Raw genomic sequence first — 47,772 nt, 5'->3', positions numbered from 1 at the left:
ATCTACGATCGCAACTGTTGGGTGGGCATCTCTTGCCAAATGTTTCAGAATTTGTAGTTCTACATCCATTGCCCTGCTTAGTTTCCAGAGTTTTTTCTTTGAATCCTTTTATTCAGAATACCCGGAACGTGACAGAAGAGGGATAGCATATTCTCACAAACTAGCTCAACAAGTTTATGAAAATCAGAGCAATCATTCATCCAGCAGAAGAAGGCGGTTATTGGGCTGAAGTTCCCGCGCTTTCCGGTTGTATTACCGAAGGAGACACCATAAAAGAGGTGATGGCTAATTTAAAGGATGCTATTGAAGGTTGGCTTAAAGTCGCTAACAGTCGTAATGCAATTGAGTCAACAGATCAAGTTGTCGAAATTGCTGTATGAAATCGATTTTCGGCAAGCAACTTTGTAAGATTGGGGAGCAAAAAGGTTAGGTTTTGCAAAGTATTACTGGCAGTCATCATATTTATGAAAATCCAAAATTAGAAAAAATCCTGTCAATTCCTGTTCACCGCAATCAAGATTTGAAAGTTGGAACCTTGAAAGCTTTGATGAAAATAGCCCAGCTATCTGAAGAAGATTTACTTTAATTTCAAATTACTACTCTGATTCATCTACCAACTTGCTTGGTTCACCAGGGTAGAAATCATAGTCCATAATCTCTACCAAACTGTAAGGACACTCTACTGGAAAAGTCCGCTTGGGCAAATCTGTTTCTCCAACAGCTAATTCGACACCTTTAAGGTAGGCTTTGCGAAGTGCTTCTTCAAGGTAGGGTTTGAGGCTAGGATTGTCTTCGAGCAGTTCAGCAATATCTAAGCGTTGAATCCGAAGTGTTGCTAACCAGCCACGGCTACGGCGTTGAGACTGGTACTGCCATTTTAGTAAATGTCCAATCAACACACTCAGACGGTTTCGTAGTTCTTGACGTTGCTGTTTACCCAAAGATTGAATCTCCTCAATCAGATTTTGCAGATCAATCTGACTCCACTGCTCATTACGAAGTAAAGTTACTTGTTCTTGTGTCCAAGCGTAAAAATCAGTTTCGTAGAGGCTTGGTGAAAGCATTGGTATCTTTGGGTTTGTTTCAGGTACACCCATTAGGTTAGTTCAACCTCAACGTCTTTGCTTTTATTGTAGAACTGTCTCAAATACTAGTTCTGCTATTGAGAGCGATCGCACCCTAAAAACCCCAATAGACTACAAGCAGAGATAATTTATAGTATGACTTTCGTAATAATTAACAGCTATGACAGAGCTACTTGAACAAGCGATCGCCAAACTAAAAAACTTGCCTGCCAATGAACAAGATGCGTAGGCGTAGCCCGCCGCAGGCATCGCGGCGATGATTTTGGCAGAACTAGAAGATGAACGCCGTTGGGATGAAGCTTTTGCTTGCTCTCTAGATATGCTTGCCAAACTTGCAACCAAAGCAATGGCTGAATACCGTGCAGGTAAAACCCAAGAGTTAGATCCAGATAAATTGTGAAGTCACGTATAACCGCTCAGTTTCGTCAAGGGTTTGCTGATCTACCTAAGCAAGTTCAAGTATTGTTATTTGGTTTTGGCTCGGTTCACATACAGAGTATAACAAGTTGCTCTCTCATCTGTAGTGACACAGTGCGATCGCATACTCCATTTGGATCAAAAGATGAGCGCTTACCATGAAGTTAAAATTTACAAATGATTTATAAATATTCAAAAAATACTTCAGGTACTAATCGTAATTCACCAGATTCAAAGCGAGAGATATCTATCCATAACGCTCTATGTTTATGATGTTGTGATTCTGAAAAAACTAAACTTTCCAGTTGATAAAATTTTGAATCAGCAAAGTCACATTGATAAAGCTGAATGATTTCATGACCTTGCCTACCATTAAATGTAAACAGGTTCTCTATACAACCTAGATATTTAATATTTCTTAAGTCTGCCTGAATTTCCTCTTGAAACTCTCGTTCTAAGGCGGCATAGCTGGTTTCGCCAAAATCAACACCACCGCCTAAAGCCCGATAAAATGTTTCTTGCTTTACGGGATCATAGCCTTCAGAAACAAATATGCGATCGCCATCCCGAATTAGCCCCAAGGCTATTACCCGAATTTCGCCTGCTTTATTCATTTTTATAACTAATTATCATAAATAGATTGAGGACGACTTTCGCTATCCTCAATAGGCCAATCTGGATTTTCGCCACCGATGTACAATTCTTCAATGGTGACGTATTCCTGACTTAGTTGTGTGAGCGCGTTGATTAGAATATCCAGAGCGATCGCATCACTGGTTCCTAAGTCAAACCAACAACGCCCCCACTGTCCCTCATATTCAAACTCACCAATGTTGTGCATCAGTGCTAGCAAGCTTTTGTCATATCCTTGCTCATCATAATTCATGTAGCTGATATCGAGTCCAGTGTCCTGCACCTGAAGATTCTCTGCATTAAATGCGCCCAATTTACCCAGATAAAACCAGGAATTGAAAACTTCTTCTACATACTGTTTTTCACGCGCAGAAGGATTTGTACTGAATTTCAGCCAAATCCACATATCAAAAGGATTAATCTCGCGGAACTGAATCTCCATTTTGGTCTAATATCTCAATTACTGTTCTGCAAATAAGCATATCAAAGTAGGGCATGGGGAATGGGGAATTGGGAATTGGGGCTAAAGATTGTTAAGGCTAGCAGCATTTTTGCGTTCGCTCTCAATTTGTTTGACTAAATCGCTTGGGAGTTGGGATTTTTTAGTTAATGCTTTGTCAAAATTAGCGATCGCTTCCTGAATCATCTGCTGGCTTTTTTCTTTTTGCCCCAGTTCTTTCAGGATTTGGGCTTTGAGATAATAAATTTCTGGATTATCGGATGTGGTTTTGATAGCTCGATTGACATACTCTAGTGCTTGTGGATACCTTTTTAAATCCCGGTAAGCAAGAGCAATACCCCGATCAACGAGATACCCAGGAGCAGCATTTTTTTCTAAGCGTCCAATTGATTGATCGGGACTAGCAAAAGGCAAATTAACCGCCAACAATAAATCCATATAACCCTTGATTAAATTCAGTTCTGGATCGTTGGCAGAAATTGCTTCGGCTTTATCTAAATATTCATAAACTTGCCGCAGCCGACTAAAAGCCTGTGGTACACCGTTGACTGTACCCTCACGGGTAAGAATTACTGCACCTTCTAAAAAATGACCAACAGCAGTGTATAAATTACCACGTAATGGATCGTTGGGAATCAGTTTTTGTCCGGTTTCTAGAGTTTTTTTACTGTATCTGTCTAGTTTAGCCCAATCCTTATTTCCGTATGCCAAAGATGCCTTCATCGCATAAGCTAGAGGTTCATTTGGCTCTTTGGATATTGCTTGTTCCAGATAACGCTCTGCTGCTGGATAGTTACCCTGTTGGAACATCGCTTTAAAAGCTGCTTCTGTTTGGTCGCCAATTTGATGAGGTTCGCTATTGCGAAACGGATCGCCAGCCAGGGAGGGATTTACCCACAGATTAAGTGCGATTGCCGAAGGGGCAACGCCAAAGGCGAACGCAGCAGCAAAAGCAGTCTGAGCAAGGGTAGTGAGTCTGATAGGCACTACTAATCGAGGCGAAGAAAACCTTTTAGTCATTTTAACCCTCAGAATAATTGCGGTTGAAATAGTTGTATGTGTTACTTAGAATGCAAAAAATGATTAATTTTAACTTGCCTCTGCCTCAACCAAAATTTTCTTGTATAAAGATTGACTTTGGTAATTTTTTCATGTTTCCAGGCTCGTCATAGCCATTGTTCCAGGGTGAGTCTGCCACAATGGAGAAAAATTGGATGATTCTTGCTGCTAGATTAAGCTGTTAATCCAGGTAATGCATTATAAATTTTTCCAGAATTTTCCAGGTACTCTCAGTGTAGCTAATCAGTAATTTGCTGACTTTTTGGTAATCTTAACAAATGCTCTATCTCCGAAATGTAAATTATCACCCCACAGCGTGTCCAACAGCGATTCTTAAATCGATCAACTTGGAATTAGCACCCCAGCAGCTAGGTCTGATTATCGGCCCCAGTGGTTCGGGAAAAAGTACTTTACTAGAAATTTTGTCAGGACTAGCCGAACCCACAACTGGCGCACTCTTTTGGCGGGAACAAGAACTTATGGCCGAACAGCTACAACAATTAGCTGGGTTGGTATTTCAGTTTCCAGAACGGCACTTTTGTGGTGGTTCGATTTTAGAAGAATTGCGTTTAGGACATCCTGAGTTAGGGTCAGAACGAGTTAGACAGGCCCTAACTGAGGTGGGATTAGAACATTTATCGCTTTCTGCTGCTCCCCATGCTTTGAGTGGTGGTCAACAGAGGCGTTTAGCTTTAGCAGTGCAATTGATTCGCCAGCCAAATTTACTGTTATTGGATGAACCCACTGCTGGGTTAGATTGGTCAATGCGTCGACAACTGGTAAATTTATTAGCAAAGCTGAAACAAGATTGGACGCTATTGGTAGTAACACACGATGCAGGTGATATGTTAGCGATCGCAGATCGTTGCTGGACACTCAACCACGGCGAACTACAATCAGTAGACCCAAAGACACTAGAATCCAAAGTCAAAGAACCTCTACCATCGGTATGAAAGGGGATTGGGGATTGGGGACTGGGGACTGGAGAAAAAAGAATACCCAATGCCCTATCCCAAATGACAAATGACAAATGACAAATGACAAATGACTAACTTATTGCCTGAGATGGCAGAAATCTGGCAGCAAACTCTGAATTGGCAACCAACTGTCCAACAGCAAGGGCAATTCCAAAGGCTTTATGAGTTAATCCTAGAAGGTAATCGTCAACTAAATTTAACTCGCATTACTGACCCCCAAGAGTTTTGGGAAAAACATCTCTGGGATTCTCTACGAGGAATTCTACCCGTATTATCAGGAAATTTACCCCTGGCTTCTCCCACTATCATCGATATTGGTACAGGTGCAGGTTTTCCGGGTGTTCCAGTGGCAATTACAGTACCTAATTGCACAATGACTCTTCTTGATTCAACTCAGAAAAAAATTACTTTTCTCGACAATCTATTATCTGAACTTGCCCTTACTAATGCTAAAACTCTTGTTGGTAGGGCTGAGGAAATCGGTCAGCATTCTCAGCATCGAAAGGCTTATGATATTGCACTGATCCGTGCTGTAGGGGCAGTTTCTGTTTGTGCAGAATATACCCTACCACTGCTCAAACAGGGAGGTTTAGCCATAATTTATCGCGGTAATTGGACAAAGGATGAAACAACAGCTTTGCAGAATGCTGTGAAGCTGTTGGGTGGCGTTATTGAATCAATCGAACAATTTACAACACCCTTGAGTCACAGCATCCGGCACTGTGTGTATTTGCGTAAGGTAGCCACCACACCAGTTCAGTTTCCCCGTTCTATTGGTGTACCTACTCAAAAGCCTCTTTGACTAATTCGTAATTCGTAATTCGTAATTAGAAAGAGTGCAAGTTTCCACTGGTTGTAATTATGAATTACTTTGACAGGAGTGGAATATCAATATCCCAATGTTTATGCAAGTTTACTGGCTGCTGCAAAACGCTTGTTAATCTCATCCCAATTAACCACATTCCACCAAGCATCTAAATAATCGGCGCGGCGATTCTGATAATTGAGATAATATGCGTGTTCCCATACGTCATTACCTAAAATGGGATATTTACCTGCACTTAAGGGACTATCTTGGTTAGCTGTAGTTGTCACTTCTAACTTGCCACCTTTATTACGCACTAGCCAAACCCAACCACTACCAAAACGACTAGCACCAGCTTCGTTAAACTGTTTTTTGAAAGCTGCAAAAGAGCCAAAACTTTGATTAATTGCGGAGGCTATATTTCCTGTTGGCTCTCCCCCACCTTTTGGCTTCATAATTTCCCAGAACATTGAGTGGTTCACATGACCACCGCCATTATTGCGTACTGTTCTGCGAATATCCTGTGGTACACTGTCAAGTTTTTGCAACAGTTCTTCAACAGTTTTGCCTTTGAGTTCTGGGTGTTTAGCTAATGCTGCATTCAAGTTTTTTACATAAGTTGCGTGGTGTTTATCATGGTGAAACTGCATCGTTTTAGCATCAATGTGTGGTTCAAGTGCTTCGTAGGCGTAAGCTAAAGGCGGTAGTTGGATAGCACCTGTTTTATCTGATGTTTTATTTAGTGTTGTATTTGGTGTTGTTTCAGGAGTTGCAGTATTTCCATTTGGAGATTTCTCTGCCGATGCACAAGCATCTAATGTAAAAGCACCCGCGCCTGCTGTAAGTAAAAACAAGAAATTGCGTCGATTAATAGCCATATAACTTTTTGCAGCTAATCAATTAAGTCTCTATTGCAGTTTTTATTTTCTTAGATTTTGGCTACAAAAAATTGGGAATTGTGAGTATTTCTGGCAGTTTAAGAAACTATTTATAAAATTCTGTCACCAGTTTTGGGATCAAATACAAACAAGTGATTTAAATCAAGTTGTAGAGAAAGGCGATCGCCTGGACGCGGACGCACATCCGCGCCTACCTGAATATTCAACACCACCGCCGAACCAGGTAAACCAGCACGAATCAAAGTTTCCCTTCCCAAAGGTTCCACCACCTTAACTTCCACAATCAGCTGACCCTCATTTCCTTCTTCGCGCTCTTGGCGACTTGGTGAATCAGCGCTGTAGGCGGGTTTCCCGCCGTAGGCGACTGTGAACCCGGAGGGCGGTTCGTTAATAAAAATATGCTCTGGACGAATCCCCAAATCATAACTGTGTCCTTGACGCAACTGTAATTTTTCTTTTACAACTGCTGGAATCGTTAATAACTGCCCACTCACATCAAAACCGTTATTGTGATAGATTGCAGGCAAAATATTCATTGGCGGACTGCCTAAAAAACTTGCCACCATTTGATTAGCAGGACTTGCATAAATAGTTTGGGGATCACCGATTTGTTGAATTCGCCCACGATTTAGCACGACTATTTTATCAGCCAAAGTCATTGCTTCAACTTGATCGTGGGTGACGTAAATTGTGGTAATTCCTAATTCTTGATGTAACTGTTTTAATTCTGCCCTTGTATCGTCGCGTAATTGGGCATCTAAATTAGATAAAGGTTCATCAAGTAAAAAAACTTGGGGTTCACGAGCGATCGCTCTCCCTAATGCTACCCGTTGTTGCTGTCCCCCAGAAAGTTGTTTGGGCTTACGATCCAGCAAATGATCCAGAGAAAGCGATCGCGCCACATTCATCACCCTTTCTTGAATGATTTTCCGGTCAACCTTCCGCATTTGCAAGCCAAAGCCGATGTTTTCTGCCACACTCATGTGAGGATAGAGAGCATAGTTTTGGAACACCATCGCTACATCTCTTTGTCTGGCTGGGATATTATTCACCAAGCGATCGCCAATAAAGAGTTTGCCTGATGTAGCGGTTTCTAAACCTGCGATCGTTCGCAAAATTGTAGATTTACCACAACCCGATGGCCCAACTAAAACCCAAAACTCGCCATCAGGAATTTCAAAGGTAATATCCTCGATCGCGGTGACATTATTAAATCTACGTTTAATATCTTCTAGACGAACATTTGCCATTATCTGATTTGATATTTTCTGTTTGGGATTGGTAGAAAACTCCCAACTCTATTATTCCAGCAAACCTATAAATTCCCTTGTAAGTTCAATATCGCGTAGTAATCCTTTGCCTATTGTTTTACCAGCATGAACAGGAATAGTTACTAACCGCCCATCTTCATGTTGCATTTGTACATGAGAGCCTTTTTGACGCACCGCCTGAAATCCTATTTTCTCAAGGGCGTTAATAACTGTTTTACCTGTTAAAACTGGTAGTTTTGGCATTAAATTACTACCTTCTGAATACCTATAAATTCTGGTATTTTTTCATCACTTGTTGTTTCTAAACAAAGGTCAATTACTTCTTTCATGTTAGCCATCAACTCATCAATTGTTTCTCCTTGACTGTAACAGGCTTGTAGCTGAGGTACTTCTCCGACATAGTAGCCATCTTCATCCCGTTCAATGGTGACGTAGAATTCTCGGTTGGTGCGATTGATCATAATCTATTTGTCCGTAGACTCAAAATCATTTTTCTGGATTCTTCGACCAAGCAGGGTGAGAGAGTAAAGAAGCAAAGACTCTTACCCCCCGCAGCTGATTAGAGAGGGGTAAGTGACCTCTAGGCGCACTCAAATCCCAGGTAAAGCTGTTAGGGTATCGCGTCCAATTATTACCTTCTTTCCAGCCAATTTTCGGCCAGAAATTCTCCCAATTTTTACCTAAACTCAACCAGATTTCTCGCTGCACTGAAAAACCAAATTTACCCTCAGAGTGGACTAACCAGAGGTTGTTAATGGTTTGTAAGTCAACAGCCGAGGTATTTTCTACCTCAGTAAAGTACAACCATTTTCGTTGTACAGCCGTTGGCCCTGATAGTTCACACATTTTTTCGATGGTGACGCGATCGGCTGCTTGAAAGTCTTGAGCAGCAAGTAGCTGTTGCAAAGAATTGTAGTTAATCCCGCACTCTGATTTTAGAGGTACAATTCCTTCAGGAAAACAGGAGCGCAAAAATTCTTTGGCTTGAGGTGTATCAGAGCTATAGAGGACTTGGTAAGCTTTGCCATCAATCCAAGTCGCTGGGTTCTCACGTCGTTTCAGTAAAAATTCCATCAACACGTCTAATCCCTCATTACCCAACTCAGCTAACTGTGGGATTATCTGTTGTTGGACTTTTTCAGACCCGGCGATTAATGGTTGTCGGAGAGAGTCGATGTCATTTGCAGGGCCTGATAAAATCATTGGGTCTGTCATGCCATTCTCGTTTTAACGGTCAGTGAAAGAGCGGTAAGCTATCGGGCTTCACCTTGGAAAAGTATTGATAGCGAAAAGTAGTTTACTATTTTTAATCGTACAAAATTGCGATCGCTTCACTGAATCCCACACTTAATCCCCAAATAATGTACAAGGGGAATAGGGGGAAAATCTTTGCCTTATGGCTTGGTAAACAAAAGACATAGCAAAATATACAAGCCTGCCACATAAGGATTTTTTGACTAGCAGCGTATCAATTAGGAGTGTGTGAACGATGTACGAAAAGATTACCCCCCCCGCAGCCGGAGCAAAGATCACCTTCAAAAATGGTGAACCAATCGTACCGGACAATCCAATTATCCCCTTTATTCGTGGCGATGGTACAGGTATCGACATCTGGCCTGCTACCCAGAAAGTTCTTGATGCTGCGGTAGCCAAAGCATATAAGGGTCAGCGTCAAATTAGCTGGTTCAAGGTTTACGCTGGTGACGAAGCTTGCGATTTATACGGTACTTACCAGTATTTACCTCAAGACACTCTCACAGCAATTGAAGAGTATGGTGTAGCTATTAAAGGGCCTTTGACTACTCCCATTGGGGGAGGAATTCGTTCTTTAAATGTGGCACTAAGGCAAATTTTTGACTTGTATGCCTGTGTGCGTCCTTGCCGTTACTATGCAGGTACGCCCTCTCCCCACAAAAATCCCGAAAAGCTGGATGTAATTGTTTATCGGGAAAATACAGAAGATATTTATTTAGGCATTGAGTGGCGACAAGGTAGCGAAATCGGCGATCGCTTAATTAAGATTCTTAACGAAGAACTAATCCCCGCCACACCAGAACACGGGAAAAAACGCATTCCTCTTGATTCTGGTATTGGCATCAAACCCATCAGCAAAACTGGTTCCCAGCGCCTAGTCAGACGTGCCATCAAACACGCTTTGCTATTGCCCAAAAACAAGCAACAGGTGACTTTGGTGCATAAGGGCAACATCATGAAGTACACCGAAGGCGCTTTCCGCGATTGGGGTTATGAACTAGCAACTAGTGAATTCCGTCAAGAAACTGTCACTGAACAAGAATCTTGGATTTTGAGTAACAAGGAAAAAAATCCGAATATTTCCTTGGAAGAAAACGCCCGCCAGATTGAGCCTGGGTTTGATAATCTTACCCCAGACAAGAAAGCGCAAGTTGTCAAGGAAGTTGAAACTGTTCTTAACACCATTTGGGCAACCCACGGCGATGGCAAATGGAAAGAGAAAGTTTTGGTGAATGACCGGATTGCTGACAGTATTTTTCAACAAATCCAAACCAGACCGGATGAGTATTCGATTTTGGCAACGATGAACTTGAACGGCGATTACTTGTCTGATGCCGCCGCAGCCATTGTTGGGGGATTGGGAATGGGACCAGGGGCAAATATTGGTGATTCTAGTGCGATATTTGAAGCTACCCACGGCACTGCACCCAAACACGCCGGCTTAGATCGGATTAATCCGGGTTCAGTGATTTTGTCTGGTGTGATGATGCTGGAATTTATGGGTTGGCAAGAAGCCGCAGACCTAATTAAGAAAGGTTTAAGCGATGCAATCGCAAATAGTCAAGTGACTTACGATTTAGCCCGGTTGCTAGAACCACCAGTTGAACCCTTAAAATGTTCTGAATTTGCCGACGCAATTATTCAGCATTTTGGTTAATTCTATTAGGGTTAATTAGTCACAAGTCGAATTACCCCACCCTAACTCTCCCCTTTACAAGGGGAGGGAACTGGATTTTTTGTTTCCCCCCTTTACAAGCTACGGTGTACACACAAGTCTTATAAAGTTGTCTAACAGTGTTTCGATCTCCCCTAACCCCCCTTAAAAAGGGGGGAAATTTCTTCAAGTCCCCTTTTTAAGGGGGATTTAGGGGGATCAGATGATTTGTGTGTACACCGTAGCCTTTACAAGGGGAGATTAAGGGGGGTGATTTGACTTAACACCGAAATCAGAAAGCGAACTGGGGTTTGAGTAAGTCAAATGGCATTTTGAGAAAGCAAAAGCTGATTTTACTTGCGGAAAACACCAAAATGAGAAAGCAAACTGGGGTTTGAGAAAGCAAAAGCTGATTTTACTTGCGGAAAACACCAAAATGAGAAAGTAAACTGGGGTTTGAGAAAGTCAAAGCTGATTTTACTTGCGGAAAATACCAAAATGAGAAAGCAAACTGGGGTTTGAGAAAGTCAAAGCTGATTTTGAGAAAGTAATTGCGGATTTTGCTGACTGAATTTAGTCCAAATATGAAGTTTAGATAAAATTATTGAAAAAATTGCTGATAAATTTTGATCCGTCAGATTTAAAACTAGTCAAAAAACAAAGTCCCCGGCTTTTCTAAAAAGTCGGAGATTTTTTTGGGGCAATCCCCTATAAAGTTTCCGTTATTCGGATTTAGAGTTATCGAGAACTCGGCGCAAGTTCTCCATTAATTCGGATTTAAGCCAATCGGTAATTGCTTTAGCTGTAATTTCACCAATTCCCCAGGTGCGATCGCTCCATTCTCTGTAATGATGGCTGTAATCAACTCAGCCGGAGTCACATCAAAAGCTGGGTTGTAAAAATCGACACCTTCAGGTGTGAGAATAGTATCCCCGACTTGATATATTTCTGTTGGATCGCGTTCTTCAATGGGAATTTTGCTGCCATCGGCCAATTCAAAATCAACGGTGGAAAGGGGTGCAGCCACAAAGAAGGGGATATTATGTGCCTTAGCTGCGATCGCAACACTATATGTACCAATTTTATTAGCAGTGTCGCCATTAGCAGCAATGCGATCGGCACCCACAACTACAGCATGAATCAAACCCTGTTTCATACAATGGGCTGCCATATTATCAGTAATTAATGTCACTGGAATACCTTCTTGCACACATTCCCAAGTGGTGAGTTTTGCGCCTTGTAAGCGAGGACGGGTTTCGTCGGCAAATAAACGCTCTAAACGTCCTTCCCTCCAAGCGGAACGCACGACACCTAAAGCTGTACCATAACCAGCCGTAGCTAGCGCCCCAGCGTTGCAGTGAGTAAGTAACGTCAGCCTTTCGGGGCTAGCGGGCAAAACTGCCAAACCATTGTCGCCGATCGCTTGGCAGGTTTGCAAATCTTCAACGTTGATTGCTTGGGCTGTTTGGAAAAGGGTTTGCTTAATGTCTTCAACAGTTCCCAAGGTTTCCTTGGCAACTTTCATCATCCGGCTGATTGCCCAAAATAAATTTACCGCCGTCGGACGAGTAGAACGCAACAACTGAGCAACTTTATCTAAGTTTTGCAAAAATTCGGTGCGATCGCTAGTTTCAATTTCCCTTGCGCCAAGATACATTCCATAAGCCGCAGCCACACCAATTGCAGGCGCACCCCGGACAATCATAGTCTTAATCGCCCGCGCCATATCTTCACTACGGTGGATTTCCACAAATGTATATTCGTTGGGTAAGCGCGTTTGGTCAATTAGTGACACCGATTCATTGTGCCAAATAACGGGATAAACGTGGTTTGTAGAAAGTGTCATAGAAAAACGTAGTTAGTGGATAAGTAAGTCGGCGCTAATATTTCAAGCTATGTTAAGAAATTTAACTGTAGGGTGTGTTGTCGCGCAGCGCAACGCATCGTCAAGAATTTAAGATGGCATAACACGACGCTAGTTTGCTCAAGTCGGGAGACCCGCAATACGGTTCGGTTAAAGGGTAAAGGGGAAAGGGACTCATGTTTTGAATACATCCTTTCCCCTTTACCCAGACCACAAGGAAAGTGAAAAATGCTTATCCGAACCGTATTGGAGAGACCCGCCCACGCAACTGTCTCCCCTACAGACAATTTATATTTATTCATATACATTGAATTTTCTCGCCGAATTACTTAAGCAATATTTTTTACTTTAATGCACCTTGATGATTTCATTTTAAAAACTAAAATTCAATTATTAAATATTTTTAGTTTTTTGATGATTTTGCTGCATAGATAATTACTTAATATTTATTTAATTAATTTCTTCCTTAACTGTCTTAACTGTCCTTGCATTCTCATTATAAAAGTGAGAGTATATTTCGCTAAAGCATTTAAAAAACTAAATATATAGTTAATATCAAAAATGCTTTTGCCCTAACTTTATGCAAAAGTCACATTTTAATAAAAAGTTGATCTAATTCCTCAAAGGATTTGAAATAAAACTATGAAACGTCTTGTTATTTGCTGTGATGGAACCTGGCAACAATTAACAAGTGCTTACCCTAGCAATGTGGTTAAGTTAGCTCAATCGGTAAAACCGATGGCTAGTGACGGGGTTGCACAAATCGTATTTTATGACGAGGGGGTTGGAGCCGAGGGTCAAAAGGTTTTAGGGGGAGCTACCGGACTAGGAATCGATAGAAATATAGAAGATGGCTACCGATTTCTGAGCCTCAACTATGTTCCTGGTGACGAAATCTATCTGTTCGGTTTCAGTCGTGGTGCTTACACAGTTAGAAGTCTAGCGGGGATGATCTATTGCTCCGGTCTTCTAGACCGTCCCCATGTCACCAAAGCCCATGAAGCTTATGAGCTTTACCGTAAACGAGGTGTTAAACCAAAAGATCAGGAAGCTGTGGAATACCGTCAAGCTTACGGCGATCGCGTTCCTATCTCCTTGCTAGGTTGTTTTGACACCGTTGGGGCCCTTGGTATTCCTGGGATACCCGCTTTCAGCAAGTTGAACGAGCAACTGAATAAGCGTTACAGATTCCATGACACTACTTTAAACAAATGTGTTCAGAATGCCTTGCACGCGGTGGCGATAGACGAAATTCGTGAAGTCTTTGATGTCACGCCCATGAAAAAGCATCCTGATGCTGAAAATCAAAGAGTGATTCAAAAGTGGTTCCCTGGTGGACACGGCTGCGTTGGTGGTGGAACTGAAGAACATAGTGGGTTATCAGATGCTGCCTTACAGTGGATGATTGATTCCATTGGTGAGATGCAATTGGGGCTTGACTTCGATACAAGTGTGATTCCTACAGGTATTAACCCCAATTATGAATGTAACTTTAAAAACGACGCTGGATTCTTTAAATTAGCAGGAATCAAGTTTCGTGAGGTCAGCGATGTCATTGAAGACCTTCATGAAAGCACAATTAACCGTTTGAAAAATCGCAAAGACTATCGACCTAAAAATCTACAAAAGATTATTTCCAAGCTGAAATAAGTCGAATTAATTTGAGTAATCAAAGTAGATAAATTTAGACTGCATCGAATACAGAATTGGAAAACAGAAGGAAGAAATAATTATGGCTGGAAAAAGAGATACATCCAAAGACGGGTTAGGTAACAAACTTCAAACATTAGTTTTAACAAACTTTAAGCCGATTTGGAAACTTCTCCAAAGTAACAAATCTATTGCACGTAAAGTTAATAAAACTCTGCTTAACAGTCTCATCTATAAAATTCCAACTCGTCCTAATCCCTACAGCATGATGACTCTGGATGAGCATATTCCTGATACTAATATTCCTAAGAAAACTGATACTTATACTTCCTGGGAATCTCTCAACGATCGCACTTATACAGGAAGGCATCTACCACCCGATCCCAAGTTAAACGCTGAGGGTAATCTACCCAAAGTTGAAGACTTAGCTATTTTATTCCGTAAAAGAGACGGTAAAACTATTTATTCTGGCAAATCAACTATGCTGTTTCCCTATTGGGTGCAGTGGTTTACAGATAGCTTTCTTCGCCTTAATCACTACAATAAACTAAAAAATACTTCCAACCATGAAATTGATTTGTGTAATGTTTATGGTTTAACCAGAAAACAAACACATCTTTTAAGAAGTTTTCAAGGAGGTAAATTAAAGACTCAGAAACTCAAACGCCAAGATGGTGTAGAAGAAGAATATCCTTTATTCTATTATGCCGATCCAGCACAGGATAAGGTTAAACCTGAATTTGAGGGACTTTATGAACCCATTAATGATGAAAAAAGACAGCACGTAGACAAAAAACAATATATGTTTGCGATGGGAGTAGAACGAGCAAACGTACAAATTGGCTATGTAATGCTCAACACTCTATGTCTCCGCGAACATAATCGTCTTTGTGATGAATTAGCACGCAATTATCCAGATTGGGATGATGAACGCCTCTTCCAAACATCGAGAAATATTCTCATGGCGATGATTCTAAAAATCATTATGGAAGAGTACATTAACCATATAACTCCTTATCACTTTAAGTTGTTTGCCGATCCAGAAGCTTTTACAAAGGAAAGTTGGCATCGTCCCAACTATATGGCAATTGAGTTTGACTTTGTTTATCGCTGGCATAGTGCGATTCCAGAAACATTTAACTATAACGGTAAACCAACTCATATTGCTGCATCTCTTTGGAACAATAAGATGTTTATTGACCAAGGTTTAGGGGCATTGATGGAAGAAACTTGCTCTCAACCAGGTACAAAAATTGGTTTATTTAATACCCCTGATATATTGGTGGAATTAACCGAGTTACCCTCAATCAGACTGGGACGACAACTGCAATTGGCAAGCTACAACGATTATCGGGAATTGTGTGGTTTCCCCAGAGTGACCAGATTTGAGCAAGTTACTGGCAATGAATTTGCTCAACAAAAACTCAAAGAATTATATGGTCATGTTGATAAGATTGAGTTCTTTGTGGGGCTTTATGCCGAAGATGGGCGCGAGAATTCAACTATCCCTGCTTTAGTAGCACGCTTAATTGGGATTGATGCCTTCTCTCAGGCGCTAACCAATCCTTTACTATCACCCAATATCTTCAACAAAGAAACTTTTTCTCCTGTAGGTTGGGAAATTCTTCAAAATACCAAGACTGTATCAGATTTAGTGAATCGCAACGTTCCTCCATCAGGTAAGAAGTACAAAGTTACTTTTGACCTTTAAAGAGATTGTAAGATTCTACATCAGCTTTGAGTGCGATCGCTTTCGCAAATTAGCGATCGCAAAATTATCAAATCTACCTGTAAAAAAAATGAAGCTTTTTACTGAATATCCCGAAAAAGACGAACTCAAATATTGCGATCTCATGAGTGAGTTAGTCAAAAAGAACATGGAAAACCTTTACGGAGGTAAGAAGAAAAAAACTGCAAAGAGAGATACACATTCTAAAACCCACGCCGCTGTTCAAGGAACTCTAGAAATCTTTGACTTTGATGAAGCAGCAATTAAGCAGGAATTGAGCAAACGCACCTCATTATCTGAAGCGGAACTTTCTGCCATTTCCCTCAAACAAGGTTTATTTGCCACACCAAAACAATATCCAGTTTGGTTACGATTTGCCAATGGTGCGTTTTCAGTCAAGAATGACTATGAAGGAGATACGCGCTCCATGGCCGTAAAAGTGATCGGCGTAGAAGGAGAACGACTATCGCAAAGTCACGAGTTAAAAACTCAAGATATTATTACCCACAATACCGAATTCTTCTTTGTTAGAACCATCAAAGACTTCCACAGCTTTTTTTTGACGGTTTATCGAGCAGGTCTGTTTCCGCTTTTTAAGCTGTTGGTGCTTTTTTGGCTAAAGTTGCATCCCTACGAATCCACTCTTTTACAAACTAGTTTCAAACGTTTTCCCAAGAGTTTACTTAAAGAACGCTATTGGAGTGCTTCAGCGTTTTCTGTAGGACTCAAATCTGGTTTTGACCCATCCCAACCAGGTCGAGTTCCTGTGGAATATCCAGCTGTAATTAAATATGGATTTACTCCGGTTTCCAGTCAAATACCTCATCAACAACTTCCTGTTGAGTCGAGATCAGAAAGTGAGCTAAGAAAAGCCAAAGCATCAGGTTCAGAGGACAACTACTACCGAGAGGATATCATTCAAGCTTTAGCAAAGCCTGATGCTGAGTACTATTGGGACTTTCAAATCCAATTTCAAACCAGCCCAGAGATGTCTATTGATGATACAACCATTGTTTGGAATGAAGAAGAATCACCCTTCTTTACAGTTGGCCGCCTAACAATTAAGCATCAAAAGGTTAATTCTCCCCAAGAAAATGATTTTGGAGAAAATCTCAGTTTTTCTCCTGGGAATGGTCTAGCAGTGCATCGTCCTGTCGGTGCGATTAATCGGTTACGTAGCATTGTTTATCCTATTGTTGCTAATGACCGTCATCAAAAACGAGGGGTTAAATACCAGGAACCAACTGTCTGAGCTACATACTTTATGTTTTGTCATTTCCTAAATTTTATCTAGCGATCGCCCACACTTGTGACTCAGGTGTGGGCGATTTATTTTACAAAGAATTAACTAAACAACAGCAGATACTTGCTGCTTAAAGAAAGCTTGCAAAACTCTTTCTGCTATTTGATGACTAGTTAAACCTAGTTCTGTTTTAGATTCATTGGGTTCAGCATGATCTACTAACACATCTGGTACACCGAATCGCTTGACGGGAACTAGAATATCTGCATCCATTAAAGCTTCAGCGATCGCAGAACCAAAGCCACCCATCACACACCCTTCTTCTAAGGTGATGACGCGGCCGATTTTCTTAGCTAAAGGCAAAATCAACTCGGTATCCAAAGGCTTAACGAAACGCGCATTGATCACAGTTGCCTCAATCCCATGTTCGCTGAGAATTTCGGCAGCTTGCATCCCTGGATAAACCATTGTGCCATAAGCAACGATTAACACGTCATCGCCAGTGCGGAGAATTTCGCCTTTGCCGATTTCCAAAGGTTCCCAACCTTCCTCCATCAGGGGAACGCCGTAGCCATTGCCACGAGGGTAGCGCATAGCGATGGGGCCACTGGTATGTTCAACACCAGTTACTACCATGCGTTGCAGTTCTGCTTCATCTTTGGGTGCCATGATGACGATGTTGGGGATACAACGCAGATAAGCGATGTCATACATACCTTGGTGGGTGGGGCCATCAGATCCAACAATTCCTGCCCTATCTAAGCAGAAGAATACTGGCAGATTTTGGATGCAGACATCGTGAATTATCTGGTCATAAGCGCGTTGTAGGAAGGTAGAATAAATGGCAGCTACGGGGCGCATTCCTTGAGTTGCAAGTCCTGCTGCTAGGGTGATTGCGTGTTGTTCAGCAATGCCAACATCAACATATTGATTGGGCAGTTTGGCTTGAAGTTTATCTAAGCCTGTTCCCGTTGCCATAGCCGCAGTAATCCCAACGATTTTGGGGTTTTGTTCGGCAAGTTTTACTAGAGTGTGAGAAAAGACTTTGGCATAAGCTGGGGGTTTGGGTTTATTAGAAGGAATAGCTTTGCCAGTTGCAACGTTAAAGGGGCTTTGGGCGTGGTAGCCAACTTGATCTAGTTCAGCAATTTCATAGCCTTTGCCTTTCACTGTTGCCACATGTACTAAAACAGGGCCTTGTATCTGATGTGCCTGTTGGAAGGTGGCAATCAATTCTTCGAGATTATGCCCATCTACTGGCCCAATGTAGGTAAAGCCAAGTTCTTCAAACACTGCCCCTACCTTGGGAACAGCCAAACGTTTCATACCTTCTTTGATGCGTCCTAGTTCGGGAGACAGAGATTCACCCACGAAGGGAATTTGCTTAAATTGTTCCTCAAGATTATCTTTAATAAATTGCACCGGTTGGCTGAGGCGCATTTTGTTGAGATAGCGGGGAATCGCGCCGACGTTGCGAGATATAGACATGTCGTTGTCGTTGAGAACAACCAACAGGTTAGTTTTCGGCATGTGTCCCGCATGGTTGATAGCTTCTAATGCCATACCTCCAGTCAGTGCCCCATCCCCAATAACAGCGACGGCTTTAAATTTTTCGCCTTTCAAGTCTCGCGCTAAAGCCATGCCTAATGCTGCTGAAATACTTGTAGAAGCATGTCCAGCCCCAAAGTGATCAAATTTGTTTTCGCAGAGTTTGAGATAACCTGCAACTCCGTCCTTTTGTCTGAGGGTGTGGAAGCGATCGTAACGTCCTGTAAGCAGTTTGTGGGGATAAGCTTGGTGTCCTACATCCCAAATCACTTTATCCCGATCTAAATCCAGTGTCTGGTAAAGTCCTAGTGTTAATTCTACAACACCCAATCCTGGCCCCAAGTGTCCACCATTAACTGCTACGGTTTGGAGATGCTTATCTCGAATCTGACGGGCAATCTGTTGCAGTTGGCGAACAGATAAACCGTGCAACTGATTAGGATGGGTGATTTCGCTCAAGTGCATATTATAGTGTTTTCCTCTCTAATTTCACTTTTTCAGTATTTTGATTTTCCCACGGTAGGGTTGTCCACATAATCACACTCTTACATTGTTACTAAGTTGTAGCGGAAAGTATAACTTCGTAATTAATAATGGTGGAAAATTTGTTAACCATTAACAAATTGTCAAAATTAGGTTGCAATTACATAAAGCCGTAGCACATTTGTCAATAAGTAATGCCACTTAAATAGACTATATGGTTTGTATAGAAAGTCAAGCTTTCAAAAGTGTATTGCGGAAATTCCTTAAATCGTTCGCTTGCTTTTGCCTTTTTAAGGGATTAAAAAAGAAAGTTAAATATCTTGTTTTCCAGATATACGATCAGTCTAATTGCTAGCAAACATTTAACAATTATTTTTTTCTTGTTCAGTAATATAGGAATCTGTTGGCATAGCCATACTTACTTGCGTGGTGCGCGAAGCGCAGTGCGATAGGCAGGCAAGAGGCAATAGGTAAAAAAGGCTTTTTAAGTTATACGGACGGAGTTTTTTCAAAAATCAAATATAAGTTCTATAGCAGCTAATTTTATCTGCGATCGCTAGTTTATCTAGGTGAAATAATCTTTGTAAACAAAAAAAAAGATCCCCGACTTCTCAAAGAAGTCGGGGATCTAAGCATTTATCAAATAGGATTACTATTTGCCAAAAGCATCCTTGATATTATCAACAGTGCGCTCAACAACATTCTTTGTGTTGTCTACTGCTTCTTTAGTCCGAGATGCATCTTCGTTTGCTCTTTTCTGAATTGTAGCCGCATCTCTTTTTGCTTTGCGTTCAGCAAAACTACCACCGTCTGTTGCTTGGTCAACTTTATTGGCATTACTCTTGGCAGCATCCTTAACTTTATCTGCCGTATCGTCGATGAAATTTTTAGCTCGTCCAGCATCTTTACTGGTTTTTTCTTGAACTTTATCGCCTGCGTCTTTTGATGCGATCAAGGTTCCAGCAGGATCAGCCATTGCTGAAGTGTTTGAGAAAAATGCACCTTGCCAAACGAAAGCGATCGCTAACATACAAAACAGTGTGGTAGCCATCCAGCGTTTTACGGTGGAAAGCTGTTTTGTAAAATAATTCGATTTCATACAATACAATCTCATGTGATTTAGTATACTAAATCTACTTTATTTAGCTGATTCACCATATCGATCCCTAGATAGAAGTTCTTACATCATTAGTTATGAAAAGAATTCACTATTTTGATAGATTGAATTTTGAATAAAGATTTTTTTGCTGCTAATCAAACACAGATTTTAGATATGGGCGATCGCGCTTGGGCAAAAGTTTGCGATCGCAATTACAGTCTAAAAAGTTTTAAAAAAGCATCACGCTGACATCAATTGCTGGAGGCGCTGTGGTTCCTCTCCTAGCCAATCTGGGTTTTGGGCAGTGCTATCAAAGATTGATGAAGTTTTGAAAGGCTCAAACTCGCCACGCGCTCCTGCTTCTGCTGTTTTTGCTAAGAGCGATTGCACTTGCTCGTCGTTCATTGGCTGGAAAGTCCGCACTGCTTCAAAAGCTTGCTCTAGAATCTCCATACTGTCAATTCCGGTAATCACAACCGATGTGGGCAGATTCAAAGCATAGTGTAAACACTCAATTGGCGTTACAGTATTTGACCGTAGAAGAATACCGTTTGCCATGCTTTTCATTCCCAGAATGCCGATGTTTTGTTTTACCAGTTCAGGCACAACCAGCTTCGCAAAGCTCCGATAGTGGGCATCCATTACATTGAGCGGCATTTGCACTGTATCAAATTTAAACCCGTAAGTGGCTGCAACTTCCAATGTATGCAGATGAACGTATGGATCTTTGTGTCCAGTGAAACCAATGTATCGGAGTTTGCCAGTTGCTTTTGCCTCAATTAAGGCAGCATTTGCCCCTTCTTCGTCAAAAATTCGATTTGGGTCTTCGTACCGAAGGATTTCGTGGTGCTGCACGAGATCGATGCAATCAACTTGCAGGCGTTGGAGTGATTCGTCTAGCTGCTGTGCTGCTGCTTTTTTTGAGCGTCCATCGATTTTCGTCATCAGGAAAACTTTATCGCGGTAGCGATCGCGCAGCGCTTTTCCCATACGAATCTCGCTGATTCCACCGTTGTAATCCCAACTGTTATCCATAAAGGTGATGCCGCGATCAATCGCTGTTCTCACTATTCGGATACCCAGTTGTTCATCAACGTGTTTCAAGCCGATGTGCCAACCACCCAATCCAATCGCAGAAACTTTCTCTCCTGTACTGCCGAGAACTCGACATAACATTTCTGAATTTGGCATAGTTCCTGACATGTGTTCTCCAAGTGTTTCAGCTGTTACTTAAGTAGATATAACTGTGTGCCAATTCAAACGCAAGGGAAAATTGACAATATCTTGCTGAAGATACACTTTTTGACGAGATTAGGAAAACATTCAAGAAGCCAAAATATCGATGGCAATTTGGGAGGTGTGAGGTAAATAGATTTTAGATTTTGGATTTTGGATTGACTCTACTGATAAACTGATATTTAAAAATCGGCAATCAATTTAACGTTAAACGAGCGGTTAGAAACCTCGTCTACACAGACTAAACCCACCTCCGTGGATTAAAACAAAACCTTAATTTTCTCTTAGTTTGCGGAGGCGGAGGAGAGTTTGTGTAGACGTAAATTTTATGTGCCCTGGCTATATTTATTTACCGCTATAAAAAAAGGCAATTTCTTTTTCTTTTAGGGGTGCGAAACCAGCATCTACAAGTAATTGGTCAAGTTCTGCTTTGGGAATGTGTTTTGCACCAATTCGCACAATGCGCGATCGCATAGTATTAGATACGCCACTGCGCTGTCTATTGCCTTCTAGCGCCATGACTTTACCATAAAGTTCTAATTTGGCAGGCGGAATGGGAGAACCATCAAAATCAATTCCCTGTGCGATCGCTTCATCAATAGCATCAGCACCCGTGGTAGTTTGATTCCCTGGGTTAGTTTCGGTAGGCATAGTGATTTGATTTGCTCTTCTTTGCTATGGGTAGATTTTACCAGCCTTGCTGACACCTTTCTCCTGCTGAGGGTTAATTGCAATTGTCTGAATCAAAAAACCTCTCCCTGGTTCAATACTTTTTGGTTAAGGGGGAAAGGGGAAGGGGAAAAGGGCTTGAATTTACTTTTACCCAACCCCAGTAACCTTTCCCCATATCAAAAGAGAGATTATTGAGTTTATCCAAAAAGTATTGCTCCCTGGTTTTACTAGGCAAAACCTTCCCTCTCCGATTCGGAGAGGGAAGACTTGAACTTTAGTTCAAAGCAGGGAGAGGTTCGTCTAACTCACGTTTAATTGAGTAGTCAACAGATTAATCACGAGCTTGTCGCGTTATCAAACCCCCAACAAACGCTCCTAAAATCGTTCCTGTCCATAGTCCTGTTGTGCTACCTTGCCATATTGCTCCTGGTGTCATCCAAGCGTTGCACATCACCTGGAAACCCCAAGATTGGTTTTGACATTTTTGGCTATGCAGCATTATGGTGATTTGCCCACTAGTGTAAGCACCAAAAAAACCTGATAATAGCGCCAAAAAAGTGCAAATTAAAATCCTGTTTTTTGTCATTAGTCATTGGTCATTGGTCATTAGTTCCTTATTCCCATTCCCCATTCCCCATTTCCCATTCCCAATCAACCTGTATTTCTCATTCCGGCTGCAATTCCATTAATAGTTAACAATGCACCTCGCAGTAACTCGCCTTTGCTGTAACGAGAATGGATGACTCCAGAAGTGGCATTAGTATTCATAGACTGGCGTAGGCGCTTGAGCAGGGAAACTTGGATAAATCCCAAGGGGACAATTGTGCCATTGCGTAACTGCACAGATCGTTGCAAGACAGGATCGCCATCTAACAGTTGATTGTGATCGGTGATTTTTAACACCAAATCTCTTGTGAGATAGAACTCGCTGGCAATTTGGTCAAAAACCTTGGCAAAACGAACTTGGTCTTCTGATTGTGACAATTCTTGAACGTAGTGATGTGCCATTTGCATATCTACTTTTGCCAAAGTCATCTCGGCTTTAGAAATCACCATCTTGAAAAAGGGCCACTTAACGTAAAAGTAGCGCATTAATTTCAAGTGTTCTTCTGGTTCTGCGTTCAAAAACTCTTGTAAAGCTGTGCCAACACCGTACCAGGAAGGAAGCAAAAAGCGGGTTTGCGTCCAGCTAAATACCCAAGGAATAGCTCGCAGACTGCTTAAATCTTTCTTACCAGATGGGCGACGGGCTGGACGAGAACTAATTTGTAGCTGGCTAATTTCTTCAATGGGGGTTACTTGGTGGAAAAAGTCAACAAAATCAGGCTGTTCGTAAATTAAAGCCCGATAATGTTGCCGCGATCGCGCTGCTAATTCTTCCATAATCTCATTCCAGGGTTCAATATCATCAAACCCTGTCCGCAGTAGACTCGCTTGAATCACAGCAGTGGTGATGGTTTCCATGTGGTACAAAGCCAAGTCCAACAAGGAGTATTTAGAAGCCAAAACTTCTCCTTGTTCGGTAATCTTGATTCGCCCATTGATACTATGACCCGGTTGAGCCAAAATTGCCTCGTAAGCAGGGCCACCACCTCGCCCTACAGAACCGCCGCGTCCGTGGAAAATCCGCAAATTTAGATCGTATTCTTCTGCTATTTGTTGCAGTGATTTTTGGGCTTTATGAATCTCCCAGTTGCTGCTTAAAAAACCAGAGTCTTTATTGCTGTCAGAATACCCCAGCATCACTTCTTGCAAGTTAGGGGTGAGGGGGGAGGGGGAGGTAGGAAAGGCAGGGGGGGCAAGGGAGGATGAATTTTCATCGGTATCTTCTGCTTTTGCCTGTTCGTAGCCGCCGCCTAACAAAGCGCGATATAACGGGAGTTCAAACAGTTTCCGCATGACGCTTCTGGAGCGTTGTAAGTCTTCTACTGTCTCAAATAAGGGGACAACTTGAATGGTTCCCACGGCTAAGGCGGGGTCAAAAAGTCTGGCTTCTTTGGCTAACAGTAGTACTTCTAGCACGTCGCTCACGTCGCGGCACATGCTGATAATGTAAGTTTGGCAAATATTTAGACCAAATTCTTGTTGGAGCGATCGCACGACGCGAAAAGTTTCAATTACATCGTTGGTTTTTTCAGAAAATGGCAATTCTGCTGGAATTAACGGCCGGCGGGTTTGCAGTTCTCCTGTGAGCCAAGCTACTCTTTGCTCCTCAGATAGTTCGTTGTAAGGTTGAGGTAATATTTGCAGGTATTGTAGAATCTCATTCAGCGCATCAGCGTGGCGGGATGATTCTTGACGGATATCTAGCTGTGTCAAGTTAAAACCAAAAATTTCTACCTGACAGATAAGATTTTCTAAATCTCGACAGCTTAAACCTGTTTCTGTCAAGTTACGCTGAATCATCCGCAGTTCAGCTAAAAAATCGTCTCCCGAACGATACAGGGGACTATCTTGATTTTTTGGCGTTTCCCGATTGTACAAAGCTAGATTGCGATCGCGAGTATTTTCTAGCCGTTTTAATACATAAGCGAGTTTCAGCCGATAGGGTTCTTGCCGATAACGCAGCGCCAGTGCATCATATACCTCACTCAACTGGGACTGATCTAACTCTAGAGATTCCAGCAAATCTGGTAAGACATCACTCCAGTGCATCGACACACTCAACAATTCAATCAGATTTTTCACTGACTGAATATATCTCCCCAGTACCATTTTGCGCTGATAACAAGCTGTTTGCCAGGTGACTTCTGGTGTAACTGACGGATTCCCATCCCTGTCTGAGCCTACCCAAGAACCAAAAGAGCAAAAGTTTTTACTTGGGGGTTCTAGCCAAGGAAAGGTATTGGATAGTGTATGTTTAAAACGTTTATAAAGTTGAGGAATGCCATCAAATAAAACTTCTTGGAAGTAGTGTAGGGCATAATCTACTTCATCTAGCACAGTCGGTTTGAACTGGTGAAGTTCGTCGGTGCGCCACCAGAGGCGAATTTCTTCAAGCAATTGTTCGCGGACATCTGCTGCTTCCCAAGCATATCCGCCACCTGTACCACCAGCATGGTTTTCTAAGGTATCCAGTTTTTGCAAGAGTTGTACCACCTGTCGCTGCTTATCCCGGATGGTATGACGAACAATTTCCGTCGGGTGCGCTGTGAAAACTAAGCGCACATCCAGATGAGCAATGAGACGTTGAATCTGCTGGGGTGGTACATTCTGTTTGAATAAATAGGGAAACAAAGCAGCGAAAGTCCCTTTTGGTTTCACTTGCGCTTTTTCGAGATAATTCTTTGCCAGCAATTCTGCTGCTATTCCCTTGCTAACAGGCGCATCATCTTCTCTTTGATTGGACGAGTAATTGACATTAGATGCTCTTTCTGCATCTGTAGGCTCTGTTTCTGCCTCATAGCGACTCAGTTGCTGCCTTTGCTCGTATTCCTGCTCTATGATGTTAATCAGCTGAAAATACAGAGCGAAAGCACGAGCCGCGCGGATTGCTTCGTTGATATTTAGTTGTTCAATTAATTTGACGGCTGAGGATGCTTGGTCATTTGTTGCCTGTCCTTCTGGCGAACACAAATCGCGCAACTGCCGCAACAGGTCTACCATGTTTTGACCGCATTCTTGCCGGAGAACAGACTCCCACAATTCTTCCACTACCTGGAGACGATGACGCAAAAATAATTCCGACACCGGGTATATATCCGCAGTTTGAGACGAAGAGTATAAAAGGGAACCCATATTCTCTATCTTGTAAAGCTAATTACTGTTGACGCTTCTAGGTTTTCTACTGAATGCTCATCGGGTTATTCCTGAGCAAATAATTATTTGGTGTATATTTTCTAAGTTTGATTAGTTTCGCGCTCCTCTGGGAAGTCGAGAATGGGTAGGCGATCGCCTCGAAACAATTCTTCACTGGCTTCCCCTATGCTTTCTAGTGCCCTTACGGTGGTTTTTCCGGTAATGAGCAGCAGTAATATAGACGCTGTACCTATTTGTAGAAGGAACGATTGGGGAATGGTAAATAAATCGAGATGGGATGGTGGGTTAGTTGAGGGTTCTTGGTTGGCAGGAGGCATTGCTAATTTTTGGTTATGGGAATATGAGTAGAGACGTAGAGACGCGATTCATCACGTCTGTACAGGAGTTAAGAGTTAGGAATTAGGATAACTCCAACAATCGAGGGATGGAGTTGAAATGAGATAAGCTTGTTGGTTATTTCACCTATTAGGAGCGTTAGCGCAATGAAACGCAAGTCTAGCTTTAAAGGACAAGTCATCAGTCAGTCATATAGAATTATTCTGACTCCTGGCTCCTGTATGCGATTAATCGCGTCTCTCCTAACTCCTAACTTCTGATTTATGACTCCCTATTAGTAAAATAAACGCAAAACTCAATATTAGTCAGACTTACAACCTGTACAAGACTATCTTGGCCGATTTTGTAAGCTACGAAGGTAACAAAATTGTTAAAAAAAAACGTCAGAGTGTGATAGACCTATGGTTCTAGTTTACAAGTGCAGGCACTATCCCCCAACCATCGCTTCCTGTAAAGTTAACTTCCCATGAAAACAGTATTACCAGATCGCCAGCAATCCTTAGTGCAATGGGTAAGCCAAGCCACAGGGATTAACACTTTCGGGGTGAAAGTCCGGTTACGGGGAAATGACCTTCATATTCTTTGTGAAGGTACAGAATGTCCGCAGCGTTGGCGTACTTTGTCTGATTTGCTGCAAGCATTACAGCAAACAAACTTAGATATTCTCACAAGCAGCGAACAAACCTCAATATATCAAGTATTTGTCTATGGCCGAAGAAAAGGGGAACAGCGCCCCAAATGGTGCCATCGGGTTTACTTGAATCAAATAGATAAGCATCTGGAGCAAGTGGAGCAAGCCTTGCTCGCAGATTCGGAAAAATCAAAACAGTCGGGTGGGGCGCTAATTGTCTCTAACGAAAGTTTGGCACGCCAAGGAAACCCAGAGGCGATCGCTAGATATCTCAGCGAAACTCTGAGTACGTTAGGTGTATCGGTACAGGCAAAGATTAAGCCATATCAGCCAAAGAACTCTCAGCCGGAAGAAAACCGCCTGTGGATATTTTGCCAGTCGAGCTATAGCCCTGATGCTTCATTGCTTGCAGAACCAATAGCAGAGAAGTTGCGTTATCTCAAGCTTTCCGGCTACCAAGATGCCGTAATTGTTTCCCAGGTGAGCGGCGAAACTGCCCCTGATTGGTTACTGCGTGTCGATTTGACCCCATCAGAGGTAATGCTGAAAGAATGGGCGCGTTGGGGTGATATCCAAGCGATCGCTCGGCTATTAACTGAAGTATTGTCAGGATTAAAAGTTGCTGTCCAAGCTTCTCTGAAAGAATCAACTCTACATATCTTTTGTACGCCAGCTTTTGATCCTTTAGGAACTGCGCCAATCCCAGACAAGGCAGTGTGCTTAGAGGCAATTGTACCCCAGTTAGAAGCGATCGCACCTCAAGGCATTCTCGCCGCCACCATCTACGGACAAAAAGCAGGCGACAAGCAACCCACTTGGATTGATTGGCTAGCTTTACCCGCCACAACCTATCCCGCCTTTGCCACATCACCACTAGATTTAGCTAATACAGGCGATGAACCAGCCATCACATTTTTACTGGAGCGTTTACTCAATCCTGACCTAGATTGGCGTTTATTGACAGGTGGAATTCGCGTCCTCTTACTGAACAAAAATGATTTACTGCACATCATGTGTGATGCGCCTGTTTGTCCAGGTCGTCAACAAGTAGCAAGTAAAATTACGCAGTTTATCCGCCATTTGAAAATTCCCGGTATTATGGGAATACGTATATACGGTCGCCGGGCTGGGAATAAAGAACCTTTTTGGCACTATGGCGTTGATCTTGAACATCGCCAACGTTTAGTACCAGAAGCAACACCAGAATTCGCTGCCACTTCTAAATACGTAGATGATTTAATACCCTCTGAGACTAGTGAACCAATTTTGCGCCCAGACTTAACAACAGAAGAAGTTCAAAGTTTTGTAACAGAAGTAGCGCGAGATTGGATAGCAACGGCGAGTGCAACCGCGAAAAAGTTCCTGTTAAAAAGCCAGCTATTTACCGAAAGCCACCAGTTAGCAGAAGAAAATCCTGACGATCAAGGGCTTAAAATTGCTCTAGTTTGGGGGACATTGGGATTATTACTGACTCTCCAAACTGATTGGGTATTGGGTCGAATTACTGCACAGACTAAACCGAGTTTGCCAAAAGTCGCCAGTGTCTTACCTTCATCATCTGGACAAAAGGCATCTTTAACATCTGAAAAAACTCAGAGTGAGAAACCGGTATTTTTTAGCAGCACTTCTAAAACAAAATCTCCTGCAAATCAGAGTTCTGTATTTAATGCTTCTGAGTTTACTCAAAGTGATGATACTTCGGCAAAGAATTTGGCAGCCGCACCATTGAAACAAAAAGCAACCGCAACAGCTATTCTTTTAGCAGCGCGATCGCAGATGCCAAGTTTCAATGTCAGGCAGTTAGATGAGCAGCTAGCACTGTATAAACAGCGTTTAGCGAGAACTGGTACACCGCCCGATGTGTTAATTATTGGCTCCTCCCGCGCCCTCAGAGGAGTAGACCCAGCAGAACTTTCTAAAGCTTTAGCGACTCAGGGCTATCCCAATATTGACGTGTTTAACTTTGGAATCAACGGTGCTACTGCACAAGTTGTAGACTTTGTGCTTCGTCACGTGCTGGAACCATCAGAACTGCCTAAAATAATTCTTTGGGCGGATGGGGCCCGTGCTTTCAATGGTGGGCGTGAAGACATCACCTTTAAATCCATTGCTGCATCAGCTGGTTATAAGCAAGCATTTCAAAAAAACCCCAAAATAGCAAATAGTAGCGAATCGCCCGAAAATCAGGAAAGTTCGCCAGAAGAGAAGGTAAAAGAAGAAAAACAGGAGATTAGCACATATCAAGCTGTCAATGATTCTTTAAATCAGGGTCTAGCATCTCTTTCTGCTAGCTATCAAAACCGCGACCAAATTAAAGGCTTATTGCAAAAACAATTGCTTATATTTGGTCATAATCAGACAGTTGCATCACAAAAACAGCTAACAGACGGAACTTCAGATGAGAGTGCTTCCCAGCAAGCAGTTGATTTTGATGGCTTTCTACCTTTGTCTATTCGCTTCAATCCTGCTAGATACTATCAAAAACATTCTAGAGTTCCCGGAAATTACGACAACGACTATAAATTTTTCCAAGTAGAAGGACAGCAAGATGCTGCTCTTCAAGAAGTGCTTCAGTTTACCCAGTCTCAGAAAATTTCCTTAGTGTTTGTCAATATGCCTCTCACGGCAGATTATTTAGATCCAGTGCGTAGACAATATGAGCAACAATTTCAGCAATATATGTTGCGTCTAGCTACTAATCCCAACTTTATTTATCGGGATCTGAGCCAAAAGTGGCCCAAAGCACATGACTACTTCTCCGATCCCAGCCACCTCAACCGCTTTGGAGCATACGAAGTCTCCAAAAAGCTGGCTAATGACCCGATGATTCCTTGGCCAGTGAAGTAGGGACAAGGGGAATCGGGAATGGGGAATGGGGAGGCAGGGGGAGAATTCGTAACTCCTAACTCTTCACTTGGAACTGTTTTGCCCAATGACAAATGACAATTGACAAATAACAAATGACTAAAAAATGAACTTTATATCAATTTTCTATGGTCTTTTCTTGTTGAGTGTTTTAGGAATTTACTGGTCTTTAGCACAACAGAAATTACGATTATGGACGCTGCTAATTGCTAGTTTGGTTTTCTACGCATCTTTGCATATCCAATACATACCATTGCTATTAGCATTGACGTTTATCAATTTTCGTTTGGGGCTAGAGATTGGGAAAAATACATCACCAGGAAAACATTCTCTTGATTGGCAAATTTCTAATGAAGAGTGGCAATTTGCCCAAGGTGACTGGAATCGCCGTCGTCTAAAAGTTTTGTGGCTGGGTATAGCTCTAAATGTTTTACTATTATTAGCTTTTAAGTATCTAACCCCTCTATTTAAGTTTGTTTTCAATATCCAAGCAAACTCACCAGATAGCTCTTTTAAATTGATTGCACCTTTGGGAATTTCATTTTTCACCTTTGAGTGTATTGCCTATTTAATAGATGTCTATCGTGGTGCGCCTGCTACCGATCAGTTTCTTAAATTTGCCACTTATAAATTATTCTTCGCCAAACTGATTTCCGGCCCGATTACGCGCTACCACAACTTAGCAAATCAATTCAATACGCTAGACTTTCCCAGTGCCGATAGAGTAGCAGAAGGGCTGTGGTTAATTGCTAGAGGTGCAGTCAAAAAAGGTATTTTTGCAGACCACCTGGGAATTTTTGTCGATTTATGCTTTGGTAACTTACAACGGGCCGGTAGTACCGATCTCTGGTTAGCAACATTTGCCTACGGTTTGCAGTTATATCTAGATTTCAACGGTTACGTAGATATTGCCCGTGGGAGTGCCTTACTTTTCGGCTTGGTTCTACCTGAAAATTTTGACTTTCCCTACTTCAGCACCAGTATTGGAGAATTTTGGCGGCGCTGGCATATCACTCTCGGAGATTGGCTACGTAACTATGTCTACTTTCCTTTGGGTGGTTCGCGTCGGGGTTTAGTCCGCACCTGCTGGAATTTATTTACTGTGATGCTAATCGCTGGTATCTGGCACGGTGCTGCTTTGGGTTATGTAGTTTGGGGCATATTCCACGGGTTAGCCTTGGTGGTTCATCGACTTACAGATGCTATGAGCGATCGCTTTGAAAATCTGGAGCAATTCTGGCAAAATCCTCTAGGTATCTTCGTTGCTTGGTTTTTGACCCAACTGATGGTTTTTACCTCTTGGATTTGGTTCCGCCTACCAAATATCGCAGACTCTTCTTTAGTAATCCGACACCTTTGGCGTTATCCTGCTGATGCCCAGTTTGCTCAAAAGGTCTATGTGGATGCTTTAAATATTAGCCAATACCAACTCACTTGGGTACTGCTAACTTTAGCTGCTCTGATGGCTGTAGTCTATGCCTTTAACCGGATGCTGAAGTTAGAGTTTAACTGGCCCATTAAGCTTGTCTTTGTCCCTCTATGTTTCTACGCTGTTTGGTTATTAGCTCCTGAAGGCAGCTTGCCCTATATCTACTTTGATTTCTAAGTTTCTAGAAACAATCAACTGCAACATAAGACAATGTACAACTTATTATTTCGTTACAATTTATCCTGGCTATTTGTAACGGAATGTAAAGAGAATAAACTAGGCGATCGGTTTAATTTTGCAAGAGCTTAGAAAGCTTTAATCGCTTACTTTTATCACTATTATTCCTAGTAGAAAAACTTTACATTTCGACGTTCTTGTTAAAGAATTCTATTACAGAATATTAAGCCAAAGATCGCGTCCAAGTAATTTCATGTAGACTGTAATTCAACAGGCAAAAGAGAATCTGCTTGTTCCATTTTTAACAAAAAATAGCACTTATAAAACAATGACCACAACCTTACAACGGCGCTCTGGCGCTAACGTTTGGGATCGCTTTTGCGAGTGGATTACCAGCACTGACAACCGTATATATGTTGGTTGGTTTGGTGTACTGATGATCCCAACCCTATTAGCTGCTACTGCTTGCTTCGTAATTGCCTTCATCGCAGCACCTCCAGTAGATATTGATGGTATCCGTGAGCCAGTTGCAGGTTCTTTGATCTACGGAAACAACATCATCTCTGGTGCAGTTGTTCCTTCCTCCAACGCTATTGGCTTGCACTTCTACCCAATCTGGGAAGCTGCTTCCTTAGATGAGTGGTTGTACAACGGTGGCCCTTACCAGTTGGTAGTTTTCCACTTCTTGATCGGTTGCGCTTGCTACCTGGGTCGTCAGTGGGAACTTTCTTACCGCTTAGGTATGCGTCCTTGGATTTGCGTAGCTTACAGCGCACCTTTGGCTTCTGCTACCGCAGTATTCTTGATCTACCCAATCGGTCAAGGTTCTTTCTCCGATGGTATGCCTTTGGGTATCTCTGGAACCTTCAACTTCATGATCGTGTTCCAAGCAGAACACAACATCTTGATGCACCCCTTCCACATGTTAGGTGTGGCTGGTGTATTCGGCGGTTCCTTGTTCTCTGCAATGCACGGTTCTCTAGTAACTTCTTCCTTGGTGCGTGAAACCACCGAAACCGAATCCCTTAACTACGGTTACAAATTCGGTCAAGAAGAAGAAACCTACAACATCGTTGCAGCCCACGGTTACTTCGGTCGTTTGATCTTCCAATACGCTTCCTTCAACAACAGCCGTTCACTGCACTTCTTCTTAGCAGCTTGGCCCGTCGTCGGTATCTGGTTCACAGCTTTGGGTATCAGCACGATGGCGTTCAACCTGAACGGTTTCAACTTTAACCAATCAATTATTGACTCTCAAGGTCGCGTTATCAGCACCTGGGCAGATGTAATCAACCGCGCTAACTTGGGTATGGAAGTAATGCACGAGCGTAACGCTCACAACTTCCCCCTAGACTTAGCTGCTGGTGAAATTACTCCTGTAGCAATGACTGCTCCTGCTATCAACGGTTAATTCTGAAGATTAGCTAAATAAAAAGCGCCCTCCAGTGATGGAGGGCGCTTTTTTATTGGAGCCATATTTAATTGATTTAATCAAAACAGAATGGGTAGCAAATTTTTCAGCCAAACATCATCAGTAGCGCGATAATAGATATAGAGATCAAAATACTTTATATGTCCTTTTCCCCCTCCGCCTGTTGTGTTGTCGTCCTCAACCAACAACAGGAGCAAAATATTTCTCACCAGAACAAGTGTCAGGATTTACCAGTTAACCACAGCAAAAGTATGGTTAAAAATTGCACTGTAGTTGAAAATGGTCGAGTCGTCGTTAAAGCCTTACAATCCTCTGACAATCAGACTTCCGAGTAAGTTTCAGACATTTAAAGCATTTCATCTAAAGGTAAAACATCGTGAAAGCGGTTGTAATCAATGTAGCGATGTCCATCAGGTGCGTGGTAGAAGATATCGGCAAATTGATTATTCCACAAAATTTCATTAGCAGCATAACTATGACGGGCATGGACTACCTGTGCAACCGTTTCATCAATGCCACTCAAAGAGACAATTAAGATAGTATTTGTCTGGATTAAGGATTCTGGTGTCATCCCATATAGAGGGCTAAACTCATCAATGACATGCATCACTGACCAGCTTAAGGTGAAGCTAGGTGTTTGGTTCCTTAAGAGTTTGAGATCGTAGAACCGACGTATAAATTGCCCTTCTAGAGTTATTTCGTCGCGCATTAAGTAGACTCGCATCTGCGCCTCTAAAATCATATTGCGACGCTGATTAGCGGTGCGAAATATGAGAGTTGGCATTGCATCATGAGGTGTAATTACAGCAACACGACTAAAAAGCACCCTAGCTGTAGGTCGAGAGAATCGAGCAAAAGCTAGCCCCGTCATCACAGCAATTCCCACCAAACCGATCATTGCTTCAATGGTGACAATAATGTTGGCGTAAGTTGTTTTGGGATACATCGCCCCATAGCCGATGGATGCTAGGGTTTGCACGCTAAAGAAAAAGACATCTAGAAAAGAGCCTGGTCGGGCGTTAGCAATACAATCTCCTCCTATCAAGTAAGCTAGGGCAAATAGAGCATTGATAGTTATATAGAAAGTACAAATCAGCAGTAGAAAGCCAGCCCAGGGAATCGTTAACAGCAAATGGTAGGGATCGCGCCAGTAAGAATGCCATAGACCCATACCCATAATCTCAAATTTTCCGTCTCGAACTTGAATCTGAATAGGTGAAATCAGACGCTGTTGTCTCTTCCGTGAAAGTCTCTTCAGTCGAAATTTCATTGCAAGTAGCCAAAAGAACGGCAACTGCTTAGTATTTTGACACTCTCTGAGCTGAAGTGATTAAATCAGCAAAAAAATAGGATGAGCATTGCCCATCCTACTAATTTATCTGCTAGAAACTTATTTTTACGGCTTGAGTGATTGATCTTTCGAACAGCGATCAAACCACTCCTGGTATTTATTCTTATGTGACTCATCTTCAACAGCAATGGTAACACGCACTCGATTGCAGCCGTGATTTTGCTCTAGTGCGATCGCATTCAACAATAAACTAGCAGTTTTCGGCGAGTTAAATTCGCCGCTTATTGTTAAACCGCTTTCAAAATATGTACCTTCAAGTCTTTCTACGTGGGTCAAGTCAACATTAGCAATTTCCTCTTGACCTAAATCAATTTCTGCGAGTTGTTTGTGTTCTGGGCTAATTTGTTCCACAATCAGCTTTTCACGCCGGACAGGAACTTGGATCATTTGGGTTTCGATGACTTTGCGAACAATAACCTCACCAACTTTTCGCTTACTGCTTTCGACAACTAGCCGTTCTTCTAGTAGACGAATAATCTGTTCTTCGCTGACCTCTTCTAAATTTGCTGGTTCAACTGCGTTACTTCTAGTTTGATTATTAACCAATTGCTCCGTTGAGTTGCCTAGGCTTAGGCCCTCGTAGACATCGCCGGTTTTTTCTGCTTCTGAATATTCAGGCATATATTCGATTTCTGATTTGTTGAAGTCTATGAAAACAGATTTAGTCGGCTTGTCGATTTTTTTGATTCTCTGGCTCTGCAATCGAAATAAAGAAGGATGTTTATCAGCTAACTGCTCGCCATATTCTAGAGTTTGTTGATTGACCTGGTTTGATATAACTAGGTTTAACCGCCTATTAGCATCCACAATTAAATCATGAACGACTCCTACTAGCTGACCTTGGTTATCGAACACAGCAAAATTCTTCACCTTCTTTTTCAAATCTGCTATTGAGGTGATTGAGGTGTTAGTGCCAGAATTACCGTTTGCCTGTCCAATGTTTTTTGTCATCGGTTGGCTATTCATAATATGCAAAGTTTATGAACTGCTTTTTACTTAGCTAAATTAAATGTATTACTCATCCAAAGCTATTGGAAGCACAGGTAAAGCCAATTCAACAGCTTTACCTGTACTTTGTCGAATTAATTATTAGTCATTAGCTATTAACTAATGACTATATTTGGTTAGCGTTCTTCGATGGGAAAATTACCAGAATTCACATCAAGCTCTTCACGACGCACAGTTTCTTGCGTTTCAACTGTGTCTTGATCTACCACTTTTCTAACTCTGACTTCTTCACGCAAAAATGCTTCTTTACGAACATCAGGAGTTTCTTCGTGGATTTCTAGACGAGCAACTTCGCCTTCACGGAAATCTGCTTCGCGTCCAGAAACGGCAGTACCTGCATCTGCTGGAGTTACACGTTCAATCACAACTCGCTCTCTTTCTATTGGCACTGCAACCCGTGCAGTCTCAGTTTCAACACGCTTGCCAATGGATACTTCTCCAGTTTTTTGGCGATGTTTGCTGGCAATCAGCCGTTCTTCATACAATCTCAGAGTTTGATGATCTTGCTCATTTAACCCAAATAAAGAAGGCTCACGTTCGTAACTATAGTCATCACGGGCGTAAGTGGGTGTTGTACCCAATGGAGCTACAGAATCTAATGGTGCGGAAGCATCTACAGGAGCAGCATAATCAGTGGGTTGGCGATATACACCACGCACCCGTTCCTCATAGTCGTAATCAAGGGTTTGACGCTCATTAAACTCAGGTAAATCTTCTGCTTGCTCTCTAGTCAAGCCAATTGTGTAGACGCGATCAACGCTATAGTCGATACGGGCACGACCAATTGGTAGTAATACTTTTTTACCAAAAATCCAGAAGCCTAAGTCAACAACTAGATAGCGAAAATGACCTTCTTCGTCAACTAAAACATCGCTAACAGTGCCAATTTTTTCATCAGTTCCTTGTGTATAAACCCCAAGTCCGCTAATATCATGGCCTTCAAATGCATCACGATAGTTAGGCTCAAAATCTTCTAATTTGTAGAGTACCATTATTATTTAACCTCAATATTTTTCTTTTCAATTCATAGTAATTATGATAAGTATTTCTTTACTTGCTTACATCCTTCTGTCGAATGAAATATTTCAATAGTTAAATAACCAAAAGTTATAGTTATTTTTCTTGATGGCAGATAAAAGCAGCCCTAATTGAATAATACTTTAAAAGTTATATCCCCAACTTTTAAAAAAGTTGGGGATATAAACACCACAAATTTTCACCAGACAGATATTAAGGAGTGAGGAATTTTTCTTGTAATTAAATACTGTAGAGAATACAAATTGATCTGGCCTTCTCTACGAGACGCTAGCACAAATATTCCGTTACGCTAACATCCGGCATCTCTACAACTTTTAAAAAATCCAATCCCCTTAAATAGTTTCATGTGTGGTACTGCCATGTTCATTCACATGTAAATTACCCGCAGTATCAACATCTAACTCTTCTCGACGAATGGTGTCTTGTGCTTCGACTGTATCTCTTTCTACGACTTTCTTGACTCGTACTTCTTCTCGCACAAAGGCTTCTTTGCGTATATCAGGCGTTTCTTCATAAACTTCTATGCGTGCAACTTCACCTTCTTGAAACCTAAGTTCATTGGTATCTACAACTTTTCCTGCTTCTGTTGGCAGAACTCGCTCAATTACAACTCGTTCTTTTTGAATAGGTACTGTAACACTTGCAGTATCTGTTTCAATGTGTTTACCAACCGTTACTTCACCGGTTTTGATGCGCTGTTTATTTGCAATCAACCGTTCTTCATAGAGTTTGAAAGTTTGATGAGATTGCTCATTCAGTCCGTATAAAGCTGGTTCTGTCTGGTAATCGTATGAATTGCGATCATAAGTTAAACCGCTAGTTGGAGAACGAAATCCACTACGTACCTTTTCTTCGTAATCATGATCAAAAATTGTGTCTTCTTTGTACTCAACTAAACCTTCTACTTGGTGTTTGCTTAACCCATCAACATAGACACGTTTTGCAGGATAATCAATCCGGGAAAGACCAATTGGTAGTAAGATTTTTTTCCCAGAAAAATCTTCGCTTGTGTCAATAACTAAATATCGGAAATGACCATCATCATCAACTAAAACATCAGTGACTGAGCCAACTTTGTCTCCTCCCTCAGTATAAAGAATCAGTGATTTAACGTCGTCTCCACCAAAAGTTTCTCGATAGTTTGGATCAAAATGTTCAAGTTTATGAAGAGGCATACTATGTTGTTTCCAGGTTGTTTATAACCTTTAGTGTAAAAAATATTGTGCTGAGTCTCATCCTGCTGGCGACTGAATTCAGTTGAGATATTTTATAGTTTATAATTCATCCTTTATGAGCAAAATACTCAATTTGAACACTTAGGTCAATCAATAGGAGTACAACTAAAGTCATAAAAAGCTCTAATTTGTACTGGTATCAAAAATTGCTTGGATGTTTTATCTCGAACGCTAGCCAGTACAGAGACACTTATGTAGTATCCAAAGATTAGAACGGTAAAAAACAAAGAGATGGGAGGCGCAAAATCTAACCTGCAAGTATTTTCTTAAACCGTTCATCTGCTCGAATTAAATCAAAGTCAGAATTATTTTTTGCTAAATCTCGATGTTGATCGCCTCTTAATTTAATTGCCTGTATCAAACTTTCAATAGCTAAATCACGATCGTTTTTTAATGCATGACAACGGGCTTTATGGCACCAAGCCCAATGAAATTCAGGCTGAAGTTCTAAGGCTCTCTCATAAGAAGCGATCGCTTCATCATGTCGTTGTAGTTTTCTAAGTGAATTACCGCACCCAAACCAAGCTATATAGTTATCTGATTGGATAGCAATTGCTTTTTGATAAGATAATAATGCTTTTTGATAGCGCCCTAATCTTCTCAGTGCCCAGCCGTGATTGATCCAAGCAAGAAAAGAATTAGGTTCTCTCTGAATAACTTGTTCATAGCAGGCTAATGAATCTTCATATCGACCTTCAAAAAATAAAGCATCTCCTTGTTTAAGATAATCATTAGCAGTAAAAAATAAATGAGTATTTCCAGCCTTGAGTATTTCTAGCTGTGTTGTTAATTCTTGGATTTTTTGTTGAATTTCTGGGTGAACATAATCTTGTGTTAATGATGGGGAAGGTGTTAATCCAGAAAGTTGCTGAAGAATTAGCTCTTTTTGATTTTGAGCATCTAAAAATAGATTATTTAATTGGGATAATTGCCCTAAAAAGTCGGACTTTAATATTTCTAGCTCTTGCTTAAAATCTTCTGTTTGTTTTTTTACCTCTGCTGCGACTTCTTTTTCTAGTTGTGTTTTGACTTCTGTCTCTAATTGTTGCTTTGTTTCAGTTACTAATTCACTAACTACACTACGACGTAGCAACCAAACACCAGCCGCCGCCAAGATTGGCAAAAAAGTTAATACGATTAGCAAAATGTTGAGTAGGGTTGTGCTATGACCAAAAGCCCGATCTACTTCCGATTGAACGCGATCGCGTATTTCTTTCTCTTGTTGTAGTTTTTCTAGTTGGTCTTGCTGCTGAGTTGAAATTGTCGGATTGGGTAAGTCAGTTGGCTTTGCTTGGGCGGTAGCAATACTGGCAGATAGTAAGACGAGTGAGAACGCTAACCCTACCCGATTCTTGATTTTCATGAAACTCTATTAAGTGTTAATACAGGAACCATAGTTATATACACAACTAAATTCCTGAATTCCATGTTTACACTACTTGAAAACTAAAGCTAAGACTTGCCCAATTATTCACATCTAAAATATATGAGTCGGCTGTGCCGTTCATCTCAGCCTTGAGGGGGCTGGCGTTATGCAAGTCTTGTAACAAGGCTTGTGCAACGTCTAAAGGATTTAACAATGGGCCAATCGGCCCTTCTTCGGCTGTGGGATATTGAGCAGTATTCAAGGCGGAAAGAGTTCCGCTAAAGGGTGTAGTACTAAAAATCAGTTGTTGTTCGCACTCAGAAGCTGGCCCTGAAATCACCCATTGCGAAGCAGTATTTTGGGGTAGTGTGAGGCTTTCACCTGGGGCGATGACGACTTCTTGGAGAATGGGCTTGATATCGGCAATATTGGGTTCTTGGGGTGTTTCCCAAGAGTAGAAGGCAACTGCCGTATGATTATTGTTTAATCCCAGCAAGATTAAATATACTGGGCGATCGCTCTGGTTTTCCACTCGATATTGCATTCGACTACCGATAGGCACAATTGGAGTGGGGAGAGACGCGATCAATCGCGTCTGTACTGATTTTTTAATCGAAGTTTCACTTTTGAAAGTTCTTACTGTTTCGCGCTGCATAATGACGCGAGGCGATATATTATTAATTATTTCTAAGGTTGCCTTGAGAGCCAAGCGAGAAGAACCTCCATTTTCTGTAAGCCGCCATAACTTGGCTGCTAGCAAGGTTGATAATTTTGGCGCTAACCTTTGCACTGTTAATTTTATTGCTTCTCCTACTTCCCCCGTGGTATTGGGAATTGGCTCGCCCCCAAGAGAAAATAGACCATAACGACTAGGAGTTTGCTGTAGCTTGGCAAATACATAATCAGCTGGTTTTTCTCCTAGGGCTACGGTAGATACATGGGAAAATCCCGCAAAGGCACTTGTAGCGTCTACCCGCTCAATTCTTTCTAATCCAGTATCGAAAGCTATTGTTAAATTAATATTTCGGGGTAAAACTCGGACTGCTTCTTGGACGAGTTGCCCGATTTGTAGGGGATTTGAACCTTCAATTTTGGAAATTTGCGCTTTTGCTGTTAACCCAGTGCGCGATCGCAATACTAATTGCTCTTTTGTCTGTAGTGTAAACCTAGAATTAACTCCGTAGTATAGCAGCACTTGTGGGGGTAATCCTGCTAACCACAGATGTACGGTTTTACCATCTCCTTCAATATCACTCACCGCGCCTTCTGCACCAATGATACCGTCTGGCAGTAGAGACGTTATATCTGGATTTTTCTGACTACTCAATAACGCTGGTTGCTGTTTACTACCTGATTTATATAGAGAATTTTCCACGTGGGAAAGGGCAACTTGAACTTTGGTGGCTGGCGTGAATTCCCACAAATACTGCGTCAAGGCGTAGGTGAATAACCCAGCACTAAAACCAGAAAAAAGACCTTCCCTTGCTGGCTGCTTTGGTTCTGAGGTAGCTGCTAAAACAATTGGAGTATTGGATAAATTCTGAGTTTTAAGTTGTTTGAGAAAGTCGAGTTCTTCTGTTGCTAGCTTTGCTCCCGACTCCTGAAGGGCACGAGTTTTTAATCCTATTACTGTGTTAGGAGCATCATAGCTAGTATCCAATACTGCTGTTACTTTGTCTGTGGAGAGCGATCGCAGTAATAGCAGTAGAGTTTCTTCTAATATATGATTGACTATTTTGTCATCTTGTAAGTCAAGAGCTGCATTAGCTGTCACCAGAGCATTTTGCATTGTATCTGGCGATGTTTCCAATTTGACACGAGTGCCATAACCGCTAAAGTGGAAAAAAGTTATATCACCAGGTTTAGCTTGTTTGCCCAGATGATCCGCAAAAGCCGCTTCAATGAATTCCCGGCTGGCTTGTTCCTCAGTTAAGGTTAGAATATCTGACCCTTGAAAACCAAAGCGGTTAATCAAAAGTTCTCTTTGTAGTTCTACATCTGTCAGACAACCACTGAGGTTTGGGGTTTTGGAGTATTGGTTAATACCTATTAACAATGCCAACTTGCGCGAGTTCGGTTGTGCCAAAGCCTGATAGTAGCGATTTCCTAAAGTCAACCACTCAGCTTCCGTTACTCCCAATACCGCGAGTATTGAGCCAATTTTATGTAAAAACGTGCGGCGTTTCATAATTAGCTATCAGCCCTAAGCCCATTAGCTAGCAGCTTACAGGGCTGAACTCTGTATTGTAAAGTTACAAAAGTGTGGGGAATGGGGAATGGGGAATGGGGAATGGGGAAGAATAAGTCCAAACTCCAAACTCCAAACTCCTAATTTTTAACTCCTAACTCCTAACTCTGCACTGTTTTGCCCACTTCCCTAAACAGGCACTTCTATTCGCATTGCCCGCGCTAACTCTGCTGCTACTTCTGGACGAGAAAATTCTGGTGGAGGTAATTCACCACGCCGCAGCATTTCCCTAACTTTTGTCCCTGATAGGTGAATACGTTCTTCTGGCCTGCTGGGACTAGTTTTAGATGTTGCCATCTGCTTAGTGCGCGTGCAGTAAAAAGCGTGTTCAAATTTCATCGGCACAATGCCCAATTCGCCTGGCGCAAACTCTTCAAAGATATACTGTGCATCGTAAGTACCGTAATAGTCACCAACGCCAGCATGATCCCGTCCGACTATAAAGTGAGTACAGCCGTAGTTTTTGCGGACTAAAGCATGGAATATTGCTTCACGAGGCCCAGCATAGCGCATTGCGGCTGGATTAATTGCCAAAGTTACCCGGTCTAAGGGGTAGTAATGTTCCAGCAAAATTTCATAGCAGCGCATCCGCACATCAGCGGCAATATCATCTTCTTTTGTTGCTCCAACTAATGGGTGCAAAAATAGACCATCAACAGTTTCTAAAGCGCACTTTTGAATATATTCGTGGGCGCGGTGGATAGGGTTGCGAGTTTGGAAACCAACGATTGTTTTCCAACCGTTATCTTTAAATAGTTGCCGTGAGGCAGCTGGATCTATTTGGTAAGTGGGAAACTGGGGATGAGGTTCGCGCTGCAACAGCCAAATATCACCCGCCAGATGTACAGTACCTTGGTTATAGAGTACCTGCACGCCTGGATGTTTGACATCATCAGTGCGGTAGACATTAATGGCTTCGCGGGTTTTGTCGTAGTTATATTTTTGCGTGAGTTGCAAAACTGCAATAAATTCACCTCTGGAGTTATCCAGACGAATTAAGCCACCTTCTTGCAATGGGGAAGCTACTTCTTCGCTGACCGATAGTGTAATCGGGATTGACCACACAAGACCATTAGCTAGTCGCATTTCTGTAACAGTGTGATCGTAGTCTTCTTGGTTCATAAAACCCGTGAGTGGACTAAAAGCACCGATCGCAATCATTTCTACATCCGAAACGGCGCGATCGTCAAGTTGCACTCGCGGCAAAAAGTCAGCTTTTGAGAGAAACTCTGCTCTTTGTTCTGGTGTGGCGATACGGTTAACCAACTGTCCACCGTGGGGGGCTATGGCATCTGGATTGTGACTCAACGTAATCCCCTCTTTGTTTTTACTGTTATTGTTTCAGATTATGTACTAACTTATCAAATGCTGGTACGTAGAGAAAAAGAGTTTAGGAAATGAAGGAAAATTTTGCAACTAGCCTCTAGGCGATCTGATTAGGTTACGCTAAAGCTAATCCAGCCTCAAGTTTCAGAATAGTTCCTTCATAAGGAAAATGCTTATGAATGCTGTATCTCCCGTTGTTAAACCTGTTAGCCAAATGCGGCTAGCACCTGGTAGTACAGTGTCTATTCAAGATGTAAGCTGGAAGGAATTTGAGTCTATCTTGCAAGAACTGGGGGAAAAGCGATCGCTACAAGTTGCTTACAGCAAGTCTACGTTAGAAATTATGGTTCCTCTACCCGAACACGAAAAATCAAAGGACTTAATTTCGGATATTGTCAAAATCTGTTGAAGCTCGCCGGGAAAAGTTATGAACCCTTCGGTTCAACCACCTTCAAGCGGGAAAATATAGCGGGGGTAGAACCAGATGCTTGTTTCTACATCCAGAATTACCAAAGAATGATCGGTCGTCGCAAGCTGGAACCAAACGATCCGCCTCCTGATTTGGCAATTGAAACAGATGTAACATTAAAAATAACACTTGATGCTTACGAAGCGATCGCAGTTCCAGAACTATGGATTTACGATAACTTTTCAAAGTATTAGAGAACGTTAAACATTTATCAGAATTTCGCTCTTTTAAAAATAATTTGCTGATAGCTCTAGATGGGACATAATATTTTTGATTTATAAATAACCCCCGCCTTCATATTTAAGGCGGGGGTAAAGAATAGTTGTTTAGTTATCTCGAAAAATGTAAATTCATACTCCGATTTAGGAACGCCGAAAATCGATGGTTTTGAAGATTTTGAGCTTCTGGCTAAAATCGTTTGCTAAAACGCAGTCGCAGCATCGATTCCATCGGCAAAGGCATCTAGTCCAGTCCAATTGCCTTTAATCGGTTTTGGATAACCCTCATCAGATCGATCAGCAGCAATATCGTAGCGAATAAACTCAGGTCCGCTGAATAAATAAACTTTACCATTACCTAGATTCAGGGCGGCATCGATATTTAAAAAATGAACTCCAGGCCAATAATTTGCAATGTGAAAACTATCACCTGTGGCTCGCCCGGCAGCAATCTCATAGCGAGCATAATTAGTACCTTTGAAGAAATAAACTTTGCCCTTGTCTAGATTGACGGCAGCATCAATATCTTTATCGAAGGCATCCATTCCAGCCCAATTGTCTTTAATCGGTTTTGGATAACCACTATCAATTTGAGCAGTAGGCGCATCGTAGCTAATATACTCAGAGCCTTTGAACACATAAATCTTCTCATTGTCCCAATGTAGAGCAGCATCGAACCTGTCAGCGAAGACATCTAATCCAGGCCAATTGCCTTTAATCGGTTTTGGATAACCCTCATCGGCTCGATTAGCAGCAATATCAAACTGGATATACTGGTCTCCTTTGAAAAAATAAGCTTTTTTCAAAGGATTTGAGATGGGGCGATCGCGGGGGTCGAGGAGACCAGAAGAAATGTCTGTGATATTAAAAGTAAGTGCGTCACTCTCATTAGTCGTTGTCACGATATAGAAATAATCGCCGCAAGCATCATTTTTGTACTTGTTCCCTTTTTTGAACCAATGTTTAGTTCCATTCCTAATAGTAAATAATTTCACGGTAGATCCGTTATCACTAAAATCACCAGATAAATAACTGTAGTCGGATGTAACGTAGAGATAGCCACCGTTGTAGGTTAGCCATTTGTCTTTATAGGGGCCATCATAAAACTTGAAGGAACATCGATCAGTATCGAAAATTTCCATCGTAAAATGGGCAACATAGGCATCATCAGTAGATAAGCACAGATACTTGCTGTACGATTCTTTACAGGTCGATGTTAAAAAGTGTTTGTATTCGTATTTAACTCCTACAAGCTCGTGTCCCACAGATAACTTGACATATCTTTTTTGATTTTCCATTTGAATTCTCCATTGAAGTTGAATGTAATTTGCAAACCGAGCATTTCCTGATTGAGGAAAAAACTTTTGTAGCTCGTAGTACGGATGTGAATTTAAGATTTTTCACAACCGTTATCAGCTAATTTAAGCTTTCAATACTCGTCAATTTATAAAACGATTAGAAAGATATTCACTCTTCAAAGCACAAAAGACAAGGACAGATAAGACAGATAAGAAACTTTTTTTAAAAACATAAGAATCCGGTTTAAATTTTGAAAACATACTGAGATTGAAATACATGTCCAGCAAGGATTTCTCTCTAAAATCCGTTTAAAAATCAAATAGGATTCGTATATATGAAGCAGATGTTCTCTATCAGAGTTTTGAGGAGTAGCTCTTTTTCTGGCATTATTATCCAATTTAAAGACAAAAATACCCCTCCAAAACTCAGGGCAGCTTTTGCCTATCTGAAGTTCACAGGAGGGGCAGTTTTGACTTCTACCGAAACCGGGGTAAGATTCAACTAAACTGCTCAATAATTCCGCCACCTAACACTTTCTCGCCGTCGTACCACACCGCCGCTTGTCCGGGGGTGATGCTGAATTGGGGTTCATCAAACACCAAACGCACACGGGAGTTTTCCAACGGAATCACCGTCACTGGTGTAGCCGTTGAACGATAGCGAATTTGCACTTCGGCATGAATTGGGGTGGATGGTTCAGCAATAGAAACCCAATTTACCCGTCCGACAGTGCATTCTGGTTGAGTTACCTTGGTGCGATCGCCTACTACTACTTTATTATTTTCTGCATCTAATTCAATCACATACAAAGGTTCAGCAGCAGCAATCCCCAAACCTTTGCGCTGGCCAATTGTGTAGTGATGGACACCATCATGCTGTCCCAAAACTTTGCCTGCGGTATCGACAATATCGCCTGTTTTGGGAGCTAAATATTTATCCAAAAATGCCCGCATGGAACCATTACTTTCCACTAAGCATAAGTCTTGACTTTCTGGCTTGTCAGCAGTTTTCAGTCCGTATTCAGCCGCAATCCGGCGCGTATCAGTTTTTTCTAGTTCGCCCAGAGGAAATATAGTTGCTGCAAGTAAATCTTGAGACAAATCATAGAGAAAATATGACTGGTCTTTGTTGCGGTCAACAGCCCTTAATAACTGGTAACGTCCAGTTGCTTCGTCATAGCTAATTCGGGCATAATGACCAGTGGCAATGCGATCGCACCCCAATTCTTCATGGGCATACTGCACCATTGGGCCAAACTTCACCGTTTTATTGCATTGTGAGCAAGGCAAAGGCGTGATTCCAGCACTGTAGCCAGTCACCAGGTAATCGACAATATGCGTTTGAAAGACATCCCGAATATCTACAATTTGATGGGGAACGCCCAGTTGTTCACAGAGATCAGCCGCGTCGATCATACCTTCAGAGCAACATTGACCTTTGCCTTTCATTAGCCAAAGAGTCAAACCAATCACTTCATAGCCCTGATGGTGCAGGATAGCTGCTGCGGTGGAACTGTCAACGCCACCAGAAAGACCAACGACGACTTTTTTCATACAAAGTACGACACGATAGCTGCGTGGTTGTCCAATTGTAGCACACACTCTTTTAAAGCCTTGCTACCAAAGCACTTCGGTTTGAGAACAAGTAGCACTTCGGCAAGCTCAGTGACCATCGTAGACATCGCTATTCACTCTTCCATAACTCTTATCTAAGATTAATTACAGATGTATTGTTTGCCACGCAGATGAGCTAATTTTACGTTAACGCTATATAGTTGCTACAACGGTGAACTAATTAGTTCCTGATGGAAATTGCTTAAAAATACTTTGACTACTTTCTAAGTACTATGTCGAGAGGAATACCAAGTAAATTTACCCCTTTTCAGATGCTGCGCCGAAGTTCTGAGGGTTGGAAGCCTACTATCCGATTTCTCCCCCTGTTAGTAGGAGGATGGTTAGTGCTGATTCCTGACTATGCCCCAGCACAAGCACAAATCCACAACAGTATGCTATTGGCTCAACAAGGAGGTGAAGCTTTACCACCACCGCCAATTCCCTTTGGTCAACAGCCATCAACGCAGTTACAACCAGCAGAACTAGTGGAGGATAATCAATCGGATCTCAACTTTCAACCCCCACAACCATTACAAAATAATCAATCCGATCTGAACTTTCAACCCCCACAACCATTACAAAATAATCAATCCGGTCAGAACTTTCAGCCCCCTCAACCTACACAGTTTAGTCAATATAACCAGAACTTTGAGCGCTACTTAGTTTACGTAGATAGTAGTGATTTCCAGACGCTGCAAGCAATCCGCCAGATTGAACCCAGTGCTTACATTCGCGAGTACCAAGGAAGGAATGTTATTCAGTCAGGTGTTTTTAACAGAGTATCTAACGCCCAACAACGGGTGAATGAGTTACAGTCACGGGGAATATATAGCGCTCGGATTATCAGCTTTGGTAACGGACAGGAAATAGATGTAGGTAATAGAGGCTTTGTAGGGGAACGCAGCAATATAAATCCTCCCAAGCAAGCCTCTAGATATTATGTCGTTATTCCGACTACTCAAGAACAGTTATCTGCGATCGCAGAACAAATTAGGCAGAATCTAGCCCGATTTAGTCAAGATTTAGGACGGTCTGGCGCAGTCCTCGAAAGGACGCAACCACGAGGGCCACACGTAGCAGTAGGGCCTTTCGCCGATCGATTCCAAGCTGAGGAATGGAATAAGTATCTGCGAAATATAGGATACCGAAATGCCAGAGTTTTCTACGGTAAATGAAGAAGTTACGAGTCCATCAATTTGAGATTTTGGATTTTGAATTGAAGAACAAATCAAAAATTTAAAATTCAAAATTGATAGACTCTCCACTTCCACAATTCTTAACGCAGGGATTCAATAATTACCGCTATTGTAATTAAACACAAGAGGATAATTCCCACAGGAAGCAAAAATTGTTGTAACAGGTATAACAGTATAGGTATGATTTGTAAGATACCTAAACCACTAGATAAGACGTAAGCGATCGCAATCCCAAACAGCACTAACAAGAAATATTTCAAAGACTTAGAAGCAAAGCGAAAGAGAAGTGTATCTTGATTGGTGTCCATAATTTTACTCACGAAAGTAGCTGATTTTTAGCAGTGAATATTTTTTTGATTTCCCATTTCTCATTTACAAAATCAGAAATGGGAAATCATACCCAGCACGAAGATTAGTTTTACACGTGGATATTTCCCTGATGGGGTGGATTATTCAAAGACTGTTGTTGCCTTTGTGGATTGCTTTGCTTCTCATAACTAACTAATAGTTGGAATGAAATAAACAAGCCCAACAACAGCAGCAAAAACGAGCCGAAACTAGAAGAATACTTATTTATTTCTCGCTCAACACCACATTTCAGGCAAACATATCTATAGGATTAGTATTTGATTTTTGAAAAAGCTCCGTACATCTGAAGAGACGGAAAATCAAAAGTAGTATTTTGAATGAACCACTCAAACATCCACTTTAGATGAGAGAATTTTGGAATTAAAGCAC

General features: G+C 41.7%; 42 protein-coding genes and 2 pseudogenes. 16 read left to right on the top strand and 28 right to left on the bottom strand.

From position 1 onward, the window contains the following. Nucleotides 1-176 precede the first annotated feature (176 nt). A complete protein-coding gene (locus IQ274_RS30785) occupies nt 177-380 on the top strand; it encodes a type II toxin-antitoxin system HicB family antitoxin (RefSeq protein WP_194144499.1) in 204 nt (67 codons plus the stop codon). A 53-nt stretch (nt 381-433) separates the two neighbouring features. Then, nucleotides 434-586 (top strand): type II toxin-antitoxin system HicA family toxin, encoded by a 153-nt coding sequence (locus tag IQ274_RS30780; protein WP_228058469.1) that lies wholly within the window; start codon nt 434-436, stop codon nt 584-586. A gap of 10 nt (nt 587-596) precedes the next feature. On the opposite strand, the gene IQ274_RS30775 is transcribed toward IQ274_RS30780, so the two are convergent. Continuing rightward, nucleotides 597-1,064, bottom strand: a complete 468-nt coding sequence (locus IQ274_RS30775; RefSeq protein ID WP_228058468.1) for a DUF29 domain-containing protein — start codon at nt 1,062-1,064, stop codon at nt 597-599. A 181-nt stretch (nt 1,065-1,245) separates the two neighbouring features. On the opposite strand from IQ274_RS30775, the pseudogene IQ274_RS30770 reads away from it, so the two are divergent. Beyond that, nucleotides 1,246-1,485: pseudogene (locus tag IQ274_RS30770) on the top strand (hypothetical protein). 199 nt (nt 1,486-1,684) lie between these two features. On the opposite strand, the gene IQ274_RS30760 reads toward IQ274_RS30770, so the two are convergent. From IQ274_RS30760 to IQ274_RS30750, 3 genes are all read right to left on the bottom strand, one after another. Continuing rightward, entirely contained in the window at nt 1,685-2,116 is a 432-nt protein-coding gene (locus IQ274_RS30760) for an NUDIX hydrolase (protein WP_163938849.1), read from the bottom strand. Nucleotides 2,117-2,124: 8 nt separating this feature from the next. After that, complete coding sequence (locus IQ274_RS30755; RefSeq protein WP_069070833.1) at nt 2,125-2,577, bottom strand: DUF3531 family protein; 453 nt, start codon at nt 2,575-2,577, stop codon at nt 2,125-2,127. Nucleotides 2,578-2,658: 81 nt separating this feature from the next. Next, complete coding sequence (locus IQ274_RS30750) at nt 2,659-3,615, bottom strand: Sll0314/Alr1548 family TPR repeat-containing protein (protein WP_194144497.1); 957 nt, start codon at nt 3,613-3,615, stop codon at nt 2,659-2,661. A 317-nt stretch (nt 3,616-3,932) separates the two neighbouring features. On the opposite strand from IQ274_RS30750, the gene IQ274_RS30745 reads away from it, so the two are divergent. Together IQ274_RS30745 and rsmG are read left to right on the top strand one after the other, a co-directional pair. Next, nucleotides 3,933-4,607 carry an ABC transporter ATP-binding protein gene (locus IQ274_RS30745; RefSeq protein WP_194144496.1) on the top strand — a complete coding sequence of 225 codons (675 nt, stop codon included), beginning with the start codon at nt 3,933-3,935 and terminating at the stop codon, nt 4,605-4,607. 91 nt (nt 4,608-4,698) lie between these two features. After that, a complete protein-coding gene (rsmG, locus tag IQ274_RS30740; RefSeq protein ID WP_194144495.1) occupies nt 4,699-5,433 on the top strand; it encodes a 16S rRNA (guanine(527)-N(7))-methyltransferase RsmG in 735 nt (244 codons plus the stop codon). A 101-nt stretch (nt 5,434-5,534) separates the two neighbouring features. Here rsmG and IQ274_RS30735 read toward each other — a convergent pair whose 3' ends face one another. The 5 genes from IQ274_RS30735 to IQ274_RS30715 all read right to left on the bottom strand — a co-directional run bounded on the left by IQ274_RS30735 (nt 5,535) and on the right by IQ274_RS30715 (nt 8,821). After that, nucleotides 5,535-6,314: a superoxide dismutase gene (locus IQ274_RS30735; protein ID WP_175587008.1), complete on the bottom strand. Its 780-nt coding sequence runs from the start codon at nt 6,312-6,314 to the stop codon at nt 5,535-5,537. Nucleotides 6,315-6,424: 110 nt separating this feature from the next. Continuing rightward, nucleotides 6,425-7,585 (bottom strand): ABC transporter ATP-binding protein, encoded by a 1,161-nt coding sequence (locus tag IQ274_RS30730; protein ID WP_194144494.1) that lies wholly within the window; start codon nt 7,583-7,585, stop codon nt 6,425-6,427. 51 nt (nt 7,586-7,636) lie between these two features. Then, nucleotides 7,637-7,849, bottom strand: coding sequence for a type II toxin-antitoxin system HicA family toxin (locus tag IQ274_RS30725; protein ID WP_163939021.1), 213 nt, complete (start codon nt 7,847-7,849; stop codon nt 7,637-7,639). Beyond that, complete coding sequence (locus IQ274_RS30720) at nt 7,849-8,067, bottom strand: type II toxin-antitoxin system HicB family antitoxin (protein WP_194144493.1); 219 nt, start codon at nt 8,065-8,067, stop codon at nt 7,849-7,851. The genes IQ274_RS30725 and IQ274_RS30720 overlap by 1 nt, the downstream gene beginning before the upstream one ends. Before the next feature lie 25 nt (nt 8,068-8,092). Continuing rightward, nucleotides 8,093-8,821, bottom strand: coding sequence for a GUN4 domain-containing protein (locus tag IQ274_RS30715; protein WP_194144492.1), 729 nt, complete (start codon nt 8,819-8,821; stop codon nt 8,093-8,095). A gap of 274 nt (nt 8,822-9,095) precedes the next feature. Between IQ274_RS30715 and IQ274_RS30710 the strand changes: the two genes are divergently transcribed. Continuing rightward, nucleotides 9,096-10,517, top strand: coding sequence for an NADP-dependent isocitrate dehydrogenase (locus tag IQ274_RS30710; protein WP_163939025.1), 1,422 nt, complete (start codon nt 9,096-9,098; stop codon nt 10,515-10,517). Between the two features lie 763 nt (nt 10,518-11,280). On the opposite strand, the gene mtnA is transcribed toward IQ274_RS30710, so the two are convergent. Beyond that, nucleotides 11,281-12,360 (bottom strand): S-methyl-5-thioribose-1-phosphate isomerase, encoded by a 1,080-nt coding sequence (gene mtnA, locus IQ274_RS30705; protein WP_194144491.1) that lies wholly within the window; start codon nt 12,358-12,360, stop codon nt 11,281-11,283. Between the two features lie 660 nt (nt 12,361-13,020). On the opposite strand from mtnA, the gene IQ274_RS30700 reads away from it, so the two are divergent. The 3 genes from IQ274_RS30700 (at nt 13,021) to IQ274_RS30690 (ending at nt 17,009) form a co-directional block, all read left to right on the top strand. Then, a complete protein-coding gene (locus tag IQ274_RS30700; protein ID WP_194144490.1) occupies nt 13,021-14,028 on the top strand; it encodes a DUF2235 domain-containing protein in 1,008 nt (335 codons plus the stop codon). Between the two features lie 82 nt (nt 14,029-14,110). Next, entirely contained in the window at nt 14,111-15,739 is a 1,629-nt protein-coding gene (locus tag IQ274_RS30695) for a peroxidase family protein (RefSeq protein WP_194144489.1), read from the top strand. Beyond that, nucleotides 15,729-17,009 (top strand): catalase, encoded by a 1,281-nt coding sequence (locus IQ274_RS30690; protein WP_228058467.1) that lies wholly within the window; start codon nt 15,729-15,731, stop codon nt 17,007-17,009. Before IQ274_RS30695 ends, IQ274_RS30690 begins: the two co-directional genes overlap by 11 nt. A gap of 96 nt (nt 17,010-17,105) precedes the next feature. Here the strand turns inward: IQ274_RS30690 and dxs are convergent, their stop codons facing one another. The 7 genes from dxs to IQ274_RS30655 form a co-directional block, all read right to left on the bottom strand. Then, complete coding sequence (gene dxs / locus IQ274_RS30685) at nt 17,106-19,013, bottom strand: 1-deoxy-D-xylulose-5-phosphate synthase (RefSeq protein ID WP_194144488.1); 1,908 nt, start codon at nt 19,011-19,013, stop codon at nt 17,106-17,108. Between the two features lie 670 nt (nt 19,014-19,683). Beyond that, on the bottom strand, nt 19,684-20,130 hold the full coding sequence (locus IQ274_RS30680; protein WP_163935213.1) for a hypothetical protein: 447 nt from the start codon (nt 20,128-20,130) through the stop codon (nt 19,684-19,686). A gap of 240 nt (nt 20,131-20,370) precedes the next feature. Next, a complete protein-coding gene (locus tag IQ274_RS30675) occupies nt 20,371-21,333 on the bottom strand; it encodes an aldo/keto reductase (protein WP_194144487.1) in 963 nt (320 codons plus the stop codon). Between the two features lie 378 nt (nt 21,334-21,711). After that, the gene (locus IQ274_RS30670) at nt 21,712-22,017 is read right to left on the bottom strand and encodes a DUF4090 family protein (protein ID WP_194144486.1); all 306 of its coding nucleotides are present in this window, start codon (nt 22,015-22,017) and stop codon (nt 21,712-21,714) included. A gap of 352 nt (nt 22,018-22,369) precedes the next feature. After that, entirely contained in the window at nt 22,370-22,624 is a 255-nt protein-coding gene (locus IQ274_RS30665; RefSeq protein ID WP_163935222.1) for a hypothetical protein, read from the bottom strand. A 65-nt stretch (nt 22,625-22,689) separates the two neighbouring features. Next, entirely contained in the window at nt 22,690-25,776 is a 3,087-nt protein-coding gene (ppc, locus tag IQ274_RS30660; RefSeq protein ID WP_194144485.1) for a phosphoenolpyruvate carboxylase, read from the bottom strand. Between the two features lie 101 nt (nt 25,777-25,877). Next, the gene (locus tag IQ274_RS30655; RefSeq protein ID WP_163933134.1) at nt 25,878-26,114 is read right to left on the bottom strand and encodes a hypothetical protein; all 237 of its coding nucleotides are present in this window, start codon (nt 26,112-26,114) and stop codon (nt 25,878-25,880) included. A 485-nt stretch (nt 26,115-26,599) separates the two neighbouring features. Here IQ274_RS30655 and IQ274_RS30650 point away from each other — a divergent pair, with 485 nt between their 5' ends. The 4 genes from IQ274_RS30650 (at nt 26,600) to IQ274_RS30635 (ending at nt 33,002) form a co-directional block, all read left to right on the top strand. Then, nucleotides 26,600-29,611: a DUF1574 domain-containing protein gene (locus IQ274_RS30650; RefSeq protein ID WP_194144484.1), complete on the top strand. Its 3,012-nt coding sequence runs from the start codon at nt 26,600-26,602 to the stop codon at nt 29,609-29,611. Nucleotides 29,612-29,735: 124 nt separating this feature from the next. Then, nucleotides 29,736-31,235 (top strand): MBOAT family O-acyltransferase, encoded by a 1,500-nt coding sequence (locus IQ274_RS30645; RefSeq protein WP_163933128.1) that lies wholly within the window; start codon nt 29,736-29,738, stop codon nt 31,233-31,235. A gap of 328 nt (nt 31,236-31,563) precedes the next feature. Beyond that, entirely contained in the window at nt 31,564-32,646 is a 1,083-nt protein-coding gene (gene psbA, locus IQ274_RS30640) for a photosystem II q(b) protein (protein WP_012411708.1), read from the top strand. 161 nt (nt 32,647-32,807) lie between these two features. After that, a complete protein-coding gene (locus tag IQ274_RS30635; protein ID WP_163933125.1) occupies nt 32,808-33,002 on the top strand; it encodes a hypothetical protein in 195 nt (64 codons plus the stop codon). A gap of 11 nt (nt 33,003-33,013) precedes the next feature. Here IQ274_RS30635 and IQ274_RS30630 read toward each other — a convergent pair whose 3' ends face one another. The 7 genes from IQ274_RS30630 to sat all read right to left on the bottom strand — a co-directional run bounded on the left by IQ274_RS30630 (nt 33,014) and on the right by sat (nt 42,221). Beyond that, on the bottom strand, nt 33,014-33,937 hold the full coding sequence (locus IQ274_RS30630) for an ion channel (protein WP_163933122.1): 924 nt from the start codon (nt 33,935-33,937) through the stop codon (nt 33,014-33,016). A 126-nt stretch (nt 33,938-34,063) separates the two neighbouring features. Further along, the gene (locus tag IQ274_RS30625) at nt 34,064-34,969 is read right to left on the bottom strand and encodes a YsnF/AvaK domain-containing protein (protein WP_228058466.1); all 906 of its coding nucleotides are present in this window, start codon (nt 34,967-34,969) and stop codon (nt 34,064-34,066) included. A 173-nt stretch (nt 34,970-35,142) separates the two neighbouring features. Then, on the bottom strand, nt 35,143-36,018 hold the full coding sequence (locus IQ274_RS30620) for a DUF2382 domain-containing protein (RefSeq protein WP_194144482.1): 876 nt from the start codon (nt 36,016-36,018) through the stop codon (nt 35,143-35,145). A gap of 378 nt (nt 36,019-36,396) precedes the next feature. Next, the gene (locus IQ274_RS30615; protein ID WP_194144481.1) at nt 36,397-37,239 is read right to left on the bottom strand and encodes a DUF2382 domain-containing protein; all 843 of its coding nucleotides are present in this window, start codon (nt 37,237-37,239) and stop codon (nt 36,397-36,399) included. Between the two features lie 307 nt (nt 37,240-37,546). Continuing rightward, complete coding sequence (locus IQ274_RS30610; RefSeq protein WP_194144480.1) at nt 37,547-38,662, bottom strand: tetratricopeptide repeat protein; 1,116 nt, start codon at nt 38,660-38,662, stop codon at nt 37,547-37,549. Nucleotides 38,663-38,729: 67 nt separating this feature from the next. Beyond that, a complete protein-coding gene (locus IQ274_RS30605; RefSeq protein ID WP_194144479.1) occupies nt 38,730-40,853 on the bottom strand; it encodes a caspase family protein in 2,124 nt (707 codons plus the stop codon). 189 nt (nt 40,854-41,042) lie between these two features. Beyond that, nucleotides 41,043-42,221, bottom strand: coding sequence for a sulfate adenylyltransferase (gene sat / locus IQ274_RS30600; RefSeq protein ID WP_194144478.1), 1,179 nt, complete (start codon nt 42,219-42,221; stop codon nt 41,043-41,045). Nucleotides 42,222-42,414: 193 nt separating this feature from the next. Here sat and IQ274_RS38145 point away from each other — a divergent pair, with 193 nt between their 5' ends. Further along, on the top strand, nt 42,415-42,648 hold the full coding sequence (locus IQ274_RS38145) for a hypothetical protein (protein WP_416209858.1): 234 nt from the start codon (nt 42,415-42,417) through the stop codon (nt 42,646-42,648). Continuing rightward, a complete protein-coding gene (locus IQ274_RS38140) occupies nt 42,645-42,902 on the top strand; it encodes a Uma2 family endonuclease (RefSeq protein WP_416209857.1) in 258 nt (85 codons plus the stop codon). The genes IQ274_RS38145 and IQ274_RS38140 overlap by 4 nt, the downstream gene beginning before the upstream one ends. Nucleotides 42,903-43,129: 227 nt before the next feature. On the opposite strand, the gene IQ274_RS30590 is transcribed toward IQ274_RS38140, so the two are convergent. Together IQ274_RS30590 and mnmA are read right to left on the bottom strand one after the other, a co-directional pair. Then, nucleotides 43,130-44,224, bottom strand: a complete 1,095-nt coding sequence (locus IQ274_RS30590) for a hemopexin repeat-containing protein (protein WP_194144477.1) — start codon at nt 44,222-44,224, stop codon at nt 43,130-43,132. Between the two features lie 498 nt (nt 44,225-44,722). Then, nucleotides 44,723-45,778: a tRNA 2-thiouridine(34) synthase MnmA gene (mnmA, locus tag IQ274_RS30585; RefSeq protein WP_194144500.1), complete on the bottom strand. Its 1,056-nt coding sequence runs from the start codon at nt 45,776-45,778 to the stop codon at nt 44,723-44,725. Between the two features lie 332 nt (nt 45,779-46,110). Here mnmA and IQ274_RS30580 point away from each other — a divergent pair, with 332 nt between their 5' ends. Then, a complete protein-coding gene (locus IQ274_RS30580) occupies nt 46,111-47,013 on the top strand; it encodes a hypothetical protein (protein WP_194144476.1) in 903 nt (300 codons plus the stop codon). A 101-nt stretch (nt 47,014-47,114) separates the two neighbouring features. Here the strand turns inward: IQ274_RS30580 and IQ274_RS30575 are convergent, their stop codons facing one another. Continuing rightward, nucleotides 47,115-47,342, bottom strand: a complete 228-nt coding sequence (locus IQ274_RS30575) for a hypothetical protein (RefSeq protein ID WP_163933087.1) — start codon at nt 47,340-47,342, stop codon at nt 47,115-47,117. A gap of 311 nt (nt 47,343-47,653) precedes the next feature. Continuing rightward, nucleotides 47,654-47,772: pseudogene (locus IQ274_RS30570) on the bottom strand (IS630 family transposase); the annotation flags it as partial.

Source organism: Nostoc sp. LEGE 12447 (assembly GCF_015206985.1).
Classification (GTDB): Bacteria; Cyanobacteriota; Cyanobacteriia; order Cyanobacteriales; family Nostocaceae; genus Nostoc.
Note: the sequence above shows the minus strand (reverse complement) of the source record. Positions and strands in the feature narration are given on the sequence as shown.

Excerpts from the sequence above, each read along its gene's own strand:
- rsmG (WP_194144495.1), top strand. The coding sequence starts at position 4,699 with ATGACTAACTTATTGCCTGAGATGGCAGAAATCTGGCAGCAAACTCTG.
- IQ274_RS30625 (WP_228058466.1), bottom strand. The coding sequence starts at position 34,969 with ATGACAAAAAACATTGGACAGGCAAACGGTAATTCTGGCACTAACACC.
- IQ274_RS30650 (WP_194144484.1), top strand. The coding sequence starts at position 26,600 with ATGAAAACAGTATTACCAGATCGCCAGCAATCCTTAGTGCAATGGGTA.
- dxs (WP_194144488.1), bottom strand. The coding sequence starts at position 19,013 with ATGCACTTGAGCGAAATCACCCATCCTAATCAGTTGCACGGTTTATCT.
- IQ274_RS30630 (WP_163933122.1), bottom strand. The coding sequence starts at position 33,937 with ATGAAATTTCGACTGAAGAGACTTTCACGGAAGAGACAACAGCGTCTG.
- IQ274_RS30575 (WP_163933087.1), bottom strand. The coding sequence starts at position 47,342 with ATGGACACCAATCAAGATACACTTCTCTTTCGCTTTGCTTCTAAGTCT.
- ppc (WP_194144485.1), bottom strand. The coding sequence starts at position 25,776 with ATGGGTTCCCTTTTATACTCTTCGTCTCAAACTGCGGATATATACCCG.
- IQ274_RS30730 (WP_194144494.1), bottom strand. The coding sequence starts at position 7,585 with ATGGCAAATGTTCGTCTAGAAGATATTAAACGTAGATTTAATAATGTC.
- IQ274_RS30665 (WP_163935222.1), bottom strand. The coding sequence starts at position 22,624 with ATGACAAAAAACAGGATTTTAATTTGCACTTTTTTGGCGCTATTATCA.
- IQ274_RS30750 (WP_194144497.1), bottom strand. The coding sequence starts at position 3,615 with ATGACTAAAAGGTTTTCTTCGCCTCGATTAGTAGTGCCTATCAGACTC.
- IQ274_RS30700 (WP_194144490.1), top strand. The coding sequence starts at position 13,021 with ATGAAACGTCTTGTTATTTGCTGTGATGGAACCTGGCAACAATTAACA.
- mtnA (WP_194144491.1), bottom strand. The coding sequence starts at position 12,360 with ATGACACTTTCTACAAACCACGTTTATCCCGTTATTTGGCACAATGAA.
- IQ274_RS30620 (WP_194144482.1), bottom strand. The coding sequence starts at position 36,018 with ATGGTACTCTACAAATTAGAAGATTTTGAGCCTAACTATCGTGATGCA.
- IQ274_RS30635 (WP_163933125.1), top strand. The coding sequence starts at position 32,808 with ATGTCCTTTTCCCCCTCCGCCTGTTGTGTTGTCGTCCTCAACCAACAA.
- IQ274_RS30720 (WP_194144493.1), bottom strand. The coding sequence starts at position 8,067 with ATGATCAATCGCACCAACCGAGAATTCTACGTCACCATTGAACGGGAT.
- IQ274_RS30615 (WP_194144481.1), bottom strand. The coding sequence starts at position 37,239 with ATGCCTCTTCATAAACTTGAACATTTTGATCCAAACTATCGAGAAACT.
- IQ274_RS30760 (WP_163938849.1), bottom strand. The coding sequence starts at position 2,116 with ATGAATAAAGCAGGCGAAATTCGGGTAATAGCCTTGGGGCTAATTCGG.
- IQ274_RS30715 (WP_194144492.1), bottom strand. The coding sequence starts at position 8,821 with ATGACAGACCCAATGATTTTATCAGGCCCTGCAAATGACATCGACTCT.
- IQ274_RS30710 (WP_163939025.1), top strand. The coding sequence starts at position 9,096 with ATGTACGAAAAGATTACCCCCCCCGCAGCCGGAGCAAAGATCACCTTC.
- IQ274_RS30610 (WP_194144480.1), bottom strand. The coding sequence starts at position 38,662 with ATGAAAATCAAGAATCGGGTAGGGTTAGCGTTCTCACTCGTCTTACTA.
- IQ274_RS30785 (WP_194144499.1), top strand. The coding sequence starts at position 177 with ATGAAAATCAGAGCAATCATTCATCCAGCAGAAGAAGGCGGTTATTGG.
- IQ274_RS30745 (WP_194144496.1), top strand. The coding sequence starts at position 3,933 with ATGCTCTATCTCCGAAATGTAAATTATCACCCCACAGCGTGTCCAACA.
- IQ274_RS38145 (WP_416209858.1), top strand. The coding sequence starts at position 42,415 with ATGAATGCTGTATCTCCCGTTGTTAAACCTGTTAGCCAAATGCGGCTA.
- IQ274_RS30645 (WP_163933128.1), top strand. The coding sequence starts at position 29,736 with ATGAACTTTATATCAATTTTCTATGGTCTTTTCTTGTTGAGTGTTTTA.
- IQ274_RS30725 (WP_163939021.1), bottom strand. The coding sequence starts at position 7,849 with ATGCCAAAACTACCAGTTTTAACAGGTAAAACAGTTATTAACGCCCTT.
- IQ274_RS30675 (WP_194144487.1), bottom strand. The coding sequence starts at position 21,333 with ATGTCAGGAACTATGCCAAATTCAGAAATGTTATGTCGAGTTCTCGGC.
- IQ274_RS30775 (WP_228058468.1), bottom strand. The coding sequence starts at position 1,064 with ATGCTTTCACCAAGCCTCTACGAAACTGATTTTTACGCTTGGACACAA.
- psbA (WP_012411708.1), top strand. The coding sequence starts at position 31,564 with ATGACCACAACCTTACAACGGCGCTCTGGCGCTAACGTTTGGGATCGC.
- IQ274_RS30670 (WP_194144486.1), bottom strand. The coding sequence starts at position 22,017 with ATGCCTACCGAAACTAACCCAGGGAATCAAACTACCACGGGTGCTGAT.
- IQ274_RS30590 (WP_194144477.1), bottom strand. The coding sequence starts at position 44,224 with ATGGAAAATCAAAAAAGATATGTCAAGTTATCTGTGGGACACGAGCTT.
- mnmA (WP_194144500.1), bottom strand. The coding sequence starts at position 45,778 with ATGAAAAAAGTCGTCGTTGGTCTTTCTGGTGGCGTTGACAGTTCCACC.
- IQ274_RS30580 (WP_194144476.1), top strand. The coding sequence starts at position 46,111 with ATGCTGCGCCGAAGTTCTGAGGGTTGGAAGCCTACTATCCGATTTCTC.
- IQ274_RS30755 (WP_069070833.1), bottom strand. The coding sequence starts at position 2,577 with ATGGAGATTCAGTTCCGCGAGATTAATCCTTTTGATATGTGGATTTGG.
- IQ274_RS30655 (WP_163933134.1), bottom strand. The coding sequence starts at position 26,114 with ATGCCTCCTGCCAACCAAGAACCCTCAACTAACCCACCATCCCATCTC.
- IQ274_RS30605 (WP_194144479.1), bottom strand. The coding sequence starts at position 40,853 with ATGAAACGCCGCACGTTTTTACATAAAATTGGCTCAATACTCGCGGTA.
- IQ274_RS30680 (WP_163935213.1), bottom strand. The coding sequence starts at position 20,130 with ATGAAATCGAATTATTTTACAAAACAGCTTTCCACCGTAAAACGCTGG.
- IQ274_RS30735 (WP_175587008.1), bottom strand. The coding sequence starts at position 6,314 with ATGGCTATTAATCGACGCAATTTCTTGTTTTTACTTACAGCAGGCGCG.
- IQ274_RS30695 (WP_194144489.1), top strand. The coding sequence starts at position 14,111 with ATGGCTGGAAAAAGAGATACATCCAAAGACGGGTTAGGTAACAAACTT.